Genomic DNA, 51,508 nt, shown 5'->3' on the forward strand with positions numbered 1-51,508 from the left:
TCGACCTCCACCGGTGTCGCGAACTTGAAGTCACCATAGGTCAGGTGCTCGTACATATCGTCGGTCAGCACCCAGACATGCGGATGCTTGACGAGCACGTCGGTCAGCGCCTTCAGCTCGTCGTGCGTATAGGCAGCGCCCGACGGGTTGGATGGCGAGTTGAACATGAACCACTTGGTCTTCGGCGTGATCGCCTTTTCGAGGTCGGCCGGCTGGAGCTTGAAGTTGTTCTCCTGCGTCGTCGCAACGAAAACCGGCGTGCCGCCACAAAGGGCGACGATCTCAGGATAGGATACCCAGTAAGGCGTCGGGATAACCACTTCGTCGCCGGCATTCAGCGTCGCCATGAAGGCGTTGAAGAGAATGTGCTTGCCGCCGGTGCCGACAATCGTCTGCTCCCAGGTATAGTCGAGATTGTTCTCACGCTTGAACTTCGCGGCGATCGCCTTGCGCAGTTCCGGGATGCCGGAGATCGGCGTGTACTTGGTTTCGCCGCGGCGAATCGCGTCGATCGCCGCTTCCTTGATATTGTCGGGCGTGTCGAAATCCGGTTCGCCGGCGCCGAGCCCGATGACATCGCGCCCTTTGGCTTTCAGCTCGCGCGCTTTCTGAGCGACGGCGATGGTGGCTGAAGGCTTCACACGGGAAAGAGCATCGGCAAGAAAGGCCATGATAGCGGTCCTATACGGTTGAAAGGGGCAGAAGGCCGGGACAGGATTTCTGCGCTAAGCTCTATGTCCAATGAATGAGGGCATTTCAAGCGCAAAGGCGTAATGGGGCCAATGATTCTTATTGATCAATTGACGCATCCTGCAGCCATCGCTTGCTCCATCTTGCACTTGACTTGAACCAAGCTCTCAGGACATCCGTATTTACTGCTTTGGAATCATGGCCTTCGCCCGTTTCATCTCTGCCCTGAATAAGCCGCAACAAATGACGGGGCGTGCCGCAATTTGGTCGCGAGCCCGCCGGGATCGAAGCCTCATCTTCGGCCATTCGAAAATCGGTTTATTGAGAGTATGCCAATGTTTATGGGCGATGAGTTGGCGACGGCGCGGCTTCGCGACGCTCGCATTTCAATTTCTTTCCTGATTGCGATCACGAGCTTTGCCGCCCTGGTGGTCATCATTGTCGGACTGCTTTCCACGGCCCGGGCTGCCGAGGAGACACCGCAACCGCAGACGATCGAGCAGCTAACGAATTCCAGCGCCGCGCCAGTAGCCGCCCCGCTGGTCAGCAGCAGCGCCGCTCCAGCGACGCGGCCGCACATGGCGAAAGAAGCCGACGAGCAGATCATGAGCGGCCTGACAATGCTGCTACTTGCGCTGACGGGTGCAAGCGCACTTGCGATATGGCGCAGACGGGTCAAGGGTCTAGTGACAGCGAGGGCAAGGTAATGCCGCCAAGGCCTCGCGGCGAAAGCCGGAATGAAGAAGGCGACGAGTTCGAACCGCTGCCGACCTACCTGGAATTGGCCATGGCAATGGCTGCGGCGACGGCCTACGACACGCCGGAACCACCCCGGAAAGGTTCCTTTTTCGCAACACTTTCGACAGTCGAGAGAATGATTGCCGTCGGGATCGCCGGGCTTGCCTTTTGTGGCATCGCGCTCGTGGCCAACGGTTTCTACATCAAGGGAAAGGCAGAACTCTCGCAAATGCTGTTGCAGCGCGCCTTTACTGCCGAGCTGCACGGCGAGAATGCGAAGCCATGGCCCTGGGCGGACTTCACTACCGTCGCGGAAGTCAGATCGCCGCGCCTCGGCGAGAAGACGATCGTGCTATCAGGCGCTTCCGGAGAGGCTTCCGCCTTCGGCCCTGCCTGGCTCGGTGACACGCCACAGCTTGGCGAGGAAGGCACCTCCGTGATCGCCGGCTCGAGCGGCACGCATTTGCGCTGGCTGAAGAATGTGAAGCCCGGCGACGACATCGTGATCACCCGCCGTGACGGCACGATGCTGACCTTCAAGGCCGATGAAAGCCGGAAAGTGCGATGCGATGAAATCGCCACGGATGCCACACCCGGTGACCGGCGTCTGCTGCTGACCACGTGCCCGCCTTCCGCTACGGCAGAGTCGGTGCGCTATGCCGTTGAGGCGGAACTGGTGGACACCACATCAACCGGTAGCACTCCACCGCAAAACACAAAGCCGTTATCCGCGCCTCAATAAGGTTGAAGCACCCTCCCGTTGCTCCACGTTGAAAACGAATGGAAGCGAGGGGGAACTGACATGACTATCTCCAGGACATTGGCGGCATCGCTGATCAGCGGCGCTGCTTTCCTCCCACCCGCCTTCGCCTCGGCGGCGGACAGGGTCGAGACCAAGGAGTTTGCAGTCAGCGTCGAAAATCTCGCGGAGGGCCTCGAGCATCCCTGGGCTGTCGAAGTCATGCCGGACGGCGCCTATCTGGTGACGGAGCGGCCCCGGCATATGCGGATCGTCAAGGACGGCAAGCTTTCGCAGCCGATCGCCGGCGTGCCGAAGGTCAGCGCCCGCGGCCAGGGCGGCTTGCTGGACGTGGCCCTTGCTCCGGACTTCGCGACGAGCCGTACACTCTATTTCACGGCGTCGATCGGCGATCAAAGCGGCACGGGCACCGCAGCGTTCAGCGCCACGCTTGCCGCCGACGGCATGAAGCTTGAGAACGTGAAGCGTATTTTCACGATGGCGCAGCTAACCAACAGCGGCATGCATTATGGTTCACGCATCGCGATCGCCCCGGACGGCAGCCTCTTCATCAGCGTCGGCGATCGTGGCAGTCGCGATCGCTCACAGAACTGGAAGGACAATGCAGGTTCGATCGTGCATCTCAATCCAGATGGCAGTATCCCTGCAGATAACCCGTTCAGGACGGATGGAAAGGCGCTCCCGGCAATCTGGACGAAAGGCCACCGCAACCCGCAGGGCATCACGTTCGACAAGGCCTCAGGCAAGCTCTACACCGTCGAGCACGGCGCCCGCGGCGGCGATGAGATCAACCTGATCGAGCCGGGCAAGAACTATGGATGGCCGATCATCACCTATGGCCGTGACTATTCCGGCGCCGAGATCGGTGAAGGCACGGCCAAGGAAGGACTGGAGCAGCCGTTGCATTATTGGGATCCGTCCATTGCGCCCGGCGCCATCGCCGTCTATCGCGGCAAGATGTTTCCCGAATGGGATGGCGACTTTCTGGTCGCTGCCCTTAAATTTCAGTTGCTGTCCCGGATGCAGCGCGATGAGGGAGATGCCATCGCCACGGAAGAACGGATGTTTGAAAATGTCTACGGGCGCATCCGGGATATTGTCGTCGCGCCTGATGGTGCACTGTTGATGGTGACGGACGAGGACGACGGTGCGCTGCTGCGCGTCTCGCGCGCCGACGGCCAGGACGGCTAGCTGCCGCGCAAACAGCCGCTGTTGATTTCGTCGACATCCGAAACCGCCCTCCTTCGCCCTTGCCGTAGGGAAGTTCAGCTGATAACCGTCCACCGATACACCCTGCCCCACATCATCAAGGACTGACATGACGCGCCTCCAGGCGAACCTCCTTCTGTTGCTCGCTGCCGCCATCTGGGGCGGTGGCTTCGTCGCGCAATCGACGGCGATGAAGGCGATCGGCCCGTTCTGGTTCATCGGTTTGCGCTTTGCGGTCGCAACGGTCGCTATCTTGCCCTTCGTGCTCCTTGAAGCGCGCAAGGCCAGGATCAAGACGACAAGCCGTCATATGGGCCTCTATATTCTGATCGGACTAGCGCTTTTCGGCGGCGCCTCGACCCAGCAGATCGGCCTACAGACGACGACCGTGACAAATTCCAGCTTCATCACAGGGCTCTATGTCGTCTTCGTGCCGCTGATCGCGGTTGCCTTCCTGCGCCGCCCTCCCCACTGGATCATCTGGCCGGCGGCTGCCATGGCAGTGACCGGGATTTACATGCTTTCCGGCGGGCATCTTTCGGCACTCACACGGGGCGACGGCCTCACGGTCGTCTGCGCCGCCTTCTGGGCGATCCAGATAACGCTGGCTGGGACCACGGTTTCGCAGACGGGACGGCCGCTCGCACTTTCGGTGATGCAATTCGCAGTGACCGCGATCTGCGCGCTCGTCGTGGCGGTAATGGTCGAGCCGATCAGCATGGAAGCGATCATGGCCGCCGCGCCCGAAATTCTCTATGTCGGCATCTTCTCTTCCGGCGTCGCTTTCGTATTGCAGGTGATCGGCCAGCGCTACACGACACCATCGCAGGCGGCGATATTCCTGTCCTCCGAGGCTCTCTTCGGCTCAGCCCTCGGCGCGCTGCTTCTCGGAGAAACAATGCCTCCGCTCGGCTATGCAGGTTGTGCGCTGATGTTTACCGCTATGCTGGCAGTGGAAGTCGTGCCGGAACTTGGCAAGCGGCGCAGCGAGCCCGCCTGAAGCTCTTCCCACTCGCGGACTCGCGAGCAAATTGAAAAAAAATTCCATACTCTCGATAACGCGCTGTCGTTGTACGTTTGGGAAAATGTGCTCACAATTTGTATCGCAGGCAATTTAAAACGGTGATCGCGCCTACACCCGGAGCGAAATTTTGCGTTTTGGCGCAAATAGGATAGCCGGGCGAAGTGTGTTTCCAGCAACAGGTTAAAAAACTTTTGCTTGCCAATTCCTTTTAATCGCAGCAATCTCACGGTGTTCGGGCATTTTGCGAGCGTGGGAAGTCCTTAAGAATGTGCGCGCCGGAGACGCTAATATTCCGGTCAGCCAGTCTCGCCAAGGTGGGGAATAATCCCGTCATGAGACAGGTCGAGGTAGAGGGGACCTTTTTCTCGAAAGTCAAGAATTGCCTGCCGACGTTCCGCAAGGAACATAGTTGATGCTGCCCGTGTGGATGGCGGGCAGAGAGAAAAGGACCTGACGCATGGCCGAGACTGGCACTGTTAAATTCTTCAATACGGACAAGGGATTCGGCTTCATCAAGCCGGATAAGGGCGGCGCCGACATCTTTGTTCACATTTCCGCCGTTCAGGCTTCCGGCCTCGCCGGCCTGACGGAAAACCAGAAGGTTAGCTTCGACACGGAGCCGGATCGCCGGGGCAAGGGCCCCAAAGCCGTCAATCTGCAGATTGACGGCTGACCCTCTTCAAGGCTGTCATTCGAGTTGAGGCCCGGCAGCAATGCCGGGTTTTGTCATTCAGCCTTCGTTCAGATGGCCGTCCCTATTTTGTCACCATCATTTGGCAGGAACCTCATCGGCTCCAACAGTAGGATATGACATGAACAGGCTCGCCAAGACACTTCTTTTGACGGCTACTGCCGCGGCCCTCACCTTCTCCGCGATCGGCGAAGCATCGGCCGGTGACCACTGGCACCACCACAACAATGGCAACGCAGCGCTCGTCGGCGGCGCCGTCGGCCTCGCAACCGGTTTGGTCGTCGGCTCGGCGATCGCCAGCCAGCCTCGCTATTATTACGATGAGCCGCGCTACATCGACCCGCCCTATGAGCCGGAATACGAAGCTGCTCCGGTCTATCGTGCGCCGCCGCGTTACTACGCTCCGGTTCGCGCGGGCCTCGAACCCTGGACCCCGCAATGGGCGCGCTACTGCTCTTACCGTTACCGCAGCTTCGACCCGAGCAGCGGCACCTTTATCGGCAATGACGGTCGCGAACACTTCTGCACTGCAGGCTGATTCCGCATCCTTTGAAAGGGTAAAGCGCCGCTCATCGAGCGGCGCTTTTGTTTTGTCCAAATGTCGAGATCAGAAGCTGGTCGAAATGCGGGCTTGGCGCCAATCGCGTCAGATACCACGCAAGAACGGGTTGCTCCGCCTCTCGTCGCCAATGCGGCTGCCAGGCCCATGTCCGCAGATGAAGCCTACGTCATCGCCGAGCGGCAGAACCTTGTCGCGAATTGAATCGAGAAGTTGCTGGTGATTGCCCCCCGGCAGATCAGTGCGGCCAATCGAACCGTTGAAGAGCACATCGCCGAGATGGGCGAAGTTCTGGGCGCGGTTGAAATAGATGACGTGGCCGGGCGCGTGGCCCGGCGTGTGATAAACCTCGAACTCGTGGGAGCCGAAGGAGATCCGGTCTCCGTCCTGTAACCAACGGTCCGGCACGACATTCTGGAGCCCGGCAATCCCGTATGTCTGCGCCTGCGTCTCGATCCGCTCGAGCAGCGGCAGGTCGTCCTGGTGAGGCCCAACGATATCGACGCCGAGCGCCTCCTTCAGCTCTTTTGCACCTCCGGCATGATCGAGATGCCCGTGCGTCAGCCAGATCTCCTTGATGACCAACCCGTTTTCCTCAAGCACCTTGAGAATGACCGGCACATCGCCGCCCGGATCGACAACAACCCCCTCCTTGGTGTCGGGGTCGAAAAGCACCGTGCAGTTCTGCTGGAAGGGAGTAACCGGAATGATACCGGCCTGGAGCATGCCCATGATATGCCTCGTTTGGTCTCTGCCTGCCTCGATATAGCGAGAAAGACCATCAAAGCCAGCCGCTTTTATGTTTCCCTCACGCTATGACGACATGCGGTAACAACAGTTCATCGCGGTTCAGGCACGCAACTGAGCCTGGGGTGACCGGTATTTTCGCTGTGAGTTCAATGCCTTCTTGGTTTTGGCTGAATCCTTCTTTCAACTCGCGGCTCCAAGCCTTGGAACCACGCGAGAGACGGTGCGTTGTCCGCTCAGCAATGGAAGGAGAAACCGAATGACCTTCACGAGAAACCTTTTCCTGGCAGGCGCCGTGCTCGTCGCGAGTGCGGGCTTGGCCCATGCGGAAATGACCGCGACGGCCGTCAGCGACCTCAATGTGCGTTCCGGACCTGGCCCGCAATATCCTTCTGTCGGCGTCGCAACGCGAGGATCGCCCGCGATCCTCGATGGCTGCATTCAGGGCAGCCGCTGGTGCCGTGTCGATGTAAACGGCATGCGCGGTTGGGTTTACGCCGAATATCTGCAGGTCGAGCACCAAGGCCGCCCCATGATCGTCGAGCAGAACCAGACTGTCCTCGGCGTCCCGGCCGTCACGTATGAGTCGACTGCAACCGTGATCCCTGCTGACCCGCAACCCGCACCGGGCGACGAACTGCTCGGTCCCGTTGGCGCCGTCGAAACGATAACGCCGCCGGACACCGTCCGCACCTACATTCAAACCGCACCCGGGCAGGCCGTCCGGCTGGGCGGCGATGTCGTCGTCGGTGCCGAGGTCCCGGCCAGCGTGACCTTCCAGGAAATTCCGGACTATCAGTACCGCTACGTGCGCATCAATGACCGTCCGGTTCTGGTCGATCCGGGCACCCGGCGTATTGTCTATGTCTATGATTGAGACAGAGGGTTGGCCTGAAACGAAACAAAAAAGGCGGCTCGCATGCCGCCTTTTGCCATTTCTGTGGAAAACTTATTCGGCAGCGCTCGCAGCCGCCGGGTACACTTCCTTCATGTAGTCGTTCATCAATGTCTCTGTGATGGTCGAAGGCGTGAATTTATGGGGCCCGATTTCTGATACCGGTGTGACTTCCGCGGCAGACCCCGTCAGGAAGCATTCGGTGAAGTTCGAGAGCTCTTCCGGCTGTATCGCCCGCTCGATGACCTGGTAACCGCGGCGCTTGGCGAGTTCGATCACCGTCTGGCGCGTGATGCCGTTGAGGAAGCAATCCGGCGTAGGCGTATGAACGACACCATCCTTGACGAAGAAGATGTTGGCACCCGTCGCTTCGGCGACCTGACCGCGATAGTCGAGCATCATCGCATCCGCGTAGCCCTTGGCCTCGGCGGCGTGTTTCGAGATGGTGCAGATCATGTAGAGACCCGCCGCCTTCGATGCAGCTGGCGCTGTCCTCGGGTCAGGGCGGCGGTATTCCGCGATGTCGAGGCGGATGCCCTTGAGCTTTTCCGCCGGATTGAAATAGCTGCCCCACTGCCAGATCGCTATCGCGACATTGATGCGGGTCGCTTGAGCCGAAACGCCCATCATTTCACTGCCGCGCCATGCAATCGGCCGCACATAAGCCTCGGAAAAACCCTGGCGCTTCAGCAGTTCGATCGTTGCCGCATCGAGTTCCTCGACCGAATAAGGCACCTTGAAGCCGAGGATTCCAGCGGACTTGTGAAGGCGCTGATTATGCTCGGTCAGCTTGAAGACGCGGCCGCCATAGGCGCGCTCACCTTCGAAGACCGCGCTGGCATAATGCAGACCGTGGGTCAGCACATGGATCTTCGCGTCTTTCCACGGCACGAACTCGCCGTTGAACCAGATTTCGCCCTCCAGCTGATCGAAAGGAACTGAAGCCATTGTCTTATCCTCCGGCGCTCGCACGCCATGCCTGTTGATTGTTGTCCCCAATACGTTTTATCCACAGACGCAGTGGGGATAATATACGTTGTAGGGGAGAAAAGACGGGCTCGAAACGATTGTTCCGTTCCGTCTCCAAAGTCCGCGAAAGCTACCAGCGGCGAAAATTTATGTCAACAAAGCTGCCATATCTTTGCAAAAGCTTCCAGGACGGCGCCCGGCGAGAAAGGAAATAACGTGGCGGTAAGACAAACCAGCTCGAGAGCAGGCAAAATTGAACCTTTAGCCGAACCGATGAAAAACACCGGCATCATCGACTTCGAAATCATCGAGCTTTTCTTTTTCGCCTATCGCGATTTCGTCTCCGATCCGGATGCAATCCTCGCAAAGAGCGGCTTTGGCCGTGCCCATCACAGGGTGGTGCATTTCGTTAACCGTGAGCCGGGCATGACCGTTGCCGATCTTTTGGATACGTTGAAGATTACCAAGCAGAGTCTCGCAAGAGTGCTCAAACAACTAATCGATTCGGGGTATATTCGTCAGGTGGCGGGGCCAGAAGACCGGCGCCAACGCAAGCTCTATCCGACAAAGACAGGGCGCGAACTGGCGCTCGCTCTGGCGGAGCCGCAATCGCGCCGTATTGAGAGGGCATTCGACGGTGCCTCTCCCGAAGCGCGCGAGGGCGTAAGGGCATTCCTGAGGGGTATGCGCGATAGAAATGCGGGAAAAGGGGATTGAATGGCGGGAAAAGCAATCATTTCGGATGATGCGGCGCATCTGCTTGTGGTCGACGACGACACCCGCATCCGCGCCCTTTTGAATCGCTACCTGACGGAGAACGGTTTTAGGGTGACAGTGGCTGCGGACGGCGCGGAGGCGCAGCGCAAGCTGGCAGGGCTCGACTTCGATCTCATCATCATGGACGTGATGATGCCCGGCGAGTCCGGCATCGAGGTGACGCGCGGCCTTCGCTCCATCAAGAACGTCCCGATCATCATGCTGACGGCGCTGGCTGAATCCGATAACCGGATTGCCGGTCTTGAAGCAGGCGCCGACGATTATCTCTCCAAGCCTTTCGATCCGCGCGAACTGGTGCTGCGCGTCAACAATATCCTGCGCCGGAATGCTTCGGACGCGCCGAAGATCGAGCAGGTCATGTTCGGACCCTACACGTTCTCGCTCACCCGCAGGGAACTGAAGAAGGCAACGGAGGTGATCCGGCTTACGGATCGTGAGCAGGAAATCATGCTGCTCTTTGCCAAGCGCGCCGGCGACACCATCCCGCGACACGAACTCATAGGGGGCGACGTCGAAGTCGGCGAGCGCACCATCGACGTGCAGATCAATCGACTGCGGCGCAAGATCGAGGACGATCCTGCAAATCCTGTCTGGCTTCAGACAGTTCGTGGTATAGGATATAGATTGAGTATCGATTGATAGCCGCAATGTCAGGATCACGACTGTAATGGTGACTTTCGATTCACTGCGCCGCGAAGACCGTTGGCCAGTCTCCGGATGGAAGTCGTTCGCTCGTTGGCTGCGCCGCCGCGTACTGCCTACTGGCATCTACACCCGCTCGCTGCTGATCATCATCATACCCATGGTGCTGCTGCAATCGGTCGTGGCCGCGGTATTCATGGAACGTCACTGGCAAATGGTGACGCAGCGGCTGTCGAGCGCCGTCACGCGCGACATCGCAGCCATCATACAGATCATCGAAACTTATCCGCAGGACGCGGATTACAGCCAAATCACGCGCATCGCCGATAACGAGTTGAACTTGCAGATCTCGATCGAGCCCGACGGAGATCTGCCGCCGCCGCGGCAAAAGCCGTTTTTCTCGATCCTCGACGGTATTCTGAGCGATGAAATCAGCGACCAGATCAAGCGGCCCTTCTGGATCGATACGGTGGGGGACTCGAGCCTCGTTGAAATCCGGATAAAGCTGGACAACAAGATTCTGCGCGTACTGACCAAACGCAATCAGACCTATGCATCCAATACTCATATTTTCATCGTCTGGATGGTCGGCGCATCGCTCGTGCTCATTGGCGTATCGATCCTCTTCCTGCGCGGTCAGATCCGCCCGATCCAGATGCTAGCGCGTGCCGCCGAAAGCTTCGGCAAAGGGCAGAAACTCGACGATTTTCATCCACGCGGCGCCGATGAGGTCAGGCGTGCGGGGCTCGCCTTTATTTTGATGCGCGAGCGGATCGAGCGGCAGATCGAACAGCGAACCGCGATGTTGACCGGCGTCAGCCACGACCTGCGAACGGTCCTCACGCGCTTCAAGCTGCAACTGGCCCTCGCCGGCAGCAATCCGGAACTCCAGGGCCTGAGCGACGACGTCAACGACATGCAGTCAATGCTCGAAGCCTACATGGCCTTCGCGCGCAGCGAAATCGAAGAGGACGTCGGAGAGCTGAGGCTCACCGAACTGCTGGGAAAAATCGAGGCGGACTTCGCATTGCATGAAAAGAAGTTCAGTTATTCGATCGAAGGCGACGACGAAATTCTGGTCCGGCCGAACGCTTTCACACGACTGGTCACCAATCTCGCATCCAATGCCCGCCGGTACGCGAATACACTCAGGATCGAGGCGAAGCATAGTGCCAAATGGCTGACTCTGAACTTTGACGACGACGGCCCGGGGATTCCCGAGAAGAACCGCGAAGATGTCTTTAAGCCCTTCTTCCGCCTGGACGAGGCACGGAATCTGGATGATTCAGGCACCGGCCTCGGCCTTGCAATCGCGCGCGATATCGCCCGCAGCCACGGCGGCAACGTCATACTCGGCGATAGCCCGTTCGGTGGTCTCCGGGCAACCATCCGTCTACCAGCGTGAGGTCCGAATGGCGATCGACCTTGCCTCGATGACCTGGCTCAATCCTCCGCCCTCCGCCGAGCTTCGCGACGGCGCACTGCACGTGCGATCCAGCGACAGGACCGATTTCTGGCAGGGGACCTACTACGGCTTCCACCGCGACGACGGCCATTTTCTGTACCGGCGGCGCAAAGGCGATTTTACTGCGGAAGTGACATTCTCAGGCGCCTACCGGGAGCTCTACGATCAGGCAGGGCTAATGATCCGTGCGGATTCCACACGCTGGATGAAATGCGGGATCGAATATACGGACGGCGCAAAGCACTTCAGCACGGTCGTCACCAATGGCAACTCCGATTGGTCGGCCTTTCGCATCGAGCAAGAATTCGAGCGGCTCTCGCTTCGCGCGACGCGCAACAAGGACGCCCTCTTCATTCAATATCGGACCGACCAGGTGAGCGAATGGCGCATGGCGCGTCTCGCCTGGTTCGATCCATCTATCGAGGAGGTCATGGTCGGCCCGGCATTCTGCTCACCGCAACGCGCGGGCTTTGAAGCCGTTTTCCATGAGTTCACGCTGACCGATCCGGTCTCGCGCGACATTCACTGATCACATCAGCTCGTCACATATTTATGGATGAGCGAGTTGATGAGCGTCTGGTAGGGAATCCCTTCCTGCATCGCACGGGATTTGAGGCGAGCGAGATCGGAGCGGGAAATACGTAACGAGATTTTCTCGCGCTCGTCGTTCATCGTCGCCCGTGCCATCGCTTCGATTTCCTTCCGCCGCTGGGGTGTCAGAAGGTTTTCAGGTTTTTCGGTCAACGATTCGAGGCTTTCGATGAGATCGGCCTCTTCCTCGTCCAGTGGCTCAACATTCTTATGTTTCATCGGCGTCGTCCGTCAGATACATGCGCGTCAAAGTTCGGCTCGGATAAACTGTCTTTAAGAAGATAGTATCGTCATCGTGCCGAACATAGGGAACAGCGTAGACATATCCCTCGTTCAAGACGACCAAAATGCGTTGATTGGGATATTTAACGCTGTTTGGGTGTCTGATATCCGCCAGCAGGCCGCCATTTTCGATAGCCGCTACGATATCTTCAAAACATATATTCCTGCTGGAATCAGCCTTGAGCTGATTATTCTTCTCAACGCTCCAGACAGCTTTCAGCATAACCATATTGTATGGACAGAGTATGGCATGTCAATTGAGGCAACCCACTGATCACATCAGCTTCCTGCCGTTCGGCACCGGCTTATCCGCTGCAGCAAGAACGATTGCATCCGCCTCGTCCTCAAAGCCCAGCGTTAGGACTTCCGAACGGAATGGCCCGATCTGACGTGGAGGAAAATTCACGACGCCGAGAACCTGGCGGCCGACGAGGCTCTCAACAGCATAATGCACGGTGATCTGCGCCGAGGATTTCTTGACGCCGATCTCCGGCCCGAAATCGATCAGCAGCTTGATTGCCGGTTTGCGCGCCTCCGGAAAGGCGCTGGCCTCGATAATGGTGCCGACGCGAATATCCACGCGCTCGAAATCGGCAAAGGTGATTTCTTCAGCCATAGCGACGTCTCAGCCCGCGAGCTCTTCAGCCCGCTTGCGGGCTGCGGCGATCGCCTTGTCGAACAGCGGCTGCATGCCCTCCTCCGCCATCAGGATGGAAAGGGCCGCGGCAGTCGTGCCGCCGGGCGACGTGACATTCTGGCGAAGTCTCGAAGCCTCATCGGGGGACTGGTGCAGAAGTTCACCAGCCCCCGCGACAGTTTCCCGTGCAAGGCGCATGGCGAGGTCCGCCGGCAGGCCAAGTTTACGGCCCGCTTCTGCCATACACTCGACGAGATAGAACACATAGGCCGGACCGCTACCGGACAATGCCGTCACGGCATCGATATCCGACTCGGCCTGAACCCACTCAACAGGACCCGATACGCTGAGAAGAGAATGGACGCGCTCACGTTGCTCGGCGCTGACGCGCGGATTGGCGAAGGCGCCGGTTATGCCGCGGCCGACCATGGCCGGCGTATTCGGCATGGCGCGAACCATGGCGGCGTTGCCGAGATGCTTTTCCAGGAAAGACAGCGTCTTGCCCGCAGCCACCGAAACGATGACCGTACCGGGGCCGACGGCGCTCTTCACCGGCGGCAGGACCGTTTCCATGACCTGCGGCTTGACCGCAAGGAAGATGACACCGGCCTTGAGATCGGCTGGAGCCGCTTCGACATGTTTCGCGCCTGCGTCGCTGATCGTCTTCTTCATCGCTGGAGACGGACCAGGATCGACGACGACAACGGAGGAGCCCGGAACACCGCTCTTCAGCCAGCCGGAGAGCATCGCGCCCCCCATATTGCCGGCGCCGACGAGAACGACTGTATCCGAAGAAGATGCTGACATTTTATGCTTCACCGGCCGTTTCGAAAAGGACCGCTTCCATGGCCTTGGCGGCATCCAAGCCGGACCAGATGACAAACTGAAACGCCTGATAGTAGGCCTCGCAGGTATCGAGCGCGCTCGAAAGCAAGACTTCCACCTGACGGTTCGTGGGTTCAGCGCCGCCTGCCAGGAGCAGCGACTGCCGGAAGATTATCACATCTTCCTGCCGCCACAGATCAAAATGTCCCATCAGGACCTGGCCGTTGATCGCCGCCAGAAGCTTGGTGACTTCGTTGACGCGTGCTTCGGGAACCTTGATGTCGAAAGCGCAACCGAGATGCAGCGCTTCGAATTCCTCCATCCAGGAGAAGGAAACGTGGTAGTCGGTCCACTTTCCCTCGACCGTCATAGCGATCTCGTCCTCGCCCGACCGCTCAAACGACCAGTCATTGTTGGAGGCGACGTACTCGATCATGTCGACCGGGTTCGACTGACGTTCGATTTCCAATTCCATAAGGCTCATGCAGCACCTTCTTGACCGGACGAATGCGACTGAACTTGGATTCACCAAAGCAAAGATACGCAAATACCGGAACCACCACTCGGATGATCGTTGAACCGCTGCCAGACCTCACGCAGTGAACCTGCCCGGAGCTTACCAATGTCCGTTTCGAATCATCATTTAAAATCAGTGTATAATGCACCCGCTGAGGTACCAGCCCCCGAGCGCCGATTTTCGGAAAGGCACTGTGGAAAGCTGTTCGGAATTTGATTCAGAAGGAGGTTATAAACGACTCTGCGAATTGGGTTTTTTGGCAGTGTCCACAGGTGGAAAACATCACCTGATTATTTTATCGAAGGAGCGGCGTGCCGCTGATGCGCCACACCGCACTTGTGCCGGAACGGGAACTATTTGGCCTTTGCAGCAAGCTGTGCTTCGAGCGCGGCAACGCGGGCTTGAAGTGCTTCGGCTTCGTCGCGGGCCTTGATCGCCATTTCGCGGACGGCTTCAAATTCCTCGCGCTTGACCACATCCATGCCGTTCAACCAGCGCTCTGCCTGCGCGTTGAAGGCCGTCTCGATCTCCTTGCGCACACCCTGGGCGGCGCCTGCTGCGTCCGTCATCAGCTTGGCGAATTCGTCCATGATGCGATTTGTGCCGGTCGTCATGGTAGTTTCTCTCCTTCGCATGACATGATTTCTTGGCCCTCAGGCTCATGAGAATGAGGTAGGGCTTCAACGCTTGGCTTGCAAGCGCTTTGCTCTGGATAAGCAGCCCCCAGCCATTCGGCTGCCTCACAATCGACTTGACCGCCTCGTAACGCAAAGCCATGTTCCGCGCACATCAACGGGTGGGAAAGCTTTGCCGACAGCAGCCAATCTTCTTGCGATCATGCCGTTTCCGAATATTGATCCGATCGCCTTTTCGATCGGTCCGCTGGCGATTCATTGGTATGGCCTCGCCTATGTCACGGGCATCATGCTCGGATGGCTCTATGCGCGCCGGATCGCCGCCAACGATGCGCTCTGGCCGGAAAACACCTCGCCGATGACCAAGGCTCAGCTCGATGACTTCATCGTCTGGGCAGCCCTCGGCATCGTGCTCGGCGGCCGCATCGGCTATATCCTGTTCTACGATCTGCCCTTCGTCATCGAGGATCCGATCCGCGCGATCGAGATCTGGAACGGCGGCATGTCCTTCCACGGCGGCATCATCGGTACGACAATCGCCATGATCCTGTTTGCGCGCAAGAACGGCATTCCTTTGTGGAGCCTTTTCGACATCGTCGCCGCAGTGGTGCCGATCGGCCTGTTCTTCGGCCGCATTGCAAACTTCGTCAACGGCGAGCTCTGGGGGCGGCTCACGGACGTGCCCTGGGCGGTCGTTTTCCCCACCGGCGGACCTTTTGCACGCCACCCTAGCCAGCTCTATGAAGCGGGCCTCGAAGGCATCGTGCTTCTCCTCCTGCTTGCCCTTCTCGTCTTTGGCTTCCGTGCGCTGAAATCGCCGGGCTTCGTTACGGGTGTGTTCGTATGTGGCTATGCGCTGTCACGCATCTTCGTTGAGTTCTTCCGCGAGCCGGATGCGCAGCTTGGCTATCTGCTCGGCACGAACTGGCTGACCATGGGCATGGTACTCTCCTCGCCGATGATCCTGCTCGGAATCTGGGCGATGGCCCGGTCCCGCAGCCAGACAGCGCCCCAGCATTGAGCTGTCAGGACGGTACGACCATGACGACCGCACTCGGAGAAAAGATAAAGGCGATCATTCAGGCGAACGGGCCGATCAGCGTTACGGACTATTTCTCGCTCTGCCTGGCCGATCCGGAATACGGCTATTACCGGACCCGCGAACCCTTTGGCCGATCCGGCGATTTCGTCACAGCGCCCGAAGTCAGCCAGCTCTTCGGCGAGATGGTCGGTGTTTTCATCGTGCACGCCTGGCAGCGGCACGGCACGCCGGCAGGCGTACGCCTGGTTGAAATCGGACCGGGCCGCGGAACTATGATGGCGGACATGCTGCGCGTCATCGCACGCCTCGCCCCGCCCCTCTTCGAGAACATGACCGTTCATCTCGTCGAAACGAGCGAGCGGCTGCGCGACATCCAGAGCCAGACGCTTGATGCCCATGAAGGCAAGATCAGCTGGCATTCGGACTTCGAGGAGGTGCCGCCGGGCTTCACGCTGCTGGCGGCGAACGAGTTGTTCGACGCCATTCCGATTCGCCAATTCGTGAAGACGCCGAACGGATTTCGGGAGCGCATGGTCGGCCTCGATGCCGATGGCGAACTGGCATTCGCTGCCGGTGTTGCCGGCATCGACCCGGTGCTGCTGCCAGACCCGCATCAAACAGTTCTCAACGGCACGCTCTTCGAGATTTCGCCTGCCCGCCAGGCCGTCATGATCACGATCTGCGATCGCCTGAAGGCTTTCGGCGGCACGGCGCTCGCGATCGATTACGGCCATCTCGTCACCGGCTTCGGCGACACGCTGCAGGCGGTGCGCATGCACGAATTCGATCCGCCTCTCGCCCATCCCGGGGAAGCGGATCTGACGAGCCATGTGGATTTCGCAGATCTTGCGAAAACCGCCGCTGCCGCCGGCCTCCATCTCAATGGCGCGCTGCACCAGGGCGATTTCCTGACAGGGCTCGGCATTGTCGAGCGGGCCGCGGCTCTCGGGCGGAACCGCGAACCGCGCACGCAAGAGATCATCCAGAGCGCGGTGGACCGCCTGGCCGGCGCCGGCGAAGGCCGGATGGGCGAGCTTTTCAAGGCGATGGCCGTATCCTATCCCGCCGTCGATCTGATGCCGTTCCGTCCGGTGGATTGACAGAGCGCGCCGCCCTGCGCCAACATCCGGCGCAATCAACAATGCTTCGCCGGGCGATCCGGCGGACAATGACCCCATTCGAAACACCCCGGAATCGCTGATGCAAAATGCGGCCTCTCCCGCACCGATCGAAAGCGCGCTGCTGAAGCAGGCAGCGGGCGACGCAATCCTTCATGGCTATTTCACCCGCGAGGGCGGCCTCTCCGATGGTCTTTACCGCGGCCTGAACGTCGGCCTTGGCTCGAACGACGATCGCGAAAAGGTGATGGAAAACCGCCGACGCGTCGCCGCCTGGTTCGGCCAGCCGCTGGAAAAGCTCGCCACCGTGCACCAGATCCACTCGCCGGATGCCGTCATCGTCGACGGCAGCTACAACGGTGCCCGCCCGGAAGCCGATGCGCTGGTGACGGCGACGCCCGGTCTTGTGCTCGGAGTGCTCGCCGCAGATTGCGGCCCGATCCTGTTCGCCGACCCGGAAAGCCGGGTGATCGGTGCCGCCCACGCCGGATGGAAGGGCGCGCTGACGGGCGTTCTGGAGAACACAATCGCGGCAATGGAAAACCTTGGAGCGAAGCGCGAAACCATCGTTGCCTGCCTCGGCCCCTCGATCAGCCAGGCGAGCTATGAGGTCGGCCCGGAATTTGTCGACCGCTTCGTCACACACGATTTGTCTTACGAGCGGTATTTTATTCCGTCGGAGAAACCCGGCCATTCAATGTTCGACCTTCAGGCGCTGACAGTCGACCGGCTGCGCAAAGCCGGCGTCCGCGCCGAAAGCCTCGGAATTTGCACTTATCCGGACAGCGAGCGCTTTTTCTCTTACCGGCGTACAACACATAATAAAGAGCCGGATTACGGCCGCCAGATTTCAGCGATCAGCATTAGGGAGATTTGACCGAATGGCACTGCATTTCGAAAGGACCGAATTCGCAAGCCGCCTCGCCCGCCTGACTGACCAGATGCGCGCCGAAAAACTCGACGCCGTCCTGCTGTTTGCCCAGGAAAGCATGTACTGGCTGACGGGCTACGACACGTTCGGCTATTGTTTCTTTCAGACGCTGATCGTCAAGGCCGACGGCACGATGTCGCTGCTCACCCGCTCGGCGGATCTCCGGCAGGCCAAGCACACCTCGATCATCGACGACATCCATGTCTGGGTCGACCGCGTCAATGCCGACCCGACGCTCGACCTCAGGAACCTGCTCGCCGACATGGACCTGCTCGGCGCCCGCATCGGCGTCGAATACGATACCCATGGCATGACGGGTCGCATCGCACGCCTGCTCGATGCCCAGCTTTCAACCTTCGGTCAGATCGTCGATGCTTCCTACCTCGTCAGCCGCCTGCGCCTGGTGAAAAGCCCCACCGAAGTAGTCTATGTGGAGCGTGCCGCGGCACTTGCCGATGACGCATTGGACGCTGCGATACGGCTGACCAAGCCCGGTGCCGACGAAGCTGATATCCTTGCCGCCATGCAAGGCGCGGTCTTTTCCGGTGGCGGCGATTACCCCGCCAACGAATTCATCATCGGCTCCGGCGTCGACGCGCTGCTTTGCCGCTACAAGGCCGGCCGCCGCAAGCTCGATGCAAACGACCAGCTCACGCTGGAATGGGCGGGCACCTACGCCCACTACCATGTCGCCATGATGCGCACGATCGTGATCGGCGAGCCGACACACCGCCACCGCGAACTCTACAATGCCTGCCTCGAAACCATCCAGGCGATCGAGACGGTACTGAAGCCCGGCCATACCTTCGGCGATGTCTTCGACATGCATGCGAAGATCATGGACGAGCGGGGCCTTGCCCGGCATCGCCTGAACGCCTGCGGCTATTCGCTCGGCGCCCGCTTCTCGCCATCGTGGATGGAGCACCAGATGTTCCATGTCGGCAATCCGCAGGAAATCGAACCAAACATGTCGCTCTTCGTGCACATGATCATCGCCGATTCCGATACCGGAACGGCCATGACGCTTGGCCAGACTTACCTGACGACACCGGCTGCGCCGCGTGCCCTTTCCCGCCATTCACTCGACTTCATCGGCGCGTAACGGACAATCACCGGCAAGAATCCGGAATTGACAGTCGGCGGTCCCCGCCTTCATAAATCGGGCGGGGCTGATGCGAATGAGGGAAGGACGACGACAGCAATGAGGGACGCTCACACTGCGCCGATGCTCCTTGCCTGCATGGCCCTGCTTTCCGCTTGCAATACCACCGATGCCCTGACGCCGCAGGTCGATATCGGTGACTCCTCGCTTGGCCGCCGCTCCTCGCCGGTAACCCAGGACGAGGTCGAACGCATGGCGGGGTCCGAGCCGAAGCAGGCCTTTGCCGAAGAATCGCGGCAGCCAGCCTATCACTCCGGCTACAATCAAACGTACAGAGCGGGCTCCGGCGCACCTCCAACAACGATGCAGGAACAGGCCGACGCTCTTGCCCAACGCGGGGCGTCACCCTCGGCCTCGGCGCCGATCGAATCCGAGGCACTTGCCGAGCCGGTTTCAAATGCACAGGCCGAAGAGGAGGACATGGGCGACCTCGCCCCTGCCCGCCAGCCGCAGCAGGTCGCCTCCATCGACCGCACTGCATCGTCTTCGATCCGCGGCAACACCGTTCGCTTCCTGCCGATTATCGGCGCTCCTGTTCAGGCGGTGACGCCGCTTTCCCGCCAGCTCGGCGCTGAGGCGCGATCGCACGGCCTCTCCATCAGGAGTTCGAACGACACGAGCAGTGACTACATCCTCAAGGGCTATCTTTCGGCCTTCGCCGACGAAGGCAACGTGACGGTCGTTTACGTGTGGGATATTCTCGATGGCAGCGGCGCCCGCCTGCACCGTATCCAGGGACAGGAAAAGGTGCCCTCCGCGACACAAGATCCTTGGGCCGGCGTTCCCGCTTCCGTCATGCAGCAGATCGGCACGAAGACAATCGCGGAATTCAATTCCTGGCGGCAGACGAGCGGCGGTTAGCAACAGGCTTTTTACAAATATCAAGGCCTGTGACGCCTTTGCCCTTGCATTCACAAGCAAGCTGGCTAAAAAGCGCGGCTATCAGCGGACAACAGGCGGGCCAAAATGAAGGTTTTCGCAGGCAATTCGAACCGGCATCTCGCCGAAGCGATCTGCAACTATCTCAATGTGCCCTTGGGCAAGGCCAGCGTCAGAAGATTTGCCGATCAGGAAATCTTCGTGGAAATCCAGGAGAACGTCCGCGGCGAGGACGTCTTCGTCGTCCAGTCGACCTCCTTCCCGACGAACGATCACCTGATGGAACTGCTCATCATGATCGATGCGATGCGCCGCTCCTCGGCGCGCCGCATTACGGCGGTAATCCCCTACTTCGGCTACGCGCGGCAGGATCGCCGCGCCTCGGGCCGCACCCCGATCTCCGCCAAGCTGGTCGCAAACCTCATCACCGAGGCCGGTGCGGACCGCGTACTGACGCTCGACCTGCATGCGGGTCAGATCCAGGGCTTCTTCGATATCCCGACCGACAACCTTTACGCTATCCCGGTGCTGACGCGCGATATCAAGGCGAATTACGATATCAGCAACGTCATGGTCGTCTCGCCGGACGTGGGCGGCGTCGTGCGCGCCCGCGCGCTCGCCAAGCGCCTGGACTGTCTGCTGGCGATCGTGGACAAGCGCCGCGACCGTCCGGGTGAATCCGAAGTCATGAACATCATCGGCGAGGTGGAAGGCAAGGACTGTCTGCTGATCGACGACATCGTCGATTCGGGCGGCACGCTTTGCAACGCGGCGCAAGCGCTTCTCGCCCAGGGTGCGGCAAGCGTCACGGCCTACATCACTCATGGCGTCCTTTCCGGCGGCGCGGTCACGCGCATCACATCATCGATGTTGCGGGAACTGGTGATCACCGACTCCATCCAGCCGACGACGGCTGTCCAGTCGGCACACAACATTCGCGTCATCTCGACCGCGCACCTGATCGGCGAAGCCATCAACCGCACGAGCCAGGAAGAATCCGTCTCCAGTCTCTTCGACTGAGGGTTCTCTTCCGATCGCTTCCAAAGCGGTGAAGTTGCATTTACCGCTTCATCGGCGTCAGGCTTTCGTCTACGTTCGCCCCTATTATTTGCCCGGGGAGCAATGATGATGAAAACCAAAAATCTGAAGACTTCACGGCGGCTGGCGCTCGTAGCGCTCATCCCTCTGCTTTCCGCCTGCACGGTCGATGTCAATCCCGGCTATTCACGCCCGCCGCCACGCCCTCGCCCGCCTGGGCCGCAAATGTGCACGATGGAGTTTGCACCTGTCTGTGGCGAACGTGGCGGAAGGCTGCAAACGTTCGGCAATGCCTGCGAGGCCCGCAAACGCGGCTTCATGATCGTCGGCCGCGGCGAATGCCGCCGTGAACCGCCACGCTTCCCGCCTCCGGCACCGGGCCGTCCCGGCAGGCCGGAGAGACCCGACCGCCCTGAACGTCCGATCGGCATCTGCACGCGGGAATATGCGCCCGTTTGCGGTCAGCGCGGCCGTCAGACCCAGACCTTCCCGAATGCCTGCGAGGCGGGCAATGCGGGCTTCCGGGTGATCCGCGGCGGCGCGTGCCGGTTCTGATCATTCAACGTTCATGGCGGCGATAGCATTGGCTATGGCGGGGCGTGGAGGCACTTTTTTATTGCCGCTTATCAGGACCTTTGACGATTTGACCGTTGACGGTCACCGATCCATCGGGGCTGACCGTCACGTCCCAGCGCTGGCGGCCGTCCGGATCGGTCTTGGCGAAACCCTTGACCATCAGCATCCCGAAGGACGCCTGGTTGAGCTCGGGATTTTCCTTGGCGAGCTGCTGGACGGCGGCGATCGTCTTGTCGTAGTCGCGCGCCAGGATCGAGGCCTGCAGCGAATAGTCCTTGTTGCTGTCGATGCGGCCCTTCATCGTCCCGGAAATATCGATGTCATAGACGCCTGACCTGGCGCTGATCCTTGGGAAGTCGACCACAAGGGCGCCATCGCGGAAGAGCTTTTCGGCCGCCCTCTGGCCGCTTTCCCCGGACGACGCCTTGGTGAAGTCCATTTTCATGAATTCGTCGCCGAAAGCGGCAAAATCCATGTCGGGGATACCAAACTGCACATCTACCGTCTGTGGCAGGAATGCTGAATAGGCGGCAGGAATTGCGGGACTGTCAAAAGTCACATCGGCAGCATTGATGGCGACGCCGAGCCGCGTCGCATTGCTCGGTCCGTCGACGGCGAAATGATACCCGACGCTCTTCGCCCCACCACTACCTCCAGCGCTTATCACAGCAAGATTGTTGAATGTGATGGTTTCTTCAAGCGAAGAGATCAGGGGAAACGCGTCGCGCAGTAAGCCCTTCAATTTGTCTTCACTCTCCTTGCTGAGCGGCTTTTCCTCGGCATGGTCGAGAATGAAAACGCCAATGTCCTTCAGTTGCCTTGCAGGCACGCTGTTGACCTTGCCGTCGAAATCGATGGAGTTGGCGTTGATCTGGACGGGGGGCACTCCCCTGCCGCTGACCTGCTGGGCAAATGCCGTCATAGTGCCATTCGCCGCAAAATCAGTCCTACCGGCGGAGGCGCTATCGGCAGAGGTGAGCTTGTATTGGATGTCGCCAACGCTGGCGTTGACCTGGTCGGTATCGGTCGCCGAGGTAATCTTGATGTCCTTGGCCCGGAAGTCGCCGGAGCGGAAATAGCTGATGGCCGGATCGAAAACCGCTGTATAGACCAGCGAGGCGATCGAATAGGCGAAATCGGTACGCTTCTGGTCCGGCCCCTTGAAATGCCCGGAGACGTTCAGGCTGTTGTCGCCTTCGACATTCCAGAGCCCGTTGTCCTGCGGCGTGGCGAACATCGAAATCGGCTTCAGCCCACTGATCGCGAAATCCGCCGGGTTGATGTTGGAGAGCAGCTTGGCCAGATCGTAGACGATCTCGTAGCGCGCACCAGCCGGGTTGACGGCCACGACCCCGCTCTTCGCGATGTCTTCGGGCAACAGCTTGTTGAGATTGTCGCGGATCGCGTTCGCGCCATCCTGGTTGATCTCGGCGGCATGAGCTGCCGTCATCAATCCGAGAACAAGGGCGCTCGTCGCCGTCATCAGCCTGTATCGCATGAATGTGCTCCTCCGCGGCGTGGATCAACAATCATGTGAGAATGCGCGCGGCCGGATGTCAACCCAGCCGCTTGGCACTCGATAATGTTTTCATCAGGCCGCTGCCGCGGTTGCCGGGCCGCCTTTGGCATCCAGACCCGTGCCATCGGGTTTGGGAGCGGGCGTGCCGCTGACGATCTCTTCGATGCCCGAACGCGGCACCGGCTTGCCGAAAAGGAAGCCCTGCACCTGCAGGCAGCCTTCGCGCCGAAGGAAGTCGATGTGATCCTCGTTCTCTACGCCTTCGGCCAGCACCGGAATATCGAGGCTTGCAGCAAGGATCAGGGTCGAGCGCACGATGGCCGCCGACTGCTTGTTGGTCACGACCCCATCGACGAAGGCGCGATCGATCTTGATCTTGTCGAAGGGGAAGCTCTGCAGGGTCGAGAGCGATGAATAACCCGTGCCGTAATCGTCCATTGCCACCTTGACGCCCATGGCCTTCAGCTGCCGGATGATACGCAGCGCATGCTGATGGTCGGCGATAATGCCTGACTCCGTGATCTCGAGTTCGAGCCGCGAAGCCGGCAGACCCGTCTGCGACAGGATGTCCTGAACGATCTGAGGCAGGCGATGGACGCTGAGCTGCTGCGGAGCGACATTGACGGCGATGCGAAGCGGGTTCTTCCAGGTCGCCGCCTCGGCACAGGCCTGGCGCAGAACCCATTCGCCAAGCTCAAGGATAAAACCGTTGCGTTCCGCGATCGGGATAAACTCCAGCGGCGGAACATAGCCGCGTACAGGATGCTTCCAGCGCAGCAGCGCTTCGAAGCCGAGAACGTCGCGGGTCACCGTGTCGTTCTGCTGCTGGTAGAAGAGCTCGAATTCGCCACGCTTCAGGCCGTCGCGCATCTCGATCGCCAGTGCATTCCGCTCGCGTGAAACCTGATCCATAGACGCATCGTAGAAGCAGATGCTGTTGCTGGTGGCGGACTTGGCGCGATACATCGCAATGTCCGCCTGCGAAAGAACGTCGTCTATCGTGTCCGCCTGAGCGGGATAGGTCGAAATGCCGACGCTCGTTCCGACACAGAGCGTCTGCTCTTCCCACGACACAGGCTTGGCGACCTCGTCGATAATCCGCTGCGCCAGCCCCGACGCGTCGGAACGGATGAAATAGTTGCTCATCACCGCCGCGAATTCGTCGCCGCCGATGCGGGCGACGAATTCGCCCTCGTTGCCCAGCGAAGCAAGCCGCTCGGCCACCGTACGCAGAACCGCGTCGCCAGCCGCATGACCGTGCACGTCGTTGATTTCCTTGAAGCGGTCGAGATCGAACGAGAGTACGGCGATATTCGCCGTCATGTCCTTCGGCCGCTTGGCAAGCACGGCAAGGCGCTCGTTGAAGGCAGCGCGGTTCGGAAGGTTCGTCAGCGGATCATGCAGCGATAGGTGACGGTAGCGTTCGACAGCCTCCTGGTTCGATTGCATGTCGATGACATAGGTGGAGGCGCCGAGCGCCAGAATGACGATCATGACGGCAAGGACGAGACCGGTCATGACACCGACGGAGATCAGCTCGCCGGTGACCGGGACGATATTGTCCGGAACGATGGTCAGACCGGCCATGCCGGTGAAATGCGTAAGCACGATCGCAAGCACAAGCGCGAGGCCGGAACCGTGCTTGCAGAAGCGCGTCAGCGGCCGCGCGACGCGGTTGGTGGCGATGGCCCCGAAGACGGCAGCCATGATGAGCGAAGCAACGACATCGGCCTGGTTCCACACCATATGACCGGCGACCTTGTATCCCGCAATGCCGACATAGTGCATGGAAGCAATACCGAGACCAACAATGGCACCCCCCGCCTCTACCAGCGCGCTCTTCTGGGTGCTGGAAGCGACCGTGAAACCGGCAATGCTCGCCATGACGGCGATGAAAAGGGAAAGAAGCGTCAATTCGGGTTCATAGCCGCTCAGCGTTGGCGATCGATAGCCGAGCATGGCGATGAAATGCGTGGTCCAGATCGTCGAACCGCCGACGAAACCCGACAGAAAGAGCCAGTTGCACTTCTGTAGCCCTTGCGTCCTGCGTGCACGTGTGAACAGCCGCATCGTCAGCATGGATCCGAGCACGCAGATGACCGTGGCAAAGATCAGATGCGAGAAGTTGTGTTCGACGGTGATGCAGGAAATGATGCGTAACATTGCAGGTGGACCGGGACATTGAAATCGAGCCACCTATAGTCAGACCGCCAGTACGATCCATTAATTCGTTCGGAATTGCGATTCGATGGTTAAGTAATCGTCTAAATTGCAACCGGCCGATGGACAGGCACAACTAATGGCATGGGCGGACTTACCCTGTCTGTCCAGCTTGCGTTTCCCGTTCACTTATACTATAGCGCACGCGTCCGCGCAGACACCCTTGGAGGCAACGCGGATGAGGCTGCCATAAGGCGCTTCCAGTCGATGACCGGCAAGACCCGGACTGAGACTCTCCAAATAACCTCGAAAGGAATAGCCATGAGCCAGGAAACTTACGAGCTCAAGGCCGAGGCGCGCGAACGGGTTGGTAAGGGGTCCGCCCGTGAACTTCGCCGCAACGGTTTGATTCCCGCTGTCATCTATGGTGACAAGCAGGCCCCCATTTCTATCGCGCTCAACACCAACGAAGTGACGAAGCGTATTCATTCCGGTGGTTTCATGACGACGATCGCGACGATCGACGTCGGCGGCCAGAAGTACAAGGTTCTGCCGAAGGACTATCAGCTCGATCCGGTCCGCGACTTCACGATGCACGTGGATTTCCTCCGCGTCTCCGGCAACACGCAGGTCACCGTCGAAATCCCGGTTCACTTCATCAACGAAGAAAAGTCGCAGGGCCTGAAGGTCGGTGGCGTTCTGAACATCGTTCGTCACGCGATCGAAGTTCATTGCCCGGCTGATGCGATCCCGGATTCCTTCAACGTTGACCTTGCGGGCAAGAAGATCGGCGACAGCATCCACATTTCCGATATCACGCTGCCGAAGGGCGTGTCGCTGGTCATCGCAGACCGCGACTTCACGGTTGCGACGATCGTCGCTCCGGCGGCCGGCGTCGACGAAACTGCGGCTGAAGCCGAAGGCGAAACTGAAGCCTGATCCGCATACACTAATTTCTAATCATAAGGCCCGCTTTCCCCTGGAAGGCGGGCCTTTTCGCTTCGGGACGCCGGGTCACTTCAGCAACATTTAACACATTTCATGAAAGCATCATCTGGGCAGTTTTGCACAGGCCGCGTTCAGCCGTTACTGGCCGCGAAAGTGTGACCCCGGGGAACCATGAACAATTCCGTTGAGAACAGATTTTTTTCAATTGTCTGCGGCGCGCTTCTCATATTTGTAGCGCCTCTTTTTGTACTCTTTCTATTCCTTTCCTCCAAAAGCGCTGACGAAGAAATACGCGACCACATCTCCGTTCTTCTCGTTGCCAACTCTCAGGCGCTCGCAAAGCCGCTGTGGGACCTGGATGAGGAAATCGTGACGCAGATCAGCGCGACGATGGTTTCGCAGGGCGCCATTGTTAAGGTCGAGGTCCGCGATCAGTCCGGCCAGCTCCACGTCACCCAGTCGACGATCCCGAAATCCTTTGATGGCGAACTCGTCCAGGTTTCCCGCGCAATCATCTACAACACCGTCGACGGGCCGAAGAACCTTGGCAGCATCGCGGTCTATTATCCGAAGCTCGGCCTCTTCTCCGGTCTGAAGCATGAAGAAGTCGTCTTCCTATCCATCTTCATCGTTGCAGTGATGGCTGTCTTCTGCGCGGCTGTGATCGGCAACCGTCTCTTCGTTATTCAGCCACTTATGAGGCTCATCGCAGCCGTCGAGGCAACCCGTCAGCTTGGGTCCCGTCATCACGTCGACTGGCAGTCGAGCGATGAAATGGGCCGCCTCGCCCGTAGCTTTAACGAGATGCAAACGAAGCTGGAACGCGAAGAGAAGGAGCTGAAGCTCGCCCATCGCCTCGCAACCGATATTTACAACCTGACTCCCGCCATGCTCTTCTCGCTGGACAATCAGGATCGGATCACCGCGGTCAGCGACTATTGGCTCGTCGCGACAGGTTACGCGAGAGCGGGCGTTGTCGGACGCAAATTCTCCGAACTTGTTACCGCAGACACTCGCGACGCCTTCAACAGCCGGCGCGAAGGCTCAGCAGACGGCACGGCACTCGATGTGACCGTCAAGTTCCTCTGTGCCGATGACCGGGTTATGGATGTCCTGATCCTGGAATCCAAGGCGGCGACCGGATCCAACCAGCTCTCGTTGTCGGTGATGACCGACGTCACGGAACTGAAGGCGTCCGAGGACCGCAACCACCGCCAGGCGATCACCGATCACCTAACGGGCCTGCTGAACCGCCAGGGCTTCGAAGCCGCCCTCGACAGCAAGATCGCCGAAGCCGACGCCGCAGGCCATGAGCTTGCCTGCCTGTTCATCGATCTCGACCGCTTCAAGTGGATCAATGACAGTCTTGGCCACGCCGAAGGCGACCGCGCCTTGCGCGAACTTGTCGGGCGGCTCAACACGCATCTTGCGCCCTCCGATCAGGCAGCTCGCCTGGGCGGCGACGAATTCGCCATCCTGCTTCCCGCCAAGGATGGCGAAAAGCGTGCCAAAGCCATGGCCGAGCAGATCGCATCCGTCTTGGAAACACCTTTTGGTCCCGAGCTGCATCTAAGCGCCAGCATCGGCATCGCGATCTATCCGCGCCATGCGTCGAATGCGGCTGAACTCCTGCAGAAATCGGATATGGCGATGTATGCGAAGAAGCGGGATGGCAAGAACGGCGCCCAGCTCTTCGATAACAGCATGCTGCACAGCGCCCGAGCGCGCGCCGAGATCGAAAACCATATTGAGAATGGACTCGCCGAGGATTGGTTCGACGCCTACCTGCAGCCGATTGTCGGCCTCAATGATCGGCGCGTCGCCGGCTTCGAAGCGCTTCTGCGCCTGAACCACCCTGAGAAAGGGCTGATGCCACCGGCCGAGATCATCCATGTCGCCGAGGAGACGGCCAAGATCGTTCGCGTGGGCGACGTCATCATGGAGAAGGCCATCGGGCATCTGGCAAAGCTTTCGCATATTGCGGGGCTGCAGGATGCCTATCTTGCGATCAACTTCTCGCCGTTGCAGTTCGAGCCCACCCTCGCCTCCCGTCTTGCCGCGCTCCTTGGGCGGCACGGCGTTCGTCCGGATCGCATCGTCGTCGAGATTACCGAAGCCGTGCTGATGCACGACAACCCGCAGATTCGCATGATCGTCACGGAATTGCGCCGCTTCGGCTGCCGCATCGCGCTCGACGATTTCGGTACCGGCTATTCATCGCTGAGCTATCTCAACCGCTTCCCGGTAGACATCATCAAGGTCGACCAGTCCTTCACACGATCGATCAACGATGCCAACGCCGATGTCCGCCACAAGAGCCGGATGCTCGTCGAGAGCATCACCACGCTGGCGCACAGGATGGATTGCACCGTCATCGCCGAAGGTATCGAAACGGAAGAGCAATGCCGCACGCTGCACCTGATGGGGCTTGACCATGGCCAGGGCTACCTCTTCCACCGTCCGGCGAATGTCTCGAACTTGATCGATGATCTCACCGGGGCGATGGGTGAGGTAGCGAGAGCCTCATGATCTGCAAATTGGAGGAGGAAATGCGATGAAAAAGCTCCTGCTTCTTGTTTACCTGGCGCTTTCTTGCACTGCCGAGGGACACGCCGAGACGGTACATTTCACCACCGAGGAATACCCGCCCTTCAACTATCGCGACGGAAAGGTCCTCAAGGGCGCGACCGTCGACCAGGTCGAAGCAGTGATGAGCGCTATCGGCGTCGACTACACGATCGAGATGATGCCTTGGGCGCGTGCCTATAGCCTCGCACAATCGCAGCCGATGACCTGCGTCTTCGCCACCGCGCACAATGACATGCGCCATCCTCACTTCAAATGGATCGAGCCGCTGCTCGTCGATCGCAATATCCTGATCAAGCGAAAGGGTTCGGACGTGGCTGCCAGCAACCTCGAAGAGGCCAAGAAATACACGATCGGCACGCAGCGCGAGGACTATACAGAGATGACGCTCAAGGCGAAGGGCTTCACCAAGCTTGACGTCACGACGGATTTCAACGCCACGCTTCGCAAGCTGCTCAACGGCCGCATCGAGATGATGCCCATTTCGGAGCTCTATTTTGATAAGCTCAAGGCCGATCAGCCCGTGGAGATCGTTACCGTGCTATCCTCGCAGCCGATGGGCATTGCCTGCCACAAGGATTTTCCGGCCGACCTGCAGGCGAGGATGCAAGCCGCCCTCGACGCGCTGATCGCCGACGGCAGGCAGAAGCTGATTTTTCTGAAATACGGGTTGCATCTCGGCAACTAGCGTGGCGTCCTGCCTTTGCACTTGACTTCGCGTGCGTTTCGCGGTGGTGAAGCGATACAGGTGTTCAAGAAACGGACTGGCCAATGCTGATCATCGCGGGTCTCGGCAATCCCGGAAGCAAATATGCCGGAAACCGTCACAATATCGGCTTCATGGCGGCCGACGCCGTCCACCGGCGCCACAGCTTTTCGCCCTGGTCGAAGAAGTTCAAGGCCGAGATTTCGGAAGGCGAGCTTGGCGGCGAAAAAGTGCTGCTGATCAAACCGCAGACCTACATGAACCTTTCGGGCGAATCTGTTGGCGAAGCGATGCGCTTCTACAAGCTTCAGCCCGCCGATCTCGTTGTCATCTATGACGAGCTCGACCTGCCGCCCGGCAAGGTCCGGCTGAAGACCGGCGGTGGCAATGGCGGCCATAACGGCATCAGGTCGCTCGACGCTCACTGCGGCAAGGACTACCGGCGGCTGCGCCTCGGCATCGGCCATCCGGGCGTCAAGGAACTGGTGCAGCACCACGTCCTCGGCGATTTTGCCAAGGCCGACCAGACCTGGCTGGAGCCGCTCCTCGACACGCTTGCCGACAACGCCGACATGCTGGTCCGCAACGAGGATTCGCAGCTGATGAACAAGCTCGCGCTTGCCCTCGGCGGCAACCCGGAGGAGGACAAGCCAAAGCCGGAAAAAAAGCCGGCGGCAAAATCCCACATCCATCAGGCGCGCAATCACAACCAGCCGAAGCTGCCCGCGACCGGGCCAATGGCGGACATGCTGAAGAAGATGTTCGGCAACAAGGGTGATTGAACCATGTGTGCCGGCGAACTCGTTATCCGCACCGCCGAGATTGGCGACCCACCGGGCCTCCTTGCTCTTTACCATGAGCTCAACCCAACTGATCCGGTCATGGACCGCGCGCATGCCGAAGAACTGTTTCAAGCGATCCTCGCTGCGAGGGTCAAATGACCAAGTTGAACATATATCGAGCGTGTTTGCTCGTTTTGCTCGCGGGTGTCGTATACGCTTGGCCAATCGTCGGGATCGTCATTGTAGGATGGTGGGTAGGTGCGCTGATCGGCCTTTTGGCAAAAAGTACTACTCCACCCGAACGGCAAGACTCCACCTTTCCGATCGGCAACACAGATAGCTTGGGCTGTTTGAGCGCGCGGCTTTGTCTTTGGAATGGTTTCTACGTCTGGAAAGATCTGGACCACGACTATTGGAAAAGGGATGCCCAGTAGGCGCCAGTTCAATGCAGGCCGATAAGTAATCCCAGAGGTCATGACACACCTACAGCTGGCGAGCTTGCCGTTGCCATCCTCGATCCGGCATGACGGGCTGCCCGAAAACAGCGGATGTCGGAGCCTGGTCAGGAGATCGCCAAGCTATTCCTCCGGCTCAGCCGTTAACATCAGCGGGAATCCTGCCTCCTTCGCATAGTCCATCGCTTCCTTGACTTTCGTCTCGGCAATGTCCTTTGCGCAGACGACGACCACGCTGGATCCCAGCTTGTGCGCCGTCATCATGACCCGATAGCCCGTTTCCTCGCTCATCCGGAAAACGGCCTTGAGGATCATGACGACGAATTCGCGGGGCGTGTAGTCGTCGTTGAACAGGATAACCTTGTAGAGCTTCGGCCTATCCAGCTTCGGCTTGGTCTTCGTTTTAGGCTTTATGGCAACGTTGCTGTCACTCATCGGAAGTCCACCGTTGATGACATGGGAGGAGCGCTTGCCCGCCGGGGCTGCATCACTCAATCTAAAGTCAGTTTGGGGTCAAGAGCAAGCAATCCTGGCCGGCATCCCGTAAAATTGAGGCCGCCTTCCGGTCAAACGTCGCAAATATTTCGCTACCCTGCCTCTGTCCTTCAAGCACGATGATGCCATCGGCAAAATCTCCACCGGCGCGGAGAAACCGCAAACCTGCTGAAGCCGCAGGGCGATCCATCGCTATATTCGAGATACCGGAAAGCCGCGTGATGACTTCCACAAGCTCGTCTGCGGTAAAATCATACAGCCGCCGCAGTACCCACATCAATTCGCAAAGCGTCTGGTTAGTAATGATGATGTCATTGGAACGCACGAGTTCTTCAGCCTTGTCGCTTTCTTCGCGATTGTCATGCGTCAGAATGCGGACAAGAACGTTGGTGTCGACCGCAATCTTCAAGGTTTGACCTCGCCTGCCCAACCGGCCTCAATCGCCTCGTTGATCTCCTCGATCGAGCGGCTTCTCTTTGCCTTGTGAGCAAAGAGGCCGAAGATGCTTTCGATGGGCTGCCTAGGCTTAAGCCCATGGATATTGGCTTGGCCTTTGGGGACTAGATCGATCTCGATCTCGTCACCAGGACGCGCGCCGAGATGGTCCAGTACCTCCTTCTTCAGGGTTACCTGGCCCTTTGCCGTTATCTTCAGTTTGATCACGCTCAAATCTCCTCCCTGATACGGTAAGGCAAAGGTGCCTTACACGCAAGGGAAGCGGAAAAGCTTGACCGCATGGCTCCTTTATCCCATAGGCAAGGCAACGATTTCAGCGAATACGGACATCCAGCCATGGGCTTCAAATGCGGTATCGTCGGTCTGCCGAATGTCGGCAAATCGACACTCTTCAACGCGCTCACCAAGACGGCAGCGGCGCAGGCGGCCAATTACCCCTTCTGCACGATCGAGCCGAACACCGGTGAAGTCGCCGTTCCTGATCCGCGCATGCAGAAGCTGGCTGCGATCGCCGGCTCCAAGGAGATCATCCCGACCCGCATCTCCTTCGTCGATATCGCCGGTCTCGTGCGTGGCGCTTCGAAGGGTGAAGGCCTTGGCAACAAGTTCCTCGCCAACATCCGCGAAGTCGATGCCGTGGTACACGTGCTGCGCTGCTTCGAGGACGACGACATCACCCATGTCGAGGGCCGCATCAATCCGGTCGGAGATGCCGACACGATCGAGACCGAGCTGATGCTTGCAGACCTCGAGAGCCTCGAGCGCCGCGTCGAGCAGACCCGCAAGCGCGCCACCGGCAAGGACAAGGATTCCATCGCGCAGCTGCCGGTGATGGAAGCCGTCATCAAGCTTCTGAACGAAGGCAAGCCGGCCCGCCTGCTCCTGAAGACGCTGGCACCCGAAGAGATCGAGATCCTCAAGGGCCTCAACCTTCTGACGTCGCATCCGGTTCTCTATGTCTGCAACGTCGCCGAGGCCGACGCCTCCACCGGCAATGAGCATACCTCAGCCGTGGCAGCCATGGCCGAGGAGCAGGGCGCAGAATGCGTCATCATCTCGGCGGCGATCGAATCCGAAGTGGCACAGCTGCCGGAAGAGGAATCGAAGGAGTTCCTCTCGGCGCTCGGCCTTGAGGAAGCCGGTCTCGACCGCCTCATCCGCGCTGGCTACCACCTGCTCGACCTGATCACCTATTTCACCGTCGGCCCGAAGGAAACGCGTGCCTGGACGATCGTGCGAGGTACCAAGGCCCCGCAGGCCGCCGGCGTCATCCACACCGACTTCGAACGCGGCTTCATCCGTGCCTTCACAATCGGCTATGACGACTACATCAACTTCAAGGGTGAAGTCGGTGCCAAGGAAGCCGGCAAGGGCCGTGATGAAGGCAAGGAATATGTCGTCCAGGACGGCGACGTAATCCACTTCCGCTTCAACACGTAAGCGTTCGCGCGGCCGTTGGGAGGATGGGGGCCTGATGAAGCTGTTTTTTGAAGACTTCGAGCCGGGCCGCGCCTTCCCGCTCGGCCCGATTCCGGTTACCGCCGAAGCGATCATCGAATTCGCCACCGAATTCGATCCGCAGCCGATGCACATGGACGAAGCCGCCGGGCGCGCAAGCATCCTTGGCGGGCTCGCCGCTTCAGGCTGGCATACCTGCGCACTCTTCATGCGCATGATGGCCGACGGCTATCTCCTCGACTCGCATTCTCAGGGCGCGCCCGGCATCGATCTGATGGAATGGAAGAAGCCGGTTCTTGCCGGCGACACGCTTTCGGGCTTCTCGACTGTGCTCGAGGCCCGCGCCATGCGCTCCCGGCCTGGCATCGGCATCGCCCGCTTCAAGCATGAAATCCACAACCAGCGCGGCGAGCTCGCCTGCTACAGCGAAAACTGGATCATGTTCAGCATGCGCGGCGTGGCGGAGGCAAACGCATGAGAATGGCGGAACTCTGTGCAATCGGCGAAAAGACCGGGATCGGCAGCTACACTTTCACCGAGGAGCGCATTGTCCATTTCGCCCGGCGTTTCGACCCGCAGCGCTTCCATATCGACAAGGAAGCAGCCAAGCAGACGCTCTTCGGCAATCTCTGTGCTTCCGGCTGGCACAACTGCGCCGCCTGGATGCGCACCTTCCTGGAGTATTGGGAGAAGGAAACCGTTCGTCTTGCCGAAGAAGGCATAGCAGCACCGAAGCTCGGCCCCTCGCCCGGCTTCCAGAAGCTGCAATGGCTGCGTCCCGTCTTCGTCGACGAGACGATAAGCTATTCGGTGACCCTGCTCGCCAGTCGGCCCCTCGCATCGCGGCCGGGCTGGCACCTGAATTCGATGCTCAACGAAGGCGTCAATCAGGACGGTACGCCCGTCATCCGTTTCGAGGGCAGCGTGCTCGAATTCGAGTGACGCTGGAGGGTCTAGTGCCCGGCAAACTCCACCAGTGTCCTCACCTCGACGCCGAGCGCCTCGAGCTTTTTGCGGCCGCCGAGCTCCGGCAGGTCGATGACGAAACAGGCCGAAACGATCTCGGCGCCCAGTTGTCGCAGCAGCTTGACCGCGCCTTCCGCCGTGCCGCCGGTGGCAATGAGGTCGTCGGTGAGGATCACCTTCTCGCCGGCCTTCACCGCGTCCACATGGATCTCCATCTCGTCGGTACCGTATTCGAGGCTATAGGCCATCCGTACCGTCTGGTGCGGCAGCTTGCCCTTCTTGCGGATCGGCACGAAGCCCGCCGAAAGCTGATGCGCCAGCGCCCCGCCGAGAATGAAGCCGCGGGCCTCGATGCCGGCGATCTTGCCGACGCCCAGGCCCACATATGGTTTCACCAGTTCGTCCACGGCCTGCCGGAAGGCGACCGCATCGCCGAGCAGCGTCGTGATGTCGCGAAAGATAATGCCGGGCTTCGGGTAGTCCGGAATGGAGCGGATGCTGTCCGCAAGCTCCGAGGCAATGGTGTTCATGCAAAGTCCGTTTGTCTGCGAGGGCATTGGTCGGCCGCACCCTATCAAGTGGCCGTCATGGAACCAACAAAAAAGGCGGCTCGAACGCCGCCTTTTGCACGTTTGGTGAGAGCCGCTCAGGCTTCCTTGTTGGCGTACACCGAGCGCTTCGTCAGATAGATGAGACCCGTGAAGATCAGCAGGAACACCATGACCATGAAGCCGGTATGCTTGCGCTCGACCAGATGCGGCTCTGCTGCCCACATCAGGAAGGCCGAGACATCCCTTGCATACTGATCGACGGTCTGCGGCGTACCATCGTCATAGGTCACCTGGTCGTCCGAGAGCGGCTTGGGCATGGCGAAAGCCGCAGCAGCGTGGAAGTATGGATTGTAATGCGCGCCCTGCGGAACCTGGAAACCGGCCGGAGGCTCTTCGTAGCCGGTGAGCAGCGAATAGATATAGTCCGGCCCGCCTTCCTGATACTGCGTGAAGATGTCGAAGACGAACCGCGGGAAGCCGCGTTCGACTTCACGAGCCTTGGCGAGCAGCGACATGTCAGGCGGTGCGGCACCGTTATTTGCGGCAGCGGCGGCTTGTACGTTGGGGTAAGGTGACGGGAAATGATCCGACGGAACTGCCTTGCGGGTGAACATTTCACCGTTGGCATCCGGGCCATCCTGCACCTCGTAATTCGCGGCAAAAGCCTTGACCTGCGCGTCCGAGTACCCCAGCTCGCCGAGCGTGCGGAACGGAACGAGGCTCATGGAGTGGCAGGCGGAACAGACTTCCGTATAGACCTTTAGACCGCGCTGAAGCTGGCCCTTGTCGTAATGGCCGAACGGCCCCGCGAAGCTCCACTCCTGCTCCCGCGGCTCCTTGAGAGGATAATGCGGTGTCGCACTTTCCTCGTGGTGGGCCGGCGCCGCCCCATTTGCCGGTGTCGCTTCCTGGGCGAATGCAGAATTCCCGAGAACGGCTGCGACGGCGAGCGGCAGAATGCTTGCAACAAGCTTTTTCATGTTTCTATCCCTCTGTCGCTCGCTTATGCCTTGACCATGGCAGGTTGCTTTTGCTTTTCGAGCACCGCCTCGGTGATCGAGTTTGGAATGCGGCGCGGCACCTCAACGAGACCAAGCACCGGCATGGCGACGAGGAAGAAGGCGAAGTAGAGCAGCGTGCAGAACTGCGAGACCATGACGTAGATGCCTTCCGCTGGCTGAGAACCAAGCCAGCCGAGGACGACCGCGTCGATCACGAACAGCCAGAAGAACATCTTGTACCAAGGGCGGTAGACCGCCGAGCGGACCTTCGAGGTGTCGAGCCACGGCACGAAAAACAGTACGATGATCGCCCCGAACATCACCAGCACGCCGCCGAGTTTGGAGTCGATCGGACCGACGTTGAAGGTGATCGAGCGCAACATTGCGTAGAATGGCAGGAAGTACCATTCCGGAACGATATGCGCCGGCGTCTTCAGCGGATCGGCGGGGATGTAGTTGTCGGCGTGGCCGAGGAAGTTCGGCATGTAGAAAATGAAGTAGGCGTAAACCAGCAGGAAGACCGAAACGCCGAGCGCGTCCTTGAGGGTCGCATAGGGCGTGAAGCGCACGGTATCCGTCTTGGTCTTCACCTCGATGCCAGTGGGATTGGTCTGGCCGGTCACGTGCAGCGCCCAGATGTGCAGAACGACGACACCCGCGATAATGAAGGGAAGCAGATAGTGCAGCGAATAGAAGCGGTTCAGCGTCGGATTGTCCACCGCAAAGCCGCCGAGCAGGAACTGCTGCACCCACTCGCCGACGAGCGGAAAGGCCGAGAAGAAGCCGGTGATGACCGTTGCTCCCCAGAAGGACATCTGGCCCCAGGGCAGGACATAGCCCATGAAAGCAGTCGCCATCATCAGGAGATAGATCAGAACGCCGAGGATCCAGAGAATTTCACGCGGCGCCTTGTAGGAACCGTAATAGAGGCCTCGAGCGATGTGCAGGTAGACGGCAACGAAGAAGAACGATGCGCCATTCGCATGCATGTAACGCAACAGCCAACCATGGTTGACGTCGCGCATGATCTTTTCAACGGAATTAAACGCGATCGAGGTTTCGGCCGCGTAGTGCATGGCGAGTACCACGCCGCTCAATATCTGAACGAGCAGCATGACGGAGAGCGCCGCACCGAAGGTGTAGGCATAGTTCAGGTTGCGCGGCACCGGATATGCAACGAAGCTGTCGTAAACCATGCGCGGCAGCGGAAGGCGCGCATCGATCCACTTTTCCAGGCCGGTTGATGGCTCGTAGCTGGAATGGCCACTCATGTATCAGTCTCCCCTCAACCGATCTTAATTTTAGTGTCGGACACGAATGCAAACGTCGGAATCGCCAGGTTCTGCGGCGCCGGACCCTTACGGATACGGCCGGCGGTGTCATAGACCGAACCATGGCAGGGACAGAACCAGCCATTGTATTCGCCGGCCTGACCAAGCGGAACGCAGCCGAGATGCGTGCAGGTGCCGATCATGACGATCCAGTTTTCCTTGCCCTGGCCGCCCGAACGGTCGACGCCCGTAGCCTGGGCGTCGGCAGGCAGGTTCGCATTACGAGCAACCGGGTCCTTAAGGTCCGCCATCGGAACGTCGGCGGCGGCCTTCACTTCCTCGGGAGTGCGGTTGCGGATGAAAATCGGCTTCCCGCGCCACTTGGCGGTCAGCGACATGCCGGGCTCGAGGCTCGCGACGTCGACTTCGATGGAGGCAAGGGCCAGTGTGGAGGCATCCGGCCGCATCTGGTCGATGAACGGCCATGCGACCGCGGCGGCGCCGACAGCGCCTGCCATACCAGTGGTGAGATAAAGGAAATCACGGCGCGTGGGCTCGCTTGAAGCCTCGCTAGTCGTTTCGTACTCGCTCACGTCTTAACCATCCTCTGCGCAATTTTGGCGGAATTCCGCCCTGCCCCCTTTGGGCGGCGGCGAATCGCAATTGACGCAGTTCGGCCATAGATTCTCCACCCCTCACCGCGCGTTCTAAGCGTGAACGCAAATTATGTCCAGCCTTCACAAGGGGATGAGACTCAATGTCGCCGTAATCTTAGATGAATTTTTTAAGGCAGCCCCGCTAGCGTCCTTGGATCGAGGCGTCATTGCGGAGGCGTCTTCCTATATCGCGCGTGCCTCGCGCGCCCCCATATCCTCGCCGGCTCCGAGGAAACCGCCCGACTGGCGGGCCCAAAGCTCGGCATAAAGCCCGCCTCTTTCCACCAAGGCATCATGTGAACCTTCCTCGATGATTCGGCCTTCATCGACGACGATCAGCCGATCGAGCGCCGCAATGGTGGAAAGGCGATGCGCGATGGCGAGCACGGTCTTGCCCTCCATGATCCGGCTGAGATTGGACTGGATCGCCTCTTCCACTTCCGAATCGAGTGCCGAGGTCGCCTCGTCGAGCACCAGAATCGGTGCATTCTTCAGCATGACGCGCGCAATGGCGATGCGCTGCCGCTGCCCGCCGGAAAGCTTCACACCGCGCTCGCCGACATGCGCCTCGAAAGCCTTGCGTCCCTGCTGATCCTGCAGCCGTTCGATGAATTCGAGCGCTTCGGCCCGTCGCGCAGCGTCAATCAACCGTTCTTCGCTCGCGTCGGGCCTGCCGAAAAGGATATTGTCCCTCACCGAGCGGTGCAGCAGCGACGTATCCTGGCTGACGACGCCGATCTGCGTGCGCAGCGACTCCTGCTTGACCTTGGCGATGTCCTGGCCATCGATCAGAATGCGCCCGCCTTCCAGGTCGTAGAGACGCAGCAAGAGATTGACCAGCGTCGACTTGCCCGCGCCGGAGCGTCCGACGATCCCGACCTTTTCGCCCGGCGCTACCGTCAGGGAGAAATTCTCGATGACGCCCTTGCCGCGGCCGTAGTGGAAAGTCACGTTTTCGAAGCGGATACCGGGCTCCTTGATGACGAGATCGGCGGCATCCGGCCGGTCGACGAGGCCAAGCGGCTGCGAAATCATTTCGGCAGCGTTCTGGATGGTGCCCAGATTGCGCATGATGCCGTTGAACTGTGTCATCAAGCGCCCGAGGAGGAAGTTGAGACGCAGAACAAGCGCCAGCGAAAAGGCCACGGCCCCGGAACTGATCAACCCGCGCAGCCAGAGATCGACGCTCAATCCGGTCATCGTCACGATCATCAGGCCGGAGAGCAGCGCCATCGAGGCGCGCACGCCGGTGATGAACCGGGTGAAGCGCAGCACCGTCTCCTGATAGATATCGAAGCCCTGACGCATGTACCGGTCGCTCTCTTCGTGGCGAGCGAAGAGCTTCAGCGTCTGGATATTACTGTAGGAATCGACCATGCGACCGTTCAGCATGGAGGCGGCTTCAGCGGTCTCGCGGGAGTGATAACGGATGCGCGGCACGAAATAGCGGGCAAGCACGCCAAAGGCGCAAAGCCACAGAAGAACAACCAGCGCAAGCGAAAAGTCCAGCCGCGCGACGAGCACCAGCGTCGTTGCTGCGTAAATGCCGACGAACCAGACGCTCTCCATGAGCGAGGTCACGAGGTCGCCCACTGCCTGACCGGCCGACCAGACCTTGGTCACGATCCGACCGGAAAAATCGCTCTGAAAGAAATGCAGCGATTGTCGCGACACATGCAGATACGACTGCCATCGCGCGAGATTGTAAAAGCCCGGCGTGATCACCTGCTGATCGACCAGCGCGATCAGGAAGGCGACAACGAAGCGAACGAGGCCGATCAGCCCCAGCATGCCGAAGAGCTCGGCGCCATGTGCAGCAAGCAGTTCGCTCCAGCCGACGCCCGGTTTGACGGTTCCCAGGATGTCCACCAGCCGTCCGACAAACCAGAACAATGCAGCCTCGATCGCCGCCGACATGCCGCCGAGAATAAGCATCGCAACGAAGGGCCATTTGGCCTGGCCGATGTAGAACCAGATGAAGCCGGCCGTCGCACGCGGCGGCTGAATATTGTCGCGCGGTCGGAACGGGTTGATCCAGTTCTCAAACAGATTGAGTATCGGGCGCAGAAACATCGTTGCGATATAGGCTGAAACGGCCCTACGGCAAAGGGAATGCAAGGCAGATACAACCTTATATTTTGGTAATTTTCGGTAACATCGACGGCATTAGCGTTGAATGTCGCTGACCTCGTGCCAATCTCGGAGTACAATCGCCGCTTAACGGAGAAATACCCTATGGAAACGAAGATGCTTGCAGCGCATATTCCGCTTCCGCTCGCGGGCAGGCTCGACGAAACCGCTGCACAACTTGGTATCTCGCGCGACTTCATTGTCAGTGAGGCGATCGCCGCATGGCTCGACCGCGAGGAAGAGCGCCGCCTGACAGCCCTCCGTGCCATGGCAGGGGCAGGCGCCCTCGTCCTGGTGGAGCGCCACAGGGTTAGAGACTGGGCCGATAGCCTGTGAGCAGGCGTTGAATAATATTTTGAAACGAAAGGTCCTCCCGGATTTGCTGGGAGGACCTTTCATTTGTTACTCCGCCGCTTGCTCGGCTTCTTCCGAGTGATCGGCTAGGAAGCCGCCGGATTGGCGGCTCCAGAGGTCGGCATAAATGCCGCCCTGCCCGACGAGATCGCCATGCGAGCCTGTCTCGATGATCCGGCCCTTATCGAGCACGATCAGCCGGTCCATCTCGGTCAGCGTTGAAAGGCGATGGGCGATCGCGATCACCGTCTTGCCTTCCATCAGCGCAAACAGGTTTTCCTGGATCGCCGCTTCCACTTCCGAATCGAGCGCCGATGTCGCCTCGTCGAGCACCAGGATCGGTGCGTCCTTCAGGAAGACGCGGGCAATCGCAATGCGCTGGCGCTGGCCGCCGGAGAGCTTGACGCCCCGTTCGCCGACCTGAGCATCGAGCCCCTTGCGTCCCTGCATGTCGACAAGTCCTTCGACGAACTCCCAGGCATTCGCCCGCTTTGCCGCTTCGATCACCTCCGCATCCGTCGCGTCCGGACGACCGTACGCGATGTTTTCGCGGATCGAGCGATGCAGCAGAGACGTATCTTGCGTCACCACGCCGATCAGCGAACGGAGGCTTTCCTGCGACACCGCCGCAATATCCTGCCCGTCGATGGTGATGCGGCCCGCTTCCAGATCGTAAAAGCGCAACAGCAGGTTCATCAACGTCGTCTTGCCGGCACCGGAGCGGCCGACGAGACCGACCTTCTCGCCCGCCTTGATGTCCAGTGACAGGTTGTCGACGACGCCGTTGCCCTTGCCGTAATGGAAGCGGATGCGCTCGTAGTGGATTGCACCTTTCTTCGCCTCCATCTGCGGCGCACCCGGCTTGTCGGTGATGTCGTGGTTCTTCGTCATCATCTCCATGCCGTCATAAACGGTGCCGATGTTCTCGAAGAGTGCCGATACCTCCCACATGATCCACTGCGACATGCCGTTGACCCGCATCGCAAGGCCGATCGCGATGGCGATTGCACCGACAGAGATCTGACCATTCAGCCAAAACCAGATCGACAGGCCTGAGACAACGAAGAGCGCCACGCAGTTGTTTATATAGACGGACATGTGGAACAGCGTGACGCGACGCATCTGCTGGTGCACCGTCTCAAGGAATTCGCCCATGCCCGCCTTGGCATAGCCCTCTTCCCTCCCGGCATGCGAGAAGAGCTTGACGGTCGCAATGTTCGTATAGCTGTCGACCACGCGCCCCGTCATCATCGAGCGCGCGTCCGCCTGCTGTGCGGCGATCTTGCGGAGCCGCGGCACGAAATAGGAGACGATGCCGACATAGGCACCGAGCCAGATCAGGATCGGGATCATCAGCCGCCAATCGGCCGCCGCGATCACGATGATCATCGTCAGGAAGTAGGTGACGACATAGACGAAGACATCGAGGATCTTCATCGTCGTTTCGCGGACGGCCAGCGACGTTTGCATCACCTTGGTCGCAACGCGTCCGGCGAACTCGTTGGCGAAGAAGGTCATGCTGTGGCGCAGCAGGAAGCGGTGCATCTGCCAGCGCGCTATCATCGGATAGTTGCCGAGCAGGACCTGATGCATGATCAGGGAATCCAGCCCCGCCGCCAATGGCAGGCCGATCAGGATCAAAGCCGCCATCAAGGCGAGCCTCGGCCATTCTGTCTGCAGGAATGTCGCCTTGTCGGCATGCGACAGCCAGTCGACGATATCGCCGAGGAACTGGAAGAGCATCACCTCGCCGATTGCAATCAATGCAGTCAGCACCGCCATGGCTGCAAGCCACGGTGCCGCCGGCTTCGTGTAATGCCAGCAGAAGGCAAAGAGGCCTTTCGGAGGAACACTAGGCTCCTCGCTCGGAAAGGGATTCAATCGCTGTTCAAACCAGCTGAACATGAAAATGCTCCGGAACTTCACCGTTCCGCCTCCCGGCCTGCGCAAACAACGCTTGGGCACATATGGGAACCGGACGTTCAAGGGGCGAGGCCGCAACGGCCGCGCAATGGATCAAAAAAGTGGAATTTCAGGAAGATATGCGCACTAGAGGCGCGGAATCGCGACGCCGGTCATCACGGCCGGAAGGCGCACACGTGGCAAATTGTTCATCTTGGCCTCCCTGCTAGCGATTGAAGATGCGCACTCATAACGCGAAACCATCGAAATTTCCAGTCCGGAATTGGCCGAACCGGAACAATTCGGCCAGTTGCCAAGAGCAAAAGAATATCAGAAGCTCGTCGCTATGCAGCCATAGGTCTTATCAGCCAGAAGAACTTGCGGAACATGACAACTGCGTCTCCGCCTGTGCCGGCCAATCAGAGCAACGCCAGCATCTGCCGGGGTTGCTGGGATCAGATGCGCGTGCCCATCCCGATCCGTGGCCCGCTCGCCCTGCCCTTCCGCGCATTCGGCATCACTCGCAGCAAAATGAATCCCGATATCTGCACGATCTGCGAACGGTCCTTTCAATACGTCAAGAAGCAGCGTCAGATCACCGCCAATGCAACCATCCTGTTTGCTGACATCAGGGGGTTTACGGACCTGTCGGAGCGCATCGAAGCGGTCAAACTGAGCGAGATCGTCAGCCTCTTTCAGGATCGCTGCGCACAGGCGGTCTGGGCACACGACGGCATCGTCAACAAACAGATGGGCGATGGCCTGATGGCGATCTTCAATTTTCCGATCGTCAGAAAGGATCACGCCGGCGCGGCGATCATGGCAGCGCTCGACATACAGCGATCCTGTGCAGCAGCTCTGAACTGTCTCAATCCGGACCTCGACGGACTGGCAGGCCGCAGACTCGGCGTCGGTGTCGGCATCCATACCGGCGATGTCCAGATCGGCGAGTTTTCAAGCTTTCGCAGCGATTTCACGGCGATCGGCGGTGTGGTCAATCTGGCTGCGCGGCTGGAATCTCAGGCCGCCGCCGGCGAGATTCTCCTGTCATCAGAGACGGCTACCCACGCCCCGGACCTCGCGGGCGCAGCGGAAGAGCGCCTGCTCGTGCTCAAGGGCATAGAACAACAGGTGCAGGCGCGGGTGCTGGTCAAGAGCTGAGCTGCTGCGTCCTCCGGCTTTCTTCCAGGGGAACCGGACGTGCGTAATTGGCGCCCCAGTTGCGTCGGGACCATAGTTACACTACGGCTCCTCGGCAAAGCAGTAGGCGGTGCACCGGATGATTGATCTCAGACTGGCTCTTTATCAACCTGATATCCCCGGCAATACCGGTACAATCCTGCGGCTTGCGGCCTGCCTCGGGATCGCTGTCGACATCATCGAGCCGGCAGGCTTCGATATTTCCGATCGCAATCTGAAGCGTGCCGGCATGGATTACATCGTAGCGGCCGCGCTGACCCGCCATGTCAGCTGGGACCGTTTCGACGAATGGCGCGCTTCCACCGGCCGCCGCATCGTTCTCGCTTCGACCAAGGCAACGGACCGATATACCGACTTCGCGTTCCGGCCGACCGATATCCTGCTTTTCGGCCGCGAAAGCGCAGGCGTTCCGGATCACGTTCACGACAAAGCCGATGCCCGGGTCCTGATCCCGATGGTCGAGGGGCAACGCTCGATCAACGTTGCGGTTTCCGCCGCGATGATCGTCGGCGAAGCCATGCGGCAGACTGCCTGGAGTTGATTTTCGCCCTTCTCGAGACACATGTAGAAGTGTCGTTGCGATACGTCACAAACGGCATTGTGATATCGCAGAACAGGCGTATTATCCTTAGCCGGACAATCAAAAATCAGCATCCAGGCCGGAATTTCCTCGAAATGGCAATGTGCTGAAACTCAGATTGCACAGCTTTGCACCGGCCGCGAACGAGAAGAAAAAGACCGCCTAGAATGGAATCCACAATCGTCATGATAAACCTGTTCGGCGCAGTGGCGCTGCTGCTGTTCGGCCTCGCGCAGGTGAAGGACGGCGTTTCGCGGGCTTTCGGAGCGCGGCTCAGGACGGGTCTGGCGACCGGTACGCGCAGCGGATTGCGCTCCTTCGTTTCAGGCTTTGTCGCTACGGTAGCATTGCAGAGTTCGACGGCTACGGCGCTGATGGTCGCCTCGTTCGTCGAGCGCGAACTGGTGAAGCCGCGCATGGCGCAGATCGTATTGCTCGGCGCCAATGTCGGCACGGCGGTGACTGCCTGGATTGTCGCTACCGGCATCGAGTGGCTATCCCCGCTCGTCATCCTCGCAGGCATCGTGCTCTATCGCAGCGGCTCGACTAACCGGCAGGGCGGCGGCACCGCCCTGATCGGAATCGGCTTGATGCTGTTGTCGCTGCATCTCCTGAGCGGCGCGACTGAACCCATGCGCCAATCTCCAGCACTCGCGGCTTTCATCGGCCTGCTCGACAATGCCTGGCCGGTAGCGCTCGCCTTCTCAGCCGGCATTGCTTTCATCTCCTCATCGAGTCTCGCCGCCGTCGTGTTGATCCTCTCTCTGACATCGACCGGCATCCTCTCGGCCGGCCTCGTCATCGTCCTGGTTTTGGGTGCCAATCTTGGCGGCGCAATTCCGCCGGTCGTCGCGTCGCTTTCCGGGCCCGCTTCCGCCAAGCGGGTCACGCTTGGCAACTTGATCATCCGCGCCGCCGGCTGCGTGATAGCGCTTCCACTTGCCGGTTACGCCGGTGAACTATTGGAAATGCTGCCGCTTGACCCAGCCAAGCTGCCGGTCGATGCTCATCTCGGCTTCAACCTCGTGCTTGCCGCCCTCGCATGGCCCTTCTCGCGGTTGCTGTCGCGGCTGATGCTGTATCTAGTTCCGGAAGAAGCGCAGACCGACAACGCACCCAAATATCTTGACGAGCACGAGCTATCGGCGCCCGTGGTGGCGCTCGCCAGCGCGACCCGCGAAGTGCTCGGCGTCGGTGACCTCATTGAACGCATGCTGATGCGCGCTTCCGAGGCCTTCGAGCAGAACGATCTGACAAAGCTCAAGGAGCTTCCCGGGCTCGAAAAGCGCGTTGACAGCCTGCAGCAGGAGGTAAAGATCTACCTTTCGAAGCTCGGTCGCGAAGGGTTGAGCGAAGAGAATGCCCGCCACTCGATCGTTATCATCGACTACGCGATCAACCTCGAACATATCGGCGACATCATCGAAAAAGGCCTGCTGCCGCAAATCACCAAAAAGGCTTCACTCGGCCTCAGATTCTCCGAAGATGGGTATCGGGAACTGAAGAAACTCTTCCACCTGACGATCGACAACTTGCGGATCGCGCAAACGATCTTCGTGACGCGCGATTTCAATCTCGCCAAGCAGATGATGGAAGTGAAGGTCGAGGTGCGCAGGATGGAGAAGCAATCTGCCGAACGACACCTCGAAAGGCTGCGCGAAGGCCATGCCGACAGCCTGCAGACGAGCTCCCTGCATCTCGACATGCTGCGCGACCTGAAGCGTATCAACGCCCATATCATCTCGGTCGCTCACCCCATTCTCGACGAAAGCGGGCTGCTGATCGAAAGCCGTCTGCGTACGCCGGCGGAATGACGATCAGTCGGCGGAAGGCAATCGGCGCATCGTGAATTCGATCTGGTCGTTGTCCAGCTGCCGCCAGCTTTCGACCTCGGTCCAGTAGGCCGCCTTCGGGTATTCGGCAAACCATTCGCGAGCCTTTGCCCGCGCATCGAGCAAACCAAGCCGATATGTCTCGCGCACGAAGTGATCGCCCTTCCGGGCAGAGCCTTCCGCACGATGCCGTTCGATCCTGCGCTTCAAGCCGTCAAACGACGGAGGTCCCGGGATTTTAGCCATGAAAGCTACCTCCAGCCCGAAGGTAGTATTGAAAGTACTAATTTGCGAGTCGAATCTTCCCCGCCTCGACTGCGTCCTTCCGCCTGCTGGCGGGACGCCGGTGCAGCTGTTACCACGAGTTCATGATCAGACGTGATCGAGTCGCTACGCCATACTAGCGAACGCGGGGGTAATGATGGAACGACCAGAACTGCCGATCGGCCTGCCGGACGATATCGAAGAAAAGAAGACTGCCGCTCGCACATGGTTCGAAGGATTGCGCGACACCATCTGCGCCTCCTTCGAGGAGCTGGAAGACGAGCTGACCGGCCCTCTCTCAGACCAGGAACCGGGCCGTTTCGTCGGCAAGGAATGGTCGCGCGAAAATGGCGCTGGCGGCGGTGGTCGGATGTCGATGATGCATGGCCGCGTTTTCGAGAAGGTTGGCGTTCATACCTCGACCGTTTACGGCGAATTCGCGCCGGATCTGCGCGCCCAGATGCCGGGCGCCAGCGAAGACCCGCGCTTCTGGGCCTCGGGGATTTCGCTGATCGCCCATCCGGTGAACCCCAACGTGCCAGCCGTACACATGAATACCCGCATGGTCGTTACCTCCAGCCGCTGGTTCGGAGGCGGTGCGGACCTGACGCCCGTTCTCGAAAACCGCCGCACGCAGGATGACGACGATACCCGGCTCTTCCACAAGGCAATGGAAATTGCCTGCCGCAGCCACTTGGCCGTCGCAGATTACGACGTCTACAAGAAATGGTGCGACGAGTATTTCTTCCTGAAACACCGCAACGAGCCGCGCGGCGTCGGCGGCATCTTCTACGACTGGCTGCATTCCAGCCCCGAGGCCGGCGGGTGGGATGCCGATTTCGCTTTCACGCGCGATGTCGGCCGCGCCTTCGCCATGGTCTATCCCAAAATCGTTCGCCTAAACTTCAACAAGGAGTGGAGCGAAGCCGATCGTGACGAACAGTTGATCAGGCGTGGCCGCTATGTTGAGTTCAATTTGCTCTATGATCGCGGTACAATCTTCGGACTGAAGACCGGCGGCAACATCGAATCCATCCTGTCTTCGATGCCCCCAGTTGTCTGGTGGCCGTGACTGTACGCTAGTGTACAGGTAAAAATACATTTCAAGGCCTTCAAGAAGCGTGAACGAGTGTTAAATTAGGAGTGTGTTGCGTAACAATCGGAGGAGGGTTGTCATGACGATACAAAGCGGCTCACCAGCATCTGCGGATGTTCGGGAGTCAGCACGAGCAATCGAAATGCCGGACTTCCTGAGCCGTATTGCCGAAGAAATGAGGGCAAAAAGCGGCTCTGATCTGCCCCTATGCTGCTTCATCGAACAGGTGAGACTCCAGCTCGCTGCCGGAAAATCACTTGAAGAATTGCAAGAAAAGATGCGCGAAAGTGCAGCGTCAAATGCACCGTATGAGTCATCCGACTGCTATCGCGCCTGGGCCATGCCGGAGTAATCCGTATGTGTTACCGGCCGGCGCACGTCGTCGGCTGGAACTTTCTCCCGGTTTCGTACATTGAAGACAGCGCTATCATTCTGTCATCTTCCGGACAAAGGAGTAGACAATGCGACTTTTCGAATGTGGTACGCTTGTTCCGGGCTGTTCTTGGCACACACGCGCCAACGAAGACGCCGAAATCGTCCGCCGCGCGATCGAGCATATGAAAACCGCCCATGGTGAAACAACCATTCGCGAAAACATGGTCGACAACATCAAGGCCCGCATCCGCGACGAAGCGACTGCCGCCTGATCACCTCGGAAGGTCCTTCAGCCGGGCGAGCAGGGTCGCCCGGTCCGCGGCAAAATTCTCTTCCACCCATTGGTTCTCAAGCTTCGCCAGTGCCTCGCCGACGCGCGGCCCCGCCGGAATGCCTTTGGAAATGACATCGCCGCCGCCGATCGGGAACTGCGGCTTCTTCCACGCCAGAGCATGATCCAGGAGCTTACCGAGCCTTGCCGACCGGCTCATCTCATTCATGTCACCCTCCGCCTTGCCGCGAGCAACAGCCAGAGCGAGCTTCAGACGCGTCACGATACCTTCAGCACCGTTGCGGTAGAGCAGCCGGTCGAAGGCTGCGGCCGATATTTCGTCATTGACGGCCGGAGCCGCCGCCCAGGCTCTGAAATAGGCCGCTTCGGCATTTGAGAGTTTCAGGCGTGCCGCCATCTTCTCGAGCCGCTCGGCATCCGGCGGAACGATCGAGGCGAGCCGCAAGAGCGGATCCAGTAACCAGCCAAGGGCCTTTTCGGTCGAAACGAGAGCGGGGATGGCGTCGATGCCCCATTTCTCCGTTTCCGGCAGGACTTCATTGAGCACCGCGACCTGTCGCATCCAGAGCAGCGCCCTGCCGGGATCTTCGGCGGAAAGCAGCTTGCGAAGCTCCGACCAGACGCGTTCGGACGAAAGCGTACTGAGCTTCGAGCGCGCCGCTGCACAGGCTTTCAGGCCCTCCGCATCCGGCCGGCCCGAGCCGTAATAGGCAAAGAACCGGAAGAAGCGCAGGATGCGCAGGTAATCTTCGGCGATGCGCGTCGCTGCATGACCGATGAACCGGATATTGCGCTTCTCGACATCCGCAAGCCCGCCGACGAGATCGACGACCTTACCTTCGGAATTCATGTAGAGCGCGTTGATCGTCAAATCGCGCCGTTCGGCATCCGCTTGCCAGTCCGTGCTGAAGGCAACCTTCGCGCGACGCCCGTCGGTCTCGACGTCGGTGCGCAGCGTCGTCACTTCGAATGGTTTTCCCTCGATCACCAGCGTCACCGTGCCATGCGCAATGCCGGTCGGGACTGCTTTGACACCGTCCTCCTTCGCCCGTTCGATCACCGCATCCGGCGTCAGCGTCGTCGCGATGTCGATATCGCTGACCGGCAGCCCCATCAGGCTGTTACGCACCGCCCCGCCGACGACGCGCCCTTCCCCGCCGTCTGCGTTCAGCAATGCAAAGACGCGTTGAAGGCGGGGATCCTCGAACCATGCTTGATCAGCAAGGCTGGTCATTCATAAAGCCTCTCATAAAGTGTGCGGACGATGCCCGCGGTGATGCCCCAGATCATCCAGCCTTCATAGGGCATACGGTAAAAATGCCGGTCGATGCCTTCGACCTCGCGTCGGTCGCGTGTGTGATTGTCCGGGTTCATCAGAAACGAAAGCGGCACCTCAAAGACGTCGTCGACTTCCCGCGGGTTAAGCTGGAGCTCGAAGCCGGGCTTCACCACGGCGAGCACAGGGGTAATGCGAAACCCGGTCGCGGCAAGATAATGCGGCAGGCGCCCGACCGTCTCGACGAACGCGCCCGCAATCCCGATCTCTTCCTGCGTCTCGCGGATCGCAGCCATTTCCGGTGAAACGTCGGTCGGATCAATTGCCCCGCCGGGGAAAGAGATCTGCCCGGAATGCTTGCGCAGGTTTGCCGTGCGCTTGGTGAAAATCACGCGCGCGTCATCGCCGGTGTCGACAACCGGCACCAGCACCGCAGCATCGCGAAGATGCAAGTTCTCCACCATCGCCACGATATCCGGGTTGAGGATGTGATCGCCGTGATCCCGCCAGGAGTGATCAACCGGACCGCCGGTCTGATTGAGCGCCCGGCGGCGAAATTCGGCAGCGGAATAGCGTGGATAGCGTTTGGTCAGTGCATCGCTCATCGGGAAAGCGCATCCAGTTCGTCGGCCGGCATGACGGGAAAGATGCAGCCGCCGGACCGGACGCAGAACATGTCCCTGCCCTCGATGATGCTGACTTCTCCGGTCTCCACAAGTTCGTACATGACCGCACGCGACACCAAAGCCTCGAGGCGCCCGCGGACATGCAAATACGGCTTAAGTTCGCTGTTCTCGCCATGGATCACGAAGCGCAGCGAATGCTCCTTTCCGGCTTCTACGACATCGCCGGTATTGGTGCGGAATGTCAGCATCTGATCGCCGCCGCGATCGGAGACGCTCATCTCGACGGCGACGAATGGTGCATCGACGACGCTGATTCCGACTTTTTCGACAGGCGTCACGAGATAGGTCTTGCCGTCGTCATCCTTGCGCAAAACGGTCGAGAACAGGCGCACCAAGGGCGCGCGGCCGATTGGCGTGCCCATATAGAACCAGGTGCCGTCGGCGCGGATTTCCATGTCGATATCGCCGCAAAAGGGCGGATTCCACTTCTCGACGGGTGGAAGCCCCCGCTTCCCGCCCGTTTCGCCAGCGGCGCGCGAAATCAGCGCGGCCAGCCCTGCGGCATCTTCGCTCGCCCTGATCTCTTGCGCTGCCATCGTTCTGTCCCGGTTTGCTTTTAACGAGAAGGATCAGTCACGAGATAGTCATTTGAAGCGAACTTGTCAGCCCGTAACATCTTCATAACTCTATCGGGTATGAACAACTGGCGTAAAATCAGCCGATTCGCGACGAATGATCCAGCCGTTGGAGATGCCTAATGGGTATGATGCAGACCGAAGACAGCCTCGATGAAAAGGCAATCATCGCCGCCGCGGAAAGGGCGCTTGCCGATATCGCCCTTATCCGCGAAGAAATCTCCAAGGTGATCTTCGGCCAGGAAAGCGTCGTTGAAAATACGTTGCTCGCCGTTCTTTCCGGCGGCCATGCGCTTCTGGTGGGTGTCCCTGGGCTTGCAAAGACCAAGCTGGTGACGACGCTTGGCGAAGTGCTCGGCCTTGGCGCGAACCGCATCCAGTTCACTCCGGACCTGATGCCCTCGGACATCCTCGGCTCCGAAGTCATGGATCAGGATGACAGCGGCCGCCGTTCCTTCCGTTTCGTCAAGGGCCCGGTCTTCGCACAGTTGCTCATGGCGGACGAAATCAACCGCGCCTCGCCGCGTACGCAGTCGGCGCTGTTGCAATCCATGCAGGAATACCATGTCACCATCGCCGGCCAGCGATACGACCTGCCGGCGCCCTTCCACGTTCTCGCCACGCAGAACCCGCTTGAGCAGGAAGGCACCTATCCGCTACCGGAAGCGCAGCTTGACCGTTTCCTTCTGCAGGTGGACGTGCACTATCCGGAACTCGCGGCCGAGCGCCAGATCCTCCTCGAAACGACAGGCCTCAGCGAAACAAAGCCGAAAGCCGTGCTCAACGCCGGGCGGCTGATGGAGATCCAGAAGCTCATTCGCCAGATGCCGGTGAGCGACAAGGTCGTCGACGCAATCCTCGATCTGGTGCGTTCCGCCCGCCCCGGCCAGGGCAACGCCACGACCGACAAGCATGTCGCCTGGGGCCCCGGCCCGCGCGCCGGCCAGTCGATGATGCTCTGCGCCCGCGCCCGGGCGCTCTACGAGGGCCGTCTCGCGCCGTCGATCGATGATATCTACGCGCTTGCCGAACCCGTTCTCGAACACCGAATGGCGCTCACCTTCGCCGCCCGTGCCGAAGGCATGTCCGTCCGCGACGTCATCGCCGGATTGGTCAAGCAGGCCAAGGGATAAGGAAGCCGGACGCGTGGCAGTAATCGGACAGATCGTCAATCCGACACCAGGCAGCGATGCCCTTGCCCGTGCAAGACAACGGGCCTCTCTGGTGCCGGATTGCCTGGTCGAAGCCAAGCGCATCGCCAACACCGTGATCGCCGGCTGGCATGGCCGCCGCAAGCGCGGCATAGGCGAGAATTTTTGGCAGTTCCGCCCCTATACCGAAGGTGAAAGCCTGTCGCGCATCGACTGGCGCCGCTCAGCCCGCGACGATCACACCTATGTTCGCGAACGCGAATGGGAAGCCGCTCACACCATTTGGCTCTGGGCCGACATGTCGCCGTCGATGATGTACCAGTCGACCTTCGGCAGCGTCTCGAAGGAGAGCCGCGCGCTCGTTATCATGCTGGCTCTTGCTGAAA

General features: G+C 59.7%; 58 protein-coding genes and 1 pseudogene. 35 read left to right on the plus strand and 24 right to left on the minus strand.

Annotated features, from left to right (window positions below; genetic code table 11):
* Nucleotides 1-671, minus strand: a 671-nt coding sequence (locus tag ACPYOJ_RS19385) for a pyridoxal phosphate-dependent aminotransferase (protein ID WP_481417702.1), incomplete at its 3' end; no start/stop codon positions are given.
* 354 nt (nt 672-1,025) lie between these two features.
* On the opposite strand from ACPYOJ_RS19385, the gene ACPYOJ_RS19390 reads away from it, so the two are divergent.
* From ACPYOJ_RS19390 to ACPYOJ_RS19415, 6 genes are all read left to right on the plus strand, one after another.
* Nucleotides 1,026-1,397, plus strand: coding sequence for a hypothetical protein (locus tag ACPYOJ_RS19390; protein ID WP_481417703.1), 372 nt, complete (start codon nt 1,026-1,028; stop codon nt 1,395-1,397).
* Nucleotides 1,397-2,170, plus strand: a complete 774-nt coding sequence (locus tag ACPYOJ_RS19395; protein WP_481417704.1) for a sortase domain-containing protein — start codon at nt 1,397-1,399, stop codon at nt 2,168-2,170. The genes ACPYOJ_RS19390 and ACPYOJ_RS19395 overlap by 1 nt, the downstream gene beginning before the upstream one ends.
* Nucleotides 2,171-2,230: 60 nt before the next feature.
* Nucleotides 2,231-3,379, plus strand: a complete 1,149-nt coding sequence (locus ACPYOJ_RS19400) for a PQQ-dependent sugar dehydrogenase (protein WP_481417705.1) — start codon at nt 2,231-2,233, stop codon at nt 3,377-3,379.
* 127 nt (nt 3,380-3,506) lie between these two features.
* Entirely contained in the window at nt 3,507-4,397 is an 891-nt protein-coding gene (locus ACPYOJ_RS19405) for a DMT family transporter (RefSeq protein WP_481417706.1), read from the plus strand.
* Between the two features lie 481 nt (nt 4,398-4,878).
* Nucleotides 4,879-5,094, plus strand: coding sequence for a cold-shock protein (locus tag ACPYOJ_RS19410; protein ID WP_018897410.1), 216 nt, complete (start codon nt 4,879-4,881; stop codon nt 5,092-5,094).
* A gap of 139 nt (nt 5,095-5,233) precedes the next feature.
* Nucleotides 5,234-5,650: a BA14K family protein gene (locus ACPYOJ_RS19415; RefSeq protein ID WP_481417707.1), complete on the plus strand. Its 417-nt coding sequence runs from the start codon at nt 5,234-5,236 to the stop codon at nt 5,648-5,650.
* A gap of 108 nt (nt 5,651-5,758) precedes the next feature.
* Here ACPYOJ_RS19415 and ACPYOJ_RS19420 read toward each other — a convergent pair whose 3' ends face one another.
* Nucleotides 5,759-6,403 carry an MBL fold metallo-hydrolase gene (locus ACPYOJ_RS19420; protein ID WP_481417708.1) on the minus strand — a complete coding sequence of 215 codons (645 nt, stop codon included), beginning with the start codon at nt 6,401-6,403 and terminating at the stop codon, nt 5,759-5,761.
* Between the two features lie 274 nt (nt 6,404-6,677).
* Here ACPYOJ_RS19420 and ACPYOJ_RS19425 point away from each other — a divergent pair, with 274 nt between their 5' ends.
* Complete coding sequence (locus ACPYOJ_RS19425; protein WP_481417709.1) at nt 6,678-7,295, plus strand: DUF1236 domain-containing protein; 618 nt, start codon at nt 6,678-6,680, stop codon at nt 7,293-7,295.
* A gap of 72 nt (nt 7,296-7,367) precedes the next feature.
* On the opposite strand, the gene ACPYOJ_RS19430 is transcribed toward ACPYOJ_RS19425, so the two are convergent.
* Nucleotides 7,368-8,261, minus strand: a complete 894-nt coding sequence (locus ACPYOJ_RS19430) for a branched-chain amino acid aminotransferase (RefSeq protein WP_481417710.1) — start codon at nt 8,259-8,261, stop codon at nt 7,368-7,370.
* 294 nt (nt 8,262-8,555) lie between these two features.
* Between ACPYOJ_RS19430 and ACPYOJ_RS19435 the strand changes: the two genes are divergently transcribed.
* The 4 genes from ACPYOJ_RS19435 to ACPYOJ_RS19450 are packed head-to-tail and all read left to right on the plus strand — an operon-like array spanning nt 8,556 to nt 11,695.
* Nucleotides 8,556-8,999 (plus strand): MarR family winged helix-turn-helix transcriptional regulator, encoded by a 444-nt coding sequence (locus ACPYOJ_RS19435; protein WP_481417746.1) that lies wholly within the window; start codon nt 8,556-8,558, stop codon nt 8,997-8,999.
* On the plus strand, nt 9,000-9,698 hold the full coding sequence (locus tag ACPYOJ_RS19440; protein ID WP_168830513.1) for a response regulator: 699 nt from the start codon (nt 9,000-9,002) through the stop codon (nt 9,696-9,698).
* Between the two features lie 28 nt (nt 9,699-9,726).
* Nucleotides 9,727-11,106, plus strand: a complete 1,380-nt coding sequence (locus tag ACPYOJ_RS19445; RefSeq protein WP_481417711.1) for an ATP-binding protein — start codon at nt 9,727-9,729, stop codon at nt 11,104-11,106.
* 7 nt (nt 11,107-11,113) lie between these two features.
* A complete protein-coding gene (locus tag ACPYOJ_RS19450) occupies nt 11,114-11,695 on the plus strand; it encodes a DUF1349 domain-containing protein (protein WP_481417712.1) in 582 nt (193 codons plus the stop codon).
* Nucleotides 11,696-11,700: 5 nt separating this feature from the next.
* Here ACPYOJ_RS19450 and ACPYOJ_RS19455 read toward each other — a convergent pair whose 3' ends face one another.
* From ACPYOJ_RS19455 to ACPYOJ_RS19480, 6 genes are all read right to left on the minus strand, one after another.
* Nucleotides 11,701-11,976, minus strand: a complete 276-nt coding sequence (locus ACPYOJ_RS19455) for a CopG family antitoxin (protein ID WP_481417713.1) — start codon at nt 11,974-11,976, stop codon at nt 11,701-11,703.
* Nucleotides 11,966-12,262 carry a DUF4258 domain-containing protein gene (locus tag ACPYOJ_RS19460; RefSeq protein ID WP_481417714.1) on the minus strand — a complete coding sequence of 99 codons (297 nt, stop codon included), beginning with the start codon at nt 12,260-12,262 and terminating at the stop codon, nt 11,966-11,968. The genes ACPYOJ_RS19455 and ACPYOJ_RS19460 overlap by 11 nt, the downstream gene beginning before the upstream one ends.
* Before the next feature lie 51 nt (nt 12,263-12,313).
* Nucleotides 12,314-12,655 carry a tRNA-binding protein gene (locus ACPYOJ_RS19465; protein ID WP_481417715.1) on the minus strand — a complete coding sequence of 114 codons (342 nt, stop codon included), beginning with the start codon at nt 12,653-12,655 and terminating at the stop codon, nt 12,314-12,316.
* A 9-nt stretch (nt 12,656-12,664) separates the two neighbouring features.
* Nucleotides 12,665-13,483 carry a pyrroline-5-carboxylate reductase gene (gene proC / locus ACPYOJ_RS19470; protein WP_481417716.1) on the minus strand — a complete coding sequence of 273 codons (819 nt, stop codon included), beginning with the start codon at nt 13,481-13,483 and terminating at the stop codon, nt 12,665-12,667.
* Nucleotide 13,484: 1 nt separating this feature from the next.
* Nucleotides 13,485-13,985, minus strand: coding sequence for a type III secretion system chaperone family protein (locus ACPYOJ_RS19475; RefSeq protein ID WP_481417717.1), 501 nt, complete (start codon nt 13,983-13,985; stop codon nt 13,485-13,487).
* A gap of 386 nt (nt 13,986-14,371) precedes the next feature.
* Complete coding sequence (locus ACPYOJ_RS19480) at nt 14,372-14,632, minus strand: accessory factor UbiK family protein (RefSeq protein ID WP_481417718.1); 261 nt, start codon at nt 14,630-14,632, stop codon at nt 14,372-14,374.
* Between the two features lie 193 nt (nt 14,633-14,825).
* Here ACPYOJ_RS19480 and lgt point away from each other — a divergent pair, with 193 nt between their 5' ends.
* From lgt to ACPYOJ_RS19515, 7 genes are all read left to right on the plus strand, one after another.
* Nucleotides 14,826-15,674, plus strand: a complete 849-nt coding sequence (gene lgt, locus ACPYOJ_RS19485) for a prolipoprotein diacylglyceryl transferase (RefSeq protein ID WP_481417719.1) — start codon at nt 14,826-14,828, stop codon at nt 15,672-15,674.
* A 20-nt stretch (nt 15,675-15,694) separates the two neighbouring features.
* A complete protein-coding gene (locus ACPYOJ_RS19490) occupies nt 15,695-16,795 on the plus strand; it encodes a class I SAM-dependent methyltransferase (RefSeq protein WP_481417720.1) in 1,101 nt (366 codons plus the stop codon).
* A 100-nt stretch (nt 16,796-16,895) separates the two neighbouring features.
* Nucleotides 16,896-17,690: a peptidoglycan editing factor PgeF gene (gene pgeF / locus ACPYOJ_RS19495; RefSeq protein ID WP_481417721.1), complete on the plus strand. Its 795-nt coding sequence runs from the start codon at nt 16,896-16,898 to the stop codon at nt 17,688-17,690.
* Nucleotides 17,691-17,694: 4 nt separating this feature from the next.
* Nucleotides 17,695-18,846, plus strand: coding sequence for a M24 family metallopeptidase (locus ACPYOJ_RS19500; RefSeq protein ID WP_481417722.1), 1,152 nt, complete (start codon nt 17,695-17,697; stop codon nt 18,844-18,846).
* Between the two features lie 99 nt (nt 18,847-18,945).
* Nucleotides 18,946-19,767: a hypothetical protein gene (locus ACPYOJ_RS19505; RefSeq protein ID WP_481417723.1), complete on the plus strand. Its 822-nt coding sequence runs from the start codon at nt 18,946-18,948 to the stop codon at nt 19,765-19,767.
* Nucleotides 19,768-19,872: 105 nt separating this feature from the next.
* Complete coding sequence (locus ACPYOJ_RS19510) at nt 19,873-20,805, plus strand: ribose-phosphate pyrophosphokinase (protein ID WP_168830501.1); 933 nt, start codon at nt 19,873-19,875, stop codon at nt 20,803-20,805.
* 108 nt (nt 20,806-20,913) lie between these two features.
* Entirely contained in the window at nt 20,914-21,378 is a 465-nt protein-coding gene (locus tag ACPYOJ_RS19515; RefSeq protein ID WP_481417724.1) for a Kazal-type serine protease inhibitor family protein, read from the plus strand.
* Nucleotides 21,379-21,436: 58 nt separating this feature from the next.
* Here the strand turns inward: ACPYOJ_RS19515 and ACPYOJ_RS19520 are convergent, their stop codons facing one another.
* Together ACPYOJ_RS19520 and ACPYOJ_RS19525 are read right to left on the minus strand one after the other, a co-directional pair.
* Nucleotides 21,437-22,897: a hypothetical protein gene (locus ACPYOJ_RS19520; RefSeq protein WP_481417725.1), complete on the minus strand. Its 1,461-nt coding sequence runs from the start codon at nt 22,895-22,897 to the stop codon at nt 21,437-21,439.
* 93 nt (nt 22,898-22,990) lie between these two features.
* Entirely contained in the window at nt 22,991-25,081 is a 2,091-nt protein-coding gene (locus ACPYOJ_RS19525) for a putative bifunctional diguanylate cyclase/phosphodiesterase (RefSeq protein ID WP_481417726.1), read from the minus strand.
* A 318-nt stretch (nt 25,082-25,399) separates the two neighbouring features.
* On the opposite strand from ACPYOJ_RS19525, the gene ACPYOJ_RS19530 reads away from it, so the two are divergent.
* The 5 genes and pseudogenes from ACPYOJ_RS19530 to ACPYOJ_RS19550 form a co-directional block, all read left to right on the plus strand.
* Nucleotides 25,400-26,017 (plus strand): 50S ribosomal protein L25/general stress protein Ctc, encoded by a 618-nt coding sequence (locus ACPYOJ_RS19530; RefSeq protein WP_481417727.1) that lies wholly within the window; start codon nt 25,400-25,402, stop codon nt 26,015-26,017.
* A 180-nt stretch (nt 26,018-26,197) separates the two neighbouring features.
* The gene (locus ACPYOJ_RS19535; RefSeq protein WP_481417728.1) at nt 26,198-28,555 is read left to right on the plus strand and encodes an EAL domain-containing protein; all 2,358 of its coding nucleotides are present in this window, start codon (nt 26,198-26,200) and stop codon (nt 28,553-28,555) included.
* A gap of 25 nt (nt 28,556-28,580) precedes the next feature.
* The gene (locus tag ACPYOJ_RS19540) at nt 28,581-29,300 is read left to right on the plus strand and encodes a substrate-binding periplasmic protein (protein ID WP_481417729.1); all 720 of its coding nucleotides are present in this window, start codon (nt 28,581-28,583) and stop codon (nt 29,298-29,300) included.
* An 83-nt stretch (nt 29,301-29,383) separates the two neighbouring features.
* Nucleotides 29,384-30,100 (plus strand): aminoacyl-tRNA hydrolase, encoded by a 717-nt coding sequence (gene pth / locus ACPYOJ_RS19545; RefSeq protein ID WP_481417730.1) that lies wholly within the window; start codon nt 29,384-29,386, stop codon nt 30,098-30,100.
* A 3-nt stretch (nt 30,101-30,103) separates the two neighbouring features.
* A pseudogene (locus tag ACPYOJ_RS19550) lies at nt 30,104-30,244 on the plus strand (GNAT family N-acetyltransferase); the annotation flags it as partial.
* A 434-nt stretch (nt 30,245-30,678) separates the two neighbouring features.
* Here the strand turns inward: ACPYOJ_RS19550 and clpS are convergent.
* The 3 genes from clpS to ACPYOJ_RS19565 all read right to left on the minus strand — a co-directional run bounded on the left by clpS (nt 30,679) and on the right by ACPYOJ_RS19565 (nt 31,713).
* Entirely contained in the window at nt 30,679-30,990 is a 312-nt protein-coding gene (clpS, locus tag ACPYOJ_RS19555) for an ATP-dependent Clp protease adapter ClpS (RefSeq protein WP_168830836.1), read from the minus strand.
* Between the two features lie 67 nt (nt 30,991-31,057).
* Complete coding sequence (locus ACPYOJ_RS19560) at nt 31,058-31,459, minus strand: type II toxin-antitoxin system VapC family toxin (RefSeq protein WP_481417731.1); 402 nt, start codon at nt 31,457-31,459, stop codon at nt 31,058-31,060.
* Nucleotides 31,456-31,713, minus strand: a complete 258-nt coding sequence (locus ACPYOJ_RS19565; protein WP_481417732.1) for an AbrB/MazE/SpoVT family DNA-binding domain-containing protein — start codon at nt 31,711-31,713, stop codon at nt 31,456-31,458. Before ACPYOJ_RS19565 ends, ACPYOJ_RS19560 begins: the two co-directional genes overlap by 4 nt.
* A gap of 129 nt (nt 31,714-31,842) precedes the next feature.
* Between ACPYOJ_RS19565 and ychF the strand changes: the two genes are divergently transcribed.
* Genes ychF through ACPYOJ_RS19580 form a run of 3 tightly spaced genes read left to right on the plus strand, consistent with a single transcriptional unit; the run spans nt 31,843 to nt 33,906 of the window.
* Nucleotides 31,843-32,946 carry a redox-regulated ATPase YchF gene (gene ychF, locus ACPYOJ_RS19570; RefSeq protein WP_481417747.1) on the plus strand — a complete coding sequence of 368 codons (1,104 nt, stop codon included), beginning with the start codon at nt 31,843-31,845 and terminating at the stop codon, nt 32,944-32,946.
* A gap of 34 nt (nt 32,947-32,980) precedes the next feature.
* Nucleotides 32,981-33,442 (plus strand): MaoC family dehydratase, encoded by a 462-nt coding sequence (locus ACPYOJ_RS19575; RefSeq protein WP_481417733.1) that lies wholly within the window; start codon nt 32,981-32,983, stop codon nt 33,440-33,442.
* The gene (locus ACPYOJ_RS19580; RefSeq protein WP_481417734.1) at nt 33,439-33,906 is read left to right on the plus strand and encodes a MaoC family dehydratase; all 468 of its coding nucleotides are present in this window, start codon (nt 33,439-33,441) and stop codon (nt 33,904-33,906) included. Before ACPYOJ_RS19575 ends, ACPYOJ_RS19580 begins: the two co-directional genes overlap by 4 nt.
* 11 nt (nt 33,907-33,917) lie before the next feature.
* On the opposite strand, the gene ACPYOJ_RS19585 is transcribed toward ACPYOJ_RS19580, so the two are convergent.
* The 5 genes from ACPYOJ_RS19585 to ACPYOJ_RS19605 form a co-directional block, all read right to left on the minus strand.
* Nucleotides 33,918-34,460 carry an adenine phosphoribosyltransferase gene (locus tag ACPYOJ_RS19585; protein WP_168830487.1) on the minus strand — a complete coding sequence of 181 codons (543 nt, stop codon included), beginning with the start codon at nt 34,458-34,460 and terminating at the stop codon, nt 33,918-33,920.
* Nucleotides 34,461-34,576: 116 nt separating this feature from the next.
* Complete coding sequence (locus ACPYOJ_RS19590) at nt 34,577-35,461, minus strand: cytochrome c1 (protein WP_481417735.1); 885 nt, start codon at nt 35,459-35,461, stop codon at nt 34,577-34,579.
* A gap of 23 nt (nt 35,462-35,484) precedes the next feature.
* Nucleotides 35,485-36,753 (minus strand): cytochrome b, encoded by a 1,269-nt coding sequence (locus ACPYOJ_RS19595; protein ID WP_168830485.1) that lies wholly within the window; start codon nt 36,751-36,753, stop codon nt 35,485-35,487.
* A gap of 14 nt (nt 36,754-36,767) precedes the next feature.
* Nucleotides 36,768-37,346: a ubiquinol-cytochrome c reductase iron-sulfur subunit gene (gene petA / locus ACPYOJ_RS19600; protein WP_481417736.1), complete on the minus strand. Its 579-nt coding sequence runs from the start codon at nt 37,344-37,346 to the stop codon at nt 36,768-36,770.
* A 246-nt stretch (nt 37,347-37,592) separates the two neighbouring features.
* On the minus strand, nt 37,593-39,482 hold the full coding sequence (locus ACPYOJ_RS19605) for an ABC transporter ATP-binding protein (RefSeq protein WP_481417748.1): 1,890 nt from the start codon (nt 39,480-39,482) through the stop codon (nt 37,593-37,595).
* 162 nt (nt 39,483-39,644) lie between these two features.
* Between ACPYOJ_RS19605 and ACPYOJ_RS19610 the strand changes: the two genes are divergently transcribed.
* On the plus strand, nt 39,645-39,875 hold the full coding sequence (locus tag ACPYOJ_RS19610; protein WP_168830483.1) for a CopG family ribbon-helix-helix protein: 231 nt from the start codon (nt 39,645-39,647) through the stop codon (nt 39,873-39,875).
* A gap of 66 nt (nt 39,876-39,941) precedes the next feature.
* Here ACPYOJ_RS19610 and ACPYOJ_RS19615 read toward each other — a convergent pair whose 3' ends face one another.
* Nucleotides 39,942-41,798, minus strand: a complete 1,857-nt coding sequence (locus ACPYOJ_RS19615) for an ABC transporter ATP-binding protein (protein WP_481417737.1) — start codon at nt 41,796-41,798, stop codon at nt 39,942-39,944.
* A gap of 384 nt (nt 41,799-42,182) precedes the next feature.
* On the opposite strand from ACPYOJ_RS19615, the gene ACPYOJ_RS19620 reads away from it, so the two are divergent.
* The 3 genes from ACPYOJ_RS19620 (at nt 42,183) to ACPYOJ_RS19630 (ending at nt 45,389) form a co-directional block, all read left to right on the plus strand.
* Nucleotides 42,183-42,956, plus strand: a complete 774-nt coding sequence (locus ACPYOJ_RS19620) for an adenylate/guanylate cyclase domain-containing protein (protein WP_481417738.1) — start codon at nt 42,183-42,185, stop codon at nt 42,954-42,956.
* 118 nt (nt 42,957-43,074) lie between these two features.
* On the plus strand, nt 43,075-43,536 hold the full coding sequence (locus ACPYOJ_RS19625) for a tRNA (cytidine(34)-2'-O)-methyltransferase (RefSeq protein WP_481417739.1): 462 nt from the start codon (nt 43,075-43,077) through the stop codon (nt 43,534-43,536).
* A gap of 206 nt (nt 43,537-43,742) precedes the next feature.
* Complete coding sequence (locus ACPYOJ_RS19630) at nt 43,743-45,389, plus strand: Na/Pi cotransporter family protein (RefSeq protein WP_481417740.1); 1,647 nt, start codon at nt 43,743-43,745, stop codon at nt 45,387-45,389.
* Nucleotides 45,390-45,392: 3 nt separating this feature from the next.
* Here the strand turns inward: ACPYOJ_RS19630 and ACPYOJ_RS19635 are convergent, their stop codons facing one another.
* A complete protein-coding gene (locus ACPYOJ_RS19635) occupies nt 45,393-45,653 on the minus strand; it encodes a hypothetical protein (protein ID WP_168830476.1) in 261 nt (86 codons plus the stop codon).
* Nucleotides 45,654-45,828: 175 nt separating this feature from the next.
* Between ACPYOJ_RS19635 and hemF the strand changes: the two genes are divergently transcribed.
* The 3 genes from hemF (at nt 45,829) to ACPYOJ_RS19650 (ending at nt 47,414) form a co-directional block, all read left to right on the plus strand.
* Nucleotides 45,829-46,743 carry an oxygen-dependent coproporphyrinogen oxidase gene (gene hemF, locus ACPYOJ_RS19640; RefSeq protein ID WP_481417741.1) on the plus strand — a complete coding sequence of 305 codons (915 nt, stop codon included), beginning with the start codon at nt 45,829-45,831 and terminating at the stop codon, nt 46,741-46,743.
* Between the two features lie 103 nt (nt 46,744-46,846).
* A complete protein-coding gene (locus ACPYOJ_RS19645) occupies nt 46,847-47,119 on the plus strand; it encodes a hypothetical protein (RefSeq protein ID WP_168830474.1) in 273 nt (90 codons plus the stop codon).
* 109 nt (nt 47,120-47,228) lie between these two features.
* The gene (locus ACPYOJ_RS19650; protein ID WP_168830473.1) at nt 47,229-47,414 is read left to right on the plus strand and encodes a DUF1059 domain-containing protein; all 186 of its coding nucleotides are present in this window, start codon (nt 47,229-47,231) and stop codon (nt 47,412-47,414) included.
* Here the strand turns inward: ACPYOJ_RS19650 and ACPYOJ_RS19655 are convergent, their stop codons facing one another.
* From ACPYOJ_RS19655 to ACPYOJ_RS19665, 3 genes are read right to left on the minus strand one after another with little or no spacing between them, the layout of a single operon-like run.
* Nucleotides 47,415-48,668 (minus strand): CCA tRNA nucleotidyltransferase, encoded by a 1,254-nt coding sequence (locus ACPYOJ_RS19655; RefSeq protein WP_481417742.1) that lies wholly within the window; start codon nt 48,666-48,668, stop codon nt 47,415-47,417.
* Complete coding sequence (locus ACPYOJ_RS19660) at nt 48,665-49,315, minus strand: CoA pyrophosphatase (protein ID WP_481417743.1); 651 nt, start codon at nt 49,313-49,315, stop codon at nt 48,665-48,667. Before ACPYOJ_RS19660 ends, ACPYOJ_RS19655 begins: the two co-directional genes overlap by 4 nt.
* On the minus strand, nt 49,312-49,932 hold the full coding sequence (locus ACPYOJ_RS19665) for a DUF1285 domain-containing protein (RefSeq protein ID WP_481417744.1): 621 nt from the start codon (nt 49,930-49,932) through the stop codon (nt 49,312-49,314). Before ACPYOJ_RS19665 ends, ACPYOJ_RS19660 begins: the two co-directional genes overlap by 4 nt.
* 161 nt (nt 49,933-50,093) lie before the next feature.
* Between ACPYOJ_RS19665 and ACPYOJ_RS19670 the strand changes: the two genes are divergently transcribed.
* Together ACPYOJ_RS19670 and ACPYOJ_RS19675 are read left to right on the plus strand one after the other, a co-directional pair.
* Complete coding sequence (locus ACPYOJ_RS19670) at nt 50,094-51,104, plus strand: AAA family ATPase (RefSeq protein WP_168830469.1); 1,011 nt, start codon at nt 50,094-50,096, stop codon at nt 51,102-51,104.
* 13 nt (nt 51,105-51,117) lie between these two features.
* Nucleotides 51,118-51,508 (plus strand): DUF58 domain-containing protein (locus ACPYOJ_RS19675; protein ID WP_481417745.1); only part of this gene is annotated, 391 nt, incomplete at its 3' end.

It is taken from the genome of Rhizobium sp. SVR5-9E (genome assembly GCF_056755095.1).

Coding starts and splice junctions, on each gene's coding strand:
- ACPYOJ_RS19390 (WP_481417703.1), top strand. CDS start 1,026: ATGTTTATGGGCGATGAGTTGGCGACGGCGCGGCTTCGCGACGCTCGC.
- ACPYOJ_RS19395 (WP_481417704.1), top strand. CDS start 1,397: ATGCCGCCAAGGCCTCGCGGCGAAAGCCGGAATGAAGAAGGCGACGAG.
- ACPYOJ_RS19400 (WP_481417705.1), top strand. CDS start 2,231: ATGACTATCTCCAGGACATTGGCGGCATCGCTGATCAGCGGCGCTGCT.
- ACPYOJ_RS19405 (WP_481417706.1), top strand. CDS start 3,507: ATGACGCGCCTCCAGGCGAACCTCCTTCTGTTGCTCGCTGCCGCCATC.
- ACPYOJ_RS19410 (WP_018897410.1), top strand. CDS start 4,879: ATGGCCGAGACTGGCACTGTTAAATTCTTCAATACGGACAAGGGATTC.
- ACPYOJ_RS19415 (WP_481417707.1), top strand. CDS start 5,234: ATGAACAGGCTCGCCAAGACACTTCTTTTGACGGCTACTGCCGCGGCC.
- ACPYOJ_RS19420 (WP_481417708.1), bottom strand. CDS start 6,403: ATGGGCATGCTCCAGGCCGGTATCATTCCGGTTACTCCCTTCCAGCAG.
- ACPYOJ_RS19425 (WP_481417709.1), top strand. CDS start 6,678: ATGACCTTCACGAGAAACCTTTTCCTGGCAGGCGCCGTGCTCGTCGCG.
- ACPYOJ_RS19430 (WP_481417710.1), bottom strand. CDS start 8,261: ATGGCTTCAGTTCCTTTCGATCAGCTGGAGGGCGAAATCTGGTTCAAC.
- ACPYOJ_RS19435 (WP_481417746.1), top strand. CDS start 8,556: ATGAAAAACACCGGCATCATCGACTTCGAAATCATCGAGCTTTTCTTT.
- ACPYOJ_RS19440 (WP_168830513.1), top strand. CDS start 9,000: ATGGCGGGAAAAGCAATCATTTCGGATGATGCGGCGCATCTGCTTGTG.
- ACPYOJ_RS19445 (WP_481417711.1), top strand. CDS start 9,727: ATGGTGACTTTCGATTCACTGCGCCGCGAAGACCGTTGGCCAGTCTCC.
- ACPYOJ_RS19450 (WP_481417712.1), top strand. CDS start 11,114: ATGGCGATCGACCTTGCCTCGATGACCTGGCTCAATCCTCCGCCCTCC.
- ACPYOJ_RS19455 (WP_481417713.1), bottom strand. CDS start 11,976: ATGAAACATAAGAATGTTGAGCCACTGGACGAGGAAGAGGCCGATCTC.
- ACPYOJ_RS19460 (WP_481417714.1), bottom strand. CDS start 12,262: ATGCTGAAAGCTGTCTGGAGCGTTGAGAAGAATAATCAGCTCAAGGCT.
- ACPYOJ_RS19465 (WP_481417715.1), bottom strand. CDS start 12,655: ATGGCTGAAGAAATCACCTTTGCCGATTTCGAGCGCGTGGATATTCGC.
- proC (WP_481417716.1), bottom strand. CDS start 13,483: ATGTCAGCATCTTCTTCGGATACAGTCGTTCTCGTCGGCGCCGGCAAT.
- ACPYOJ_RS19475 (WP_481417717.1), bottom strand. CDS start 13,985: ATGAGCCTTATGGAATTGGAAATCGAACGTCAGTCGAACCCGGTCGAC.
- ACPYOJ_RS19480 (WP_481417718.1), bottom strand. CDS start 14,632: ATGACGACCGGCACAAATCGCATCATGGACGAATTCGCCAAGCTGATG.
- ACPYOJ_RS19490 (WP_481417720.1), top strand. CDS start 15,695: ATGACGACCGCACTCGGAGAAAAGATAAAGGCGATCATTCAGGCGAAC.
- pgeF (WP_481417721.1), top strand. CDS start 16,896: ATGCAAAATGCGGCCTCTCCCGCACCGATCGAAAGCGCGCTGCTGAAG.
- ACPYOJ_RS19500 (WP_481417722.1), top strand. CDS start 17,695: ATGGCACTGCATTTCGAAAGGACCGAATTCGCAAGCCGCCTCGCCCGC.
- ACPYOJ_RS19505 (WP_481417723.1), top strand. CDS start 18,946: ATGAGGGACGCTCACACTGCGCCGATGCTCCTTGCCTGCATGGCCCTG.
- ACPYOJ_RS19510 (WP_168830501.1), top strand. CDS start 19,873: ATGAAGGTTTTCGCAGGCAATTCGAACCGGCATCTCGCCGAAGCGATC.
- ACPYOJ_RS19515 (WP_481417724.1), top strand. CDS start 20,914: ATGAAAACCAAAAATCTGAAGACTTCACGGCGGCTGGCGCTCGTAGCG.
- ACPYOJ_RS19520 (WP_481417725.1), bottom strand. CDS start 22,897: ATGCGATACAGGCTGATGACGGCGACGAGCGCCCTTGTTCTCGGATTG.
- ACPYOJ_RS19525 (WP_481417726.1), bottom strand. CDS start 25,081: ATGTTACGCATCATTTCCTGCATCACCGTCGAACACAACTTCTCGCAT.
- ACPYOJ_RS19530 (WP_481417727.1), top strand. CDS start 25,400: ATGAGCCAGGAAACTTACGAGCTCAAGGCCGAGGCGCGCGAACGGGTT.
- ACPYOJ_RS19535 (WP_481417728.1), top strand. CDS start 26,198: ATGAACAATTCCGTTGAGAACAGATTTTTTTCAATTGTCTGCGGCGCG.
- ACPYOJ_RS19540 (WP_481417729.1), top strand. CDS start 28,581: ATGAAAAAGCTCCTGCTTCTTGTTTACCTGGCGCTTTCTTGCACTGCC.
- pth (WP_481417730.1), top strand. CDS start 29,384: ATGCTGATCATCGCGGGTCTCGGCAATCCCGGAAGCAAATATGCCGGA.
- clpS (WP_168830836.1), bottom strand. CDS start 30,990: ATGAGTGACAGCAACGTTGCCATAAAGCCTAAAACGAAGACCAAGCCG.
- ychF (WP_481417747.1), top strand. CDS start 31,843: ATGGGCTTCAAATGCGGTATCGTCGGTCTGCCGAATGTCGGCAAATCG.
- ACPYOJ_RS19575 (WP_481417733.1), top strand. CDS start 32,981: ATGAAGCTGTTTTTTGAAGACTTCGAGCCGGGCCGCGCCTTCCCGCTC.
- ACPYOJ_RS19580 (WP_481417734.1), top strand. CDS start 33,439: ATGAGAATGGCGGAACTCTGTGCAATCGGCGAAAAGACCGGGATCGGC.
- ACPYOJ_RS19585 (WP_168830487.1), bottom strand. CDS start 34,460: ATGAACACCATTGCCTCGGAGCTTGCGGACAGCATCCGCTCCATTCCG.
- ACPYOJ_RS19590 (WP_481417735.1), bottom strand. CDS start 35,461: ATGAAAAAGCTTGTTGCAAGCATTCTGCCGCTCGCCGTCGCAGCCGTT.
- ACPYOJ_RS19595 (WP_168830485.1), bottom strand. CDS start 36,753: ATGAGTGGCCATTCCAGCTACGAGCCATCAACCGGCCTGGAAAAGTGG.
- ACPYOJ_RS19605 (WP_481417748.1), bottom strand. CDS start 39,482: ATGTTTCTGCGCCCGATACTCAATCTGTTTGAGAACTGGATCAACCCG.
- ACPYOJ_RS19610 (WP_168830483.1), top strand. CDS start 39,645: ATGGAAACGAAGATGCTTGCAGCGCATATTCCGCTTCCGCTCGCGGGC.
- ACPYOJ_RS19615 (WP_481417737.1), bottom strand. CDS start 41,798: ATGTTCAGCTGGTTTGAACAGCGATTGAATCCCTTTCCGAGCGAGGAG.
- ACPYOJ_RS19620 (WP_481417738.1), top strand. CDS start 42,183: ATGACAACTGCGTCTCCGCCTGTGCCGGCCAATCAGAGCAACGCCAGC.
- ACPYOJ_RS19625 (WP_481417739.1), top strand. CDS start 43,075: ATGATTGATCTCAGACTGGCTCTTTATCAACCTGATATCCCCGGCAAT.
- ACPYOJ_RS19630 (WP_481417740.1), top strand. CDS start 43,743: ATGGAATCCACAATCGTCATGATAAACCTGTTCGGCGCAGTGGCGCTG.
- ACPYOJ_RS19635 (WP_168830476.1), bottom strand. CDS start 45,653: ATGGCTAAAATCCCGGGACCTCCGTCGTTTGACGGCTTGAAGCGCAGG.
- hemF (WP_481417741.1), top strand. CDS start 45,829: ATGGAACGACCAGAACTGCCGATCGGCCTGCCGGACGATATCGAAGAA.
- ACPYOJ_RS19645 (WP_168830474.1), top strand. CDS start 46,847: ATGACGATACAAAGCGGCTCACCAGCATCTGCGGATGTTCGGGAGTCA.
- ACPYOJ_RS19650 (WP_168830473.1), top strand. CDS start 47,229: ATGCGACTTTTCGAATGTGGTACGCTTGTTCCGGGCTGTTCTTGGCAC.
- ACPYOJ_RS19655 (WP_481417742.1), bottom strand. CDS start 48,668: ATGACCAGCCTTGCTGATCAAGCATGGTTCGAGGATCCCCGCCTTCAA.
- ACPYOJ_RS19660 (WP_481417743.1), bottom strand. CDS start 49,315: ATGAGCGATGCACTGACCAAACGCTATCCACGCTATTCCGCTGCCGAA.
- ACPYOJ_RS19665 (WP_481417744.1), bottom strand. CDS start 49,932: ATGGCAGCGCAAGAGATCAGGGCGAGCGAAGATGCCGCAGGGCTGGCC.
- ACPYOJ_RS19670 (WP_168830469.1), top strand. CDS start 50,094: ATGGGTATGATGCAGACCGAAGACAGCCTCGATGAAAAGGCAATCATC.